This is a genomic window from Nitrospira sp. CMX1 (assembly GCF_054902215.1).
In genome coordinates this window covers 114,326-164,454 of record NZ_JBUBKD010000074.1, presented here as the reverse complement: position 1 = coordinate 164,454, position 50,129 = coordinate 114,326, and the positions used below count along the sequence as shown (strand labels likewise).

The window sequence follows — 50,129 nt, the reverse complement described above, 5'->3', positions numbered from 1 at the left end:
TCGTGAGCTGGTCGTTTTTCCGGGTTCATCGAGGTCTGGCGACAAAACTGTTCAGCCGGCTTCAGCTTCTCTCGGCGAGTTTCATGGCGTTCAGTCATGGAGCGAATGACGCCCAAAAAGTGATGGGTGTCATCACGCTGGCTCTCGTGGCCTCCGGCCAGCTGACCTCGACCGAAGTGCCGACCTGGGTGATCGTGGCCTGTGCCGTGGCGATGGGGCTTGGCACGACCGTCGGCGGGTGGCGCATTATCCATACCTTGGGAATGAAAATGGTCAAACTCGAACCGGTGCACGGATTTGCGGCTGAGACGGGAGCGGCGACCGTGTTGCTCTTTGCGGCTCACTTCGGTCTTCCGGTGAGTACGACTCATACGATCACCTCGTCCATCTTAGGGGTCGGTTCGACCAAACGGCTTTCTGCGGTTCGGTGGGGAGTCACGAGCAAGATTCTCTCCGCCTGGATCTTTACTCTACCTGGTGCCGCGTTGCTGGGAGCCGGTGCTTATACGGTACTGTCTTGGTTCCACTGAGCGGGGAATCTCTTACCGCCCTTGATCGGGAGTCGAACGACGAAACGACTGCCTTGAGGGTGATTGGCTTCTACCCACACCTGGCCTCCATGTCCCTCGACAAGGTGCTTCACGATGGCGAGTCCCAGTCCTGTTCCACCCAGGTCTCGCGAGCGAGCTTTGTCCACACGGTAGAACCGCTCAAAGATACGAGGGCGATCCCGTTCGGGGATGCCGATTCCCGTGTCGGAGACAATGAGATCGATCGCGTTGGGTCGTGGCGCGGTTGTGTCGGCTGAAGGCGATGATACGGCACCGACCGTGATGGTCCCGCCTTCCGGGGTGTATTTGATGGCGTTATCGAGCAGATTCGTGAGGACTTGCACCAGCCGGTCGTCATCTCCTGCAATCAGGGGCAGCGAAGGGTCGAGTGCAGTCACGAGTCGATGGCTTTTTCGGTCGGCGATCGGCTTGATCGTGGATAGGGTCCGGTCGACGAGGGCTCGCATGTCGAGTGGGTCTTCCTTGAGCGAGATCTGGCCCGACTCAATCTTGGAGAGTTCGAGAAGATCCTCAATGATGAGATTGAGTCGGTCGCTCTGTTTCAGAATGATGTCCAAGAACCGTCCGGCGATGGCGGGATCGTCTTTACCGCCGTCCAGCAGCGCTTCCACATAGCCCTTGATAGAGGTCAACGGAGTTCTCAGCTCGTGTGAGACGTTCGCCACAAAGTCTTTCCGAATCTTCTCCAGCCGTCGCAAATCCGTCACGTCATGGAATACCAGGACGATACAGGCTTCGTTGTCCCGCTCGCCTCCTGCGGGCGAGGCCTCGATCTGGAGATGACGTCCGCTGAGCGGGAGCACGATTTCATCCTCATGAGGGGTCCGGGCCTGAAGAATCATCGCCACTAAGTTGTTGAGCCGCTGATGACGAAACAGGTCAGCGCAAGGGCGTCCGCGAGCTTCCACCCGAGAGATGCCGAACATCCGTTCGAGTGCGGGATTGATCTGGAGAATGTGGCCGCGAGCGTCCAGCACCATGACGCCTTCAACCATCGAGGTCAGCACGGCCAGGAGCTGTGCGCGGTCTTCGGAGAGCTCTTCAATTTTGGTGTGGAGTTGGTCGGCCATCTGATTCAAGGTCGAGGCGAGTAGCCCGACCTCATCCTGCGCGGTTGTCTTGATGCGCAGCGTCGAGTTGCCCGCGCTCAAGGCCTGAGCCGCAGCCGCGATCTCGGAGAGGGGTTTTGTGATGCTGTGAGCCAGCCCGATACTCAGCGTGACGGCCAGGAGAAAGGCCACTCCGATGGCAAGAAACAGCTGGTGCTTGAATTCATCGCTTGCTCGGTCCACTTGGGCAAGCGGAAGCGCCACGCGCACCACCCACGGCGCTCCGGCATGAAGCCCCCTCAGCAGTCTTGCGTGATACATCGTCCGTTCGCCGGTTGTGTGGCTGGGGCGCACGTCTTGTCCATGGCCGGTTGCCAACGCTTGCGTCACTTCGGGACGTGAGATGTGATTGTCCAGAGTTGGGATATCGATATCACGGACGGCACTGTCCGCTAGGACAGTGCCGTCCGAAGCGATCAACGTGATACGTGCAGAGGATCGGGTGTCGAGATCACGCGCAATATCTTGTAGGCGAGAAGGAGTGACGGAGGGCGTGAGCGAGTGATCCAGCTCTTGAAACGCGTATTCGACGAGTTTTGCTTTCGACTCCAGGGTCTCGCTGAACTGTGTGAGGTGCCGCTGTTCAAGAGATCGAATCGTCATCCAGCCGGCGATCAGTAGACCGCAAGCCACGGCCACAAGCGTGCCTATCGCGACTTTCCATCGAATCGACCACGACATGCGGATCAGTCGGAATCTTTCAGTTTATACCCAAGCGACTTCACAGACACGATGGCGTCTTCCAGGAGCGGCAGCTTCTGTTTTAATCGACGGACATGCACGTCCACCGTTCTGGTTGTGCCATAGTAGTCGTACCCCCAGACGGCGTTCAGGAGCACCTCCCGTGTGAGCACACGACCTCGATGCCGCAGAAGATGTTCGAGTAAACCGAATTCTTTCGCCGTCAAGGGGATCTCTTGCTGATTAAGGCTGACCTCATGCCGAGCAGGATTCATCGTCAGCCCGTCATATCGGTAGAGCTCCGTCCCGCTCGATGGGGTACGGTCGATCCGACGCAGAAGAGCCTTCACGCGAGCGACTAGTGCTTTGGGACTGAAGGGTTTGGTAACGTAATCATCGGCGCCCAACTCGAGTCCGACAATGGTGTCCGACTCTTCAGCTTTGGCGGTCAACATGATGATCGGCAGCAGGGCGGTGTCGGGAGAGGAACGCACCTGCTTACAGACTTCGAGGCCATCCATTTCAGGCAACATCAGATCCAGGATGATCAGGTCCGGCTTCTCTTCTTTGACCTTCTTCAAGGCATCGACCCCGCTCATGGCCGTGACCGAGCGAAAGCCTTCCTTCTGGAGATAATGTTGGACAAGTTGCGCAATATCCTGCTCGTCTTCAACGACCAAGATTTTTTTGCCGATGGCGGCTCCCATGATGTCGTTCAGCGTACGGGGGAGGGGAGGACGTGTCAAGTGAGGAGGCTCGATCATGGAGGTGGGAAACTGATTTGTTAGAAGGAGAGATCATCTCGGAGGGCTGGTATCTGGTATGTTGAGCCTCGAGGAGTAAATGGGATTGAGCTTCCGGAAGAGTACGCAAGATTATCATCAGGCTCTGTAAGGGAGCGCGACATGAGGGTGAATGTGCAACCCATTCGTGCAGGCCTGGGCGGTGCATGCTCTAAATACCCACCATCAGTTCACTGAGTGCGTTACACCGATGTGCCAGGTTGGCTACGGTTCAACTACGATGGTTCCCCCCGTATCATCATCGGCCCGATGCAGGGGGCAGTAGAATCGATAAGTGATCGTCTCTCGGTTGCCGGCACGTGCGTCACTCGTGATTCGACTCCTATCCACGACGATTTGCTCGCTCTCTTCCGGTGCAATGGTCACTCGAAGCGGTCTGGTGATCTGAATCCCTTCCTCCTCGACAGACTCAAACAGTCCCGGGGCTTCAAACACGTGAGTGCGTATGGTTGGATTGGTAAATCGAAAAATCAACGGTTCCGCGAAATCCGTACTTCGGTGAAGGACAATTTCTCCGGGAAGCCACACTGCTTGCTGATCTTCGACATCGCGAGCCACAAACGCGAGCTCCGTTGCCCATCCGGTCGACACCAGAGCAACCACTCCGCTACCGATCACACATCCAAGCCCTACACCCACGACACGAGCAGTGAGTCTCTTGAATCCTCTCATCGGGTGTTTCCTATGCGCGCACCATCCACAGTGAACCGCGTACTCTTCCATCGCTCATTTAAGAAAGGAGACCACCAGTCCCAGCTGGGCTTCAATGATGGTCTGATGCTAACCGGGACCGGAGTCTTTCCCTTCTCTTCCCTCTCGAGAGGGAACTGAGGAGTTTGTCTCACAGATGAAGAGCACGCTTCCGACTACACCAAGGCCGCTGCTCAGCCCCCTCCGATGTCGCCACGGGTTTCAATGATGAAGAGCTCGCCTTTCACCTCAGGATGGATGTCACACCACAGGGAGTGCCGGACACTTTCGGCCCCGCCGGTTTGCGGGTCAAAGTTTGAGGGGGCCGTGGAGAACCGAAGGGTCATCGTTTTTCCAGCGTCGACATGAAACGATCTGAATTGTTTCCCTCGTACCTCTGTCCCGCCTTCTACCTTCACGGCCATGTTCTTGAACAATGTTGACGCAAGCCCATGAGTGACAGAATCCTGGTTTCGGACGACGACGATGGTCTCCTGTGATGGCATCGTGAACCCAGCTGTCTCGTAGCCATGTTGTCGGTCCTTAATAGTGATTTCTACCTTTGAAGGTGGGGCCTCCATTCCCTTAGTCTGTGCGTACACGATATCAGCATTGGCATTCCATGCCAGGACTGTCACGATGGCAGCGGGAATGCTGAACAGCGTTGCTCTCAGTCGTCGAACACTCATTCTTGCCTCCTTTTCTGAATGACAGAAAATGCGTTTTCTCCTACTTGTTCTTCATCACAACATGCAGGCCGTCAGGTCTGTATTGGCCTGGCCACCTCCTTCCCCTGCATCCCGCCTCCTCACCCGACGACGCGCTCGTGGTGCTCGGATTGCTCAGGTGGACGAGGCGTCCTCCTTATTTCGCTAACGATCGAATGTAATGGATCAATTGCCAGACCTGCTCATCCGGCAACCCTCCAAAGGCCGTCATGCCGGTCCCTGGAGAGCCATTCTTGATGATCCAGAACAACTGGCCATCCGAAATCTCCCGCATCATCGCACCACAGGTAAAGTTTCGTGGCGGCGGCACGAGCGCAGCACCCATCAACCCCTTCCCGTCACCCTGTTCTCCATGGCACATCACACAGGCGATGGGCTGTGCCGTTCTCAAAAACAATTCCTTGCCTGCTCGAACTGTCCCTGCAGAGGCAGGAACCGGATTCGTTTTGGTCAGGTAGTCGTCAGGCGCCTTGGCTGTCTTACGCGGCTGTACACAGGCGCCACTCGGTCCACTTCCCGTCGAAGCAGCGACCTCCGGGATTCCCTTAAACGTTACTTGTAAATAGGCGATGACATCCGCCACGCCCTGTTGGCCGATCGTGAGCCCCCAGTAGGGCATGTTGGGTGATTTGCCGACGGCGACTCCGCCATGGTTGATCACGTTATAAAGGTATTCCAGCGGAAGTTTGTCGAACGGCATGTTGGCATGGATCGCCGGTTTCGGCTCAAGTCCTGACGCAGCCGGACCATCACCCTTGCCGGTGAAGCCATGGCATTGGGCACAGTATTCTTTATATAAGGTCTTTCCACGGTCCACGTTCGCGTTCGCGAATTCTTGACTGGTCCAAGGTTCGTAGTACGTGAAGTCTTTGACGCCTTGCACGGCGAGAAATCCGATCACCGCCCGCAATTGTGCGTCGGTCGCGTCGGCCAGAAATTCACCGGTATGGATGATGAAGTCCTGTGGGTTCTGGCCGAAGCGATACAGCCAGTCCAGGTTGTATCGCTGGCCGGCATTCTGCAGAGCCGCACTCTGTGGTCCCCCGATAAGTTTGCCGTTTTCCTCGATCGTGTGGCAGCCCAGACAGGCATGGGCTTTATAGGCCGCTGCCCCGAACTTCACGTCGAACTTCGTGATCTTCGACGGGTCAAACGCTCCGACCGTGACGCGTGGGTCTCGATTATGCTCGGCAAAGTAATCGGCAAGGGCATGTGCCTCCGCCTCCGTGACGATCGGGTGCTTAGTCGGAACGTTCGTCAGGTCCCAGAGATAGCCCTTGGCATAGAGCGGAGCCTCCTTCCCGGTCAGCCAACGAATGAGCCACGCCCGTTGATATTTGCTGCCGGCCCATATCAAGTCCGGAGCGTGAAGTTTGAACCGCGATTCCGCGGTGCCTTCCAATCGATGGCACTGCACACAGGTCTGCTGGATCAGCTCCTTTGCGCGGGTTTGATCGCTCGCAAGGAGAAGAGGCGGTGGGGCCAGCACCCCAACCAACGCGAAGACCATGGCTCCGATGACGACTCTCTTTCGCAGATTCATACTCGGTCCCTTTCTCGGTGGTGAATTCAATCGCCGGACCCCGGACTGTAACGATGTCGGCATGTCGACCACGTCCTGACTATTCAACACAGTTTCCCAAGCAAGCATCAGTCCACTTCCGTGAAGTCTCTAACTCATTTGCTACCCCTTGTGAGACTGTCCAGCAAAAAAGGATTCGCCAATCAGATTGGCCATCAGCCGGCTTATTTATGTGTCCGGTGTCTCTTTTTGCTACAGCCGGCACTGGTGGCCTGTCGCATTGTTCCCCAACCCTGGCGACCTTCCCCGGCGATATCACTGCCCACTCTGAGCGGTCTCATGGAAGCACGTAAAATGGAGATCAGATCGGCTCTGGCGTAGGCTTTGCTGGGTATTGGGGCAGGAGAGTAATTAGGTCATGTCAAGTAGACGGTACAGACTCATGTGAAAGAAGGAGGTTCCGCCGCAAGCTGATCGAGATCAGCAATGAATCGCCGACGAGTAGTAAGAATGCCGTGGTTCAAGGAATTACCAAGGCATCCAGGCCGTTCATGGTATCAAGGTGACATGGGTGAAGGGAGAACAGGTTGTGGTTGAAAATATGAAGGTCTCCTTAGTATTGTATGCGGCGGATTAGGAAGAGATGTTCGTGTGGGATCCACAAGTGGCCAGCTGTTGACCAGGTGCTGGAGTGTTGCTTTACCTCGCGCAGCGATGATCTGTGCGGTAATGAGTAGGTGCCGTTTCCTCATCTGTGGCCGTGCGGGCTTGCAGTTTCAAATGTCGGTGGGGTAGACAACGCCTGAGAGTCCCTTCACGGCGATCCCGATGGGTTTCCAAGAATTGTTCCACGGTTTTTCCACGGTTTACTGACAGGAGATAGGTATGAGTGGATTTCTGGTAGAGCTCTGGGCCTTTATGAAGGAACGAAAAGCATTTTGGCTGTTACCGATCCTGGCTGTGCTGCTCTTGTTTGGGTCATTGATCGTATTCACGCAAGGGTCTGCTGTGGCGCCCTTCATTTACACCCTGTTCTAGCCCGTATGATTCATGAACGTCTCGACTGCAACCGCCAATATGATGTTGCAGCACAAGCCGAGCCACACTCAAATTGTAGGCCAACGATTTCGCTGCTGCAATGTGATTGTAGACGGTGGCACGGGCTAGCCTGGTTTGGCCAGGCAGGCTCGTCTCTCATGACTCTGAGTCGGCGGATGGGCACAAGCCGTCGTGAATAGTGCGGGCGAGGGATTTGAATGGGAGACCGGCAGCATCATTCTCTCCCGAGAACGGTCAGTCTCAAGCCGCGTTCAAGAAAAGCCTAGGAGTCGTTTGTGACCTACATTCTTGGTATTTCGGCTTTCTATCATGACAGCGCGGCCTGTCTGATCCGTGACGGCGACATCGTGGCCGCTGCCCAGGAGGAGCGGTTTACGCGAAAGAAACACGATCCACATTTTCCCTCCCATGCCGTGGCGTACTGTTTACGGGAGGGGGGAATTCATCTGAAAGATCTCCGATATATCGTCTTCTATGACAAACCGTTGGTGAAATTCGAACGGCTGCTCGAAACCTACTTGGCCTTTGCGCCGATCGGCCTTCAATCATTTGTGGCAGCCATGCCGGTGTGGCTGAAGGAGAAGCTCTTTCTGCGGAATCTCCTCGGGAAAGAGTTTCTGGCCCTGGCGCCGGATCTGACACAGGCCACGCTTCCGCCGTTGTTATTCGGAGAACACCACGAATCGCATGCCGCCTCGGCATTCTATCCGTCGCCCTACGAGAAGGCGGTTGTTCTGTGCATGGATGGTGTAGGGGAATGGGCCACCACGTCGGCGTGGCTGGGTGACGGAAACGCCCTGACCCCCCTGTGGGAAATTCCGTTTCCCCATTCACTGGGGCTGCTCTACTCCGCGTTTACCTACTACACTGGCTTCAAGGTCAATTCAGGAGAGTACAAGGTGATGGGGTTGGCCCCCTATGGGGAACCCAAGTATGTCAAGGCGATTTATGACCATCTCCTCGATCTCAAACCGGACGGCACGTTTCGGTTGAATATGGAGTATTTTAACTACTGTACCGGGTTGACCATGACGGGGAACAAGTTTGATGAGGTGTTCGGCGGGCCACCACGGAAACCTGAGAGTCAATTGACCCAGCGGGAGATGGATCTGGCCCGCTCAGTCCAGGAGGTGACCGAGGAAGTGATGTTACGTGTCACGCGAACTCTGCACCAGGAAACCGGAGTCGAGCATCTCTGCATGGCGGGTGGTGTGGCGCTCAACTGTGTCGGCAATGGGCGAATCTTACGAGAAGGTCCATTCAAAGGGATCTGGATCCAGCCCGCAGCGGGAGATGCGGGAGGCGCGGTGGGTGCCGCACTGAGCGCCTGGCATGGCTACGAGAACCAACCTCGCCGTGCCACCGGGATTGACCGGATGCAGGGGAGTTATTTAGGCCCCAAGCATACCAATGACGAAATTGAATCATTCCTCAAACAGGTCGAGGCGCCGTATGAATTACTCGGCGACGACCAGCTCTATCGCCGACTTGCGACAGATCTCGCTGACGGCAAGGTGGTCGGTTGGTTACAGGGGCGCATGGAGTTTGGCCCTCGTGCACTCGGCGGCCGAAGCATCCTTGGAGACGCCAGAAACACGAAAATGCAATCAGTGATGAACCTCAAGATCAAGTATCGAGAATCCTTTCGGCCGTTCGCACCCTCGGTCTTGCGAGAACGTGTCTCGGATTTTTTTGAAATGAATACGGACAGTCCCTACATGCTGCTGGTGGCGCCGGTGCAGCCCAAGCGACGGCTCCCCTTGCCTCCAGGTCGCTCAGATTTGTGGGGGATTGATCTCTTGAATGTTCCTCGATCCGATGTGCCGGCGATTACGCATCTGGACTATTCTGCTCGGATCCAAACGGTACATGAAGAGACCAATCCCCGATACTATCGCCTTCTGAAGGCGTTTGAGGCGCACACCGGCTATCCCGTTCTCGTCAACACCTCCTTCAATGTTCGCGGAGAACCCATTGTCTGCGCCCCTGAGGATGCCTATCGCTGCTTCATGCGAACGGAGATGGATGTGCTGGTCTTAGAGAATTGCGTGCTCTACAAGACACAGCAGAGGCCGCTGGAGACGGATACGAATTGGCAAAAAGAATTTGAGCTCGATTAGGGAGACGGCGAAATGGACGGAACCGGGCAACAGCCTACGGTAAAAGACTTGCGGAACTTTGGCCTGCTCGTGGGCGGGGTGTTTTCGGTGATCGGACTCTGGCCGATTGTGTTTCGAGGTGAATCGCCAAGATTGTGGGCTCTGGTGGTCGGTGGGGCGCTGATGATGCTCGGCGGGATCGCCCCGCGCAGTTTGAAACAGATTCATGCGGGGTGGATGAGGGTCGGCCATGTGCTCGGAGCCATCAATACGAAGATCATACTCGGGCTCATTTATTATCTGTTGATTGTCCCAATGGGGATGGTGATGCGGTGGTTGGGCAAAGACTCAATGCATCGCACACTTGATCGAGATGTCAGTACATATCGGGTCGTGCGATCTCCACGGCCTCGGCAGCATATGCGCAACCAATTTTAATGAGTTGTTGAACAGGTCCCCGAACGTTGTTCTGGGCTTGTGCAGCGGCGAGCTGTGCCCCAACACAGGGGCTTGAGCTGGATGTCGATAGAATCGTTCATCGAGACGACGCTCAGGCTATCTCGGGTATGCAGAACTCAGAGTGTATCCTGGGACTTCGGGTTCTGTTTCTACGAAGCGGGCTACATTTGCGTAGTGGGGTTCCCCTGACCCAACCCGATGTGTCAGGTCATCATCTCGGAGGCTCATGACGCCCAACAACCATCCGCGCGAACAGACAGGGCTGCTGCTCACCTGCCTTTTCCTGTGGGAATTGTCGATAGCCGTGATGGCCGTGGCGATATCCATGAACGGGGATCGTTCATGGGCGTTGTTCATCACCAGTCAAGCCGGGTGGGTCTTTCTGCTGGCGTTGGGGATAGGGGGCCTTACCACGGCCGTGATCATTCGTCAGTATGTCACCAGCCGTCGAGTGGGATCTTCCCACTTCCGTCTTACCGTGACCATGAATCTCATCATGGTCCTGGTCGTACTCCTGACGGGTGAGGTCACCGTTCGGCTGGGCACCACCATCGTGCGAGACGGTGAGGAATGGCGGTGGCGGGTGCTGCTTCCGAGGAACTGGGAGCAGGTGGCAGCGTTCTATCGGCAGCTCCTCACGAGTGGCGGGGGACGACGCCTGTCCTACCTCACGTATGATGACGTCATGGGATGGACCTTGGGTCCCAACCGAAAGAGCGCAAACGGGCTGTACTATTCCAGCGCGGAGGGGATCCGCGCGTCGAGGGAAGGCGTTTCGTTTGCCAAAGCTTCGGCGAAGACGCGGATTGCGCTGGTGGGGGATTCGTTTACGTTTGGGGATAACGTGCCGTATGAAGAGAGTTGGGGCTATCTCTTGGAGAAGGCCTTGGGGCCTGAGTTTGAGGTGTTGAACTTCGGCGTGAGCGGCTATGCCGTTGATCAGGCGTATCTGCGCTACGAAAAAGATGTTCGTCCCTGGCACCCGAAGCTCGTCATCTTCGGCTTCATCTCGGATGATGTGGAACGGTCCATGCGGCTCTATCACTCGGCCATGACCAGTCGGGAAGGTTGGAGTGAATTCCCCTTTGCCAAACCGCGTTTCATCCTCCGAGAAGGAACCCTCACACGACTGAATGTGCCTCCGCTGACTCCCGAAGCGCTCTATTCCAAGAAGTCGATCGATGAGCTTCCTGCCTTACAGTATGATCGGGGTTACCGGCCAGGGGATTGGCAGGTGAGCTGGATGCATCGTTCCTATCTCGCTCGAGTTCTTCTGACCCTATTGCCTCATTGGGAAACTGTCAGCCTGGATATCTCTGATGAGGCGTTGTTGTCAGTGAACGCTGCGATTTTACAGGCCTTCATAAAGTCGGCGCAGTCGGAAGGGAGTATCCCTCTGGTGGTGTATTTCCCAGAGAACAATGCGGAGCTTGAGGGACCGCTGAGCCCGCTTCCAATGGGACGACAAGTGCTTCAGAAGGCCGGGACCTCCTACGCCGATCCGACATCCTGTGTGCAATCTGTGCCCCCTGCGGAGCGGTTCATTCAGGGGGGGTGGCATTATTCACCGCAGAGTAATGCGCAGGTGGCACGATGTTTGAGGAATGCGGTGCGTGAAGCACTGGCTCTGTCGCCCCATTAATGAGGAATTGCTCGTTCCATGGCCGACGAGGGAAACACTCCTGTGATCTTAATCCATGAGATGACTCTCGTGTGCTTGTCATGGGTCGTTAGGGCAGTTGCTTCAAATCTTTAGCCATCTCTTCAGAAAAGCGTTGTTCGAACCTTGGCTCCTTTTGGTTGCACGTGCAGCGAGGGAGGCGGCGTGAGCTGAGCAACGGGCGGTTATTTATAGGCGATGGCCGCACTGGTCGGTCCGGCCAGATGGATGACCTCGAATCGGGTGAAGCTGACCTCGCGACACCATCCGCGGAAGTCCGCGCCGGTGTAATCGAACGCGTCGCCGAATTCGATGAGCATATTAAGAGACATCAGCAGCCCTTGCACGTTTTCCCGGCGGGCATCGTCGATCAACGCTTCAATGACGACCAGCGCTCCACCGGGCGGCAGGGCTCCGTAGGCTGATCGGATCAAGTGCATCTTTTTCTCCAGATTCCAGTCGTGCAGGATCATGCCCATCGTAATGAGGTCGGCCTTCGGCAGCTGGTCCTTGAAGAAGTCGCCGGATGCCGTGGTTACGCGATGTTCTAACCCAGCCGCGGCAATGTGTTTCTTCGCGATCGGTTCCACCACGGGCAGGTCGAAGCTGACGCATTGTAGATGTGAGTGGCGCTTTGCCGCTTCAACGCTGAGCAGACCGGTGGCACCACCGACATCGCAAAGGGTTCTGAATTTCGAGAAGTCAAACTTCTCGGCGAAGGCCTCGAAGTTGATGCGGGAAATCCCGGTCATTGCGCCCATAAATTGTTCCAGCCTGGATGGGTCTGAATAGAGTTTTTCAAACATCCCTTTCTGGCCGTGGTTGATCTCGTTCTGTGGTCGCCCTGTTCGTAATGCGTCAGGCAGGTCGTTCCAAAATCGGAACAGCCGCGCGTTGAGCATGACGAGAATGCCCCCGATGTAGCGTGGACTCGTTGCATCGAGGAACATTGCGCCTTCGGGTGTATTGACATATGTGGCATGTGACCCGTCACCGTCACGGTCAAGAAACTTCATGGCCACCAGCGCATCAAAGAAGTCGGGATCGGCACGTGGATGAAACTGTAATGCCTGACATAATTCTGTTCCGGTTAGACAACGATTGCCCAGCTTCGTGAATAGACCAACCTCAACGGCTGTGAGTAAAACCTTCGAGTTCCAGAAGCTGAAAGCCGTCTGCAAGATGGACGAGGGACTTGGAGAATGGCTCATACGAATGTGATCTCTCGATTGCGGTGATACACCACCGGGGAGAATTCTGCTCAGTGATGCACTGATGTTTTACGATTAAACATCAACGAGCATGCCGCAGAGATTGATGAACACCCGTACGTTTCCTGTCGTGTCTTTGCGCGCGACGGATACAATCAGGTCGGACTTCGGGTCTGCATAGAGCATGATTTCCTGGCTCCCAAAATACCTTATGGGAAATTCAGGCTCGGCTATTTCCGCAATGCCAGTGAGGGCAATCGGATAGACGCCGAGGACTGATTTCGTCGTCACTTGCACGGCGTAGAAGAGAGGCTGGTTCGGATGCCCAAAGCCATTGATGCCGAGAAATTTCACGTCGAATCGTTTTCGGGCAGGAACCGTACACACGACGACATCCTTCACGCTGTCTCCGGCACTCAGATTGACGGCTGCTCCAGTTTGAAAAGGTCTTTGTGCCATGCGGGTCATCTCCTATTACGATTGAAGAACCGAAGAGGGAAAATTTGGGAGTGCACAATGAGAAGACGTCTCACTCAGGGGTGAGCGTACGAGGGAGGGGAGGGAGAGTCAAGTGAAGAGGGCCGAGTTTCTCAATCCGATTTTGCCGATTTGTTTGTGTTGGTATCAAGAATCCCAACGTCGGCTGTGAAACCGTCATCCTGTTGGATCAGGGAGACGCGAAGCACCTCACGTTTCGTCGACTGAAATATTCGCTGGGTAGGCCATGAGTACAGCGTCGTCTCCCACTACGTGCTGAGCCTCGCGGTCCAAGCGGTATATTCGGCTTATGATTGTGAACTTGTGGTCTTGGCGAAAGATTTGCGAGCTCCTTGGTTACGGTCAATCCTCAAAACATTCTCCACTGTAACCGTCTTACCGTCAGCATTTGTGAGATGAGTGCCATGAAATGGCAGGATGTTGCGGAGGGCACCGGCTCGCATACAGGTCCTATGCGTAAAGGTATTCGCCCCTATTGGCTCTGACCCGATGTGCATGCGTCGCTTCGCGGTGCGGGACTTCGACCCGACTTGTGATGCGACAGGGACTCTCCATCTGCTGTGAATTCGGGACAGCATTCACGATTTCCAATTGAAACCTTCCACGAGGTTCAACCAGTCTCATAAGAATCTACTGGGTTCAAGCTTCAGGAGGAGTAGGGCGGGTTCGAAACTGAGCAATGTGCTTGTCAATCTAGCGGAACAGCAGCTCGTAAGCAGATTTGTTGGCTCGCTCCATGGCCATGAGTTGTCGTCGAATGCCCTGATCCTCTGTTCGGGCGAATCTTGCTAAATTGACTAGTTCGAGGTGTTCCAGTGTCTGGGCTTCTTCGGATTCGATCAGATCGATCGCACTTTCTAATACATCCAGCAGGACTCCGTTAGAGGCCTGGACCAACGCGCGTGCGGCTGCATCGCGATCCGGGTCCCGACGTCGACCGGGCATATCGAGATGGGTGTCGAACAATAGCCCTCGCAGCACATTCCATGTCGCATGTGTGCCGAAATTCCGTCCTTCGAAGGCCATCAAACAGAAGTCCCACAGCAAGTCGACACGTGGATCCATGAAGCGATACTCAGCCTCAAGCGACGATCCGTTGAGACGTCCTTCTTCACGTAACCGTCGTTCGATCGGTGTTCCCACATACGGCAAGGTTCGGCAAAACCCCGCCACTGCCCAGCCGTCTTCGGTAAACATGCGGAGGAATCCCATATTGTTGCGCGCGGTCTGTAGAGTGGACCAGGGTTCCAGTAACATGAATCCAAAATCGAAACTAACATCCAGCTCGCGGAGAATCTTTCCTGCATGAAGATGGACTGTCGGTTTCAAATGTTTGTTAAGAGCGGCAAGACTTGCATCATCGCCCCCTTCAACACCCATGTAGACATGACATAACCCTGCGGCGACGAGGGGGGCCAGCAGATCGGTGCGGATTTCGTCTGATCGGCAGGCGATTTTCCAGCGCATTTCTTCTTCTAGTCTGCGGCGAACGATTTCGCCGGCCACCGCTTTTGCCCATGCTTTAGCCTCCGTCCCACCTGCAAGAAAGTCATCGTCCTGGAAGAGGATGAGCTTCACGCCACGTTCTCGTACTAAATACTCCACTTCATCCACAACTTTGACTGGATTGCGGCGACGACGTCCGGTCGTTCCATTCGCCTCATAGAAGGTAATGATGGAGCAGAACGAACATTTCCATGGGCAGCCGCGTGATGCCAGCACCGATGCCGTGGGAAGATCTTGCCGTCGATAGTCGATGTCACGGCGATCAGGCTCGGGGAAATCATCGATATGGGTACGACCTTGGCGAGGTGGGTTGAGCACGGTCTTGCCCTGATCCAGCCAGGCAATGCCGGGAATTTGTTTCCAGAGTGGTGGATGATCGAGTTTTTCAACAATCTCGATCAACGTATCTTCGCCCTCGAAGCGAACGACGGAGTCGAGCTCGGGAATGTGTCGGAACAATTCCTCTGGCTCGAAGGAGGCATAATGTCCGCCGATGGTGAAGTGTGCGTGTACGCCGGCGCTCCGTAGTGCACGGATCACCCGTGCAAATTGCGGGACCATATATTGGAAGATCAGCGAAAACCCTACAATATCAGGTTGCTCGGTTTGAATGAGTTGCAGCAAGGGCCCCAGATCGTTGCCGAAGGCAACGATCCGGGTATGGTGCCCCTGTTGCAGCAACCGACTGGAAAGATACCGAATTCCAAGGTTATCCTGGTCCTCGTACCCAACCAGGAGAACGCGCCGACTCAACACATTCATTTTCTGGGTTTCGCGTTCTTCATCATGGATTCTAACGTTCGCAGCGCCGCTTGGCCTCGGAGCAAGGTTGCCTTCGTCCCCGCAATCGTGCGCTTGAGGTCGGCAGGTTTCATCTTCTTGGCCGCACCAAGCAGGCTTTCAAACGTGTCGAATTCCGTGACAGCTCCCCCTCGTACGACGTCAAGCGATTCACTGATCAGTTTTAACCGAATGATATCTTCAGGGGACGGGTCGCCTTTATCGATGAACTTGCTTGGATCAAAGGCTCGAATGAGCTCAATCAGTTTTTTGAAAATGTCGACGTCAGGTTTCGCCGGCAGGACATAGCCCGCCATGAGAAAACTGCTGTTATTCTGGGGGACCATGAAAAACGGCGACGTCGAATTAGCGATACCGGTCACTCCGCTGCCTGAGGTGATGTCGTCGTCGTTTTCTTCAAAATAGCCGATGCCATCTCCACCATAGATGAGCTGTTGCCATGAGGAAAAGCTTAACAGTGGATCGCCGAGATTGCGTTGGACATGGTCTTTGGCATGGATCGTTGCCGCTCCCCACTGTGTGAGAACAACATGATCATCGCCACCGCCTGGCCATGCGACCGGTGTGCCGCCTGGTGCATTGACAAATGTGCTGCCTGGCCCATCGATCGGAGTTGGATTAATCGGTCCAGTCCCGACCCAATGGGTAGCTGTTATCACGCGGGGTGGTCCTGGAGGACCATCCGTAGGAGTGCCGTAGTAGGCAGCGGCAGGCCACTCGGACCAGTTGGTAGGATGATTAAAAGTCCAGCGAACTTTACGCTTGCCGGTAATACGACGGCCGGTATCCCAGTAAAGGAATGACCGGGATATCCCATCAGCGTCCGGCAAGGACGGGGGTGCGGTTTGTTCAACTGTGGTGCCGGCAGCGGTGACTGTGACATCAAGTGATCCGAACGAACTGAGATCAGTCGCCTCGGGAAATAATTTCCCCTTCGTCGTAAAGTGCCCCATAGCAACGTCCCTCCCTTTCGTGAATTGGTCTCCTGACGATAGGACGGGTATTACTATCTCACCGTTCATTAATTAAGAAAACCGAAATGCATCTCCACGTAGGGGAGTCTGAACGGCTCGAACATATGAACTCAGCGAGAGTGTTTAGGCAGTATGCGTTTGATATGGGAATACTCCCCGTATCTGGATAGTCGCCGAAGAGTTTGGTGTGCTGAGTATCGAGAGAACGTAAACACGGGCATACTCGTTTGGCTTACACCATGATTCCAAATCTATGGACAAAGCATTGTGGACGGGGTGACCGCAATTCGGTTGACGGACCCCATGGATCTGACGTATCGTGAGCGATCCATACTGTCAGGGTACAAGGCTGTCTTGTAGAGCCTGAACGAAGGAGCTACGACGACCATGAAGATATATCTCGCTAATCCCCGTGGGTTTTGCGCCGGAGTCGATCGGGCGATCGATATCGTGGATCTGTCGCTCAAAAAATACGGCGCGCCGATCTATGTTCGGCATGAGATCGTGCACAGCCGCCATGTCGTGAATACCCTTCGGCGAAAGGGCGCAGTCTTCGTGGAAGAGTTGAACGAAGTTCCTGAAGGGTCGGTCGTGATTTTCAGTGCGCATGGTGTCGCGAAATCGGTCTGGGAAGAAGCAAATCAGCGACGTCTCCATGTCATTGACGCTACCTGCCCGCTCGTGATCAAGGTTCATAATGAAGTGAACCGCGACTATACCCAGGGCTATGAATTGATCCTCATTGGTCATGCCGGTCACCCGGAAGTGATCGGGACGTTGGGGCAGGTTCCCGACAAGTTTCACTTGGTGTCCTCGGTGGAAGACGTGGAAAAGCTTCAAGTCGACAACACAGTGAACCTCTCGTACGTCACCCAAACCACGTTGAGTGTTGATGAATGTCGGGACATTGTGGGCGCGCTGCATCAGCGGTTTCCGAACATCAAGGGGCCCCATCAAGAAGATATCTGTTACGCCACGCAGAACCGGCAGAATGCAGTCAAAGAGTTGTCACGCCTCGTGGATGTTATTCTCGTCATCGGGTCGCCGAATAGTTCCAATTCCAATCGCTTGCGGGAATTAGGAGAGCAGTGTGGCATTCCATCCTACCTCATCGATTCGGCTGCCGATATTGATCCGGTCTGGCTCGAAGGAGCCAAGGCCGTCGGCATTGCCGCCGGTGCGTCGGCGCCGGAAATTCTGGTCACGGAAGTCGTCGCGTTCTTGAGGGCGTCGGAGCCGTTCGAAGTCGAAGAATTGACCGTCATCGAGGAAGATGTCGAATTTCTTTTACCGAAGGAACTGGTTCAAATCGAGTCTTCGAAGAAGTCGATGGCCGGCGTGCCCAGATAGTGTCACAATCGAACATGCGCTCACTGCCCATTCTCTCAGCTGTAGACGGGGCCCGTTGTTGTGGGCAGTGAGTGAGCGACATCCTCCATTTAGATTCTATTCCTAACCATGCCTATAAATTGTAGTGGTATGGCTTTCATCCCCTAGCTGCTGTGTTTTGATTTTGATTTCCTAAGACCTCTGTGGTACAAGGTCCCGGAGTTTTTCGTTCCCAGGCGCATGCTCGTCGCGTACGGGTGGCGCGTGTAACCTTTAAGGTGAGCTGATGCATTTAAAGACCATGAATATGACGGGTTTCAAGTCGTTTGCTGAGGCCAAAATTGAATTTCCCGAGGGAGTGACTGCAATCGTCGGTCCGAATGGAAGCGGGAAAAGCAACGTCGTGGATGCCATCCTCTGGGTACTGGGTGAGCAGAGTACCAAGACGCTCCGAAGCGAAAAGATGGAAGACGTCATTTTCAACGGAACTGAATTGCGAAAGCCTCTGGGGATGGCTGAGGTTTCTCTGGTGATCGGCGGGCTTGACCCCACGATGATGAAGCTGGACGGAAGCTCCGGTCTTCCCAACGAACTGACCGACATGCAGGAGATGATGATTACTCGCCGGTTGTACCGTAACGGCGAAAGTGAATATCTCCTTAACAAAATCCAATGCCGACTCAAGGACATTCGCAGCTTGCTGCTTGATACGCGCGCGGGAAGCAAAGGGCATACGGTGATCGCCCAGGGACAGATCGACCAGATCTTGAATGCTTCGCCTCAAGACAGGCGTGAGTTGATCGAGGAGACGGCGGGTATCGTCCGTTACAAAAAGCAAAAGGCCGAGGCGCTGCGTAAGCTGGATGCCACCCAGCAAAATCTTCTCCGTGTCCGAGATATCGTGGCCGAGGTTAAAAAACAATTGAACTCTCTCGAGCGACAGGCGCGACAAGCGCGGACCTATCAGGCTTTGCAGGGAGAGGTGCGCGAGATTGAAGTAGCATTGCTGACCAAAGAGTTTCTGGTCTTGCGGCAAACGTTGCAGGAGGTCGAGAGCGACGTGCTGAGCCTTGACCGGCAAGAATCGGAGAAGGCGGCTGAACAGGCGCGACTCACGACGGATCTTGAACAGGCACGGCTCGATGCGATTGGCATGTCCGACACCATGGCTAAGATTCGTGAAGAATTGGCGGGCGTTGAGCAGCAACAAGCTCAGGCGTTGACCGCGGCGGAAGTCGAGCGGAGTCGAGGGCAATTGTTTGAACAACAACAGGTGCAGGAGTCGGCTGAACTCGAGGAACTCGTTCGTTCACAGGGACAGGTCTCCGAGACGCTGCAGACGATTGAGACCTCCCTACGATCGGTGGAAGAGGAGATGGCGCTTCGAGTTCAGACGCTTGAGGAGTTGGACCAGGAGCTCATGCGCTTGATCAGTCAGCGGGCAGCGGCCGTCTCAGAAGAGGAGCGAGGCCGTAAGGATGTGTTGCAGCTGGCTGTTCTTGTCGCAAACACTGAACAGACGATCTCGCAATTGGCAAGACGGATGGAAGACCTCGTGGGGCGCGGCGCACGGCTGACTGCGGAACGAGAGGATCTCGGTGGTCAGCGTACCATGGCGATCGATCGGCATGACTCATTGCGGAAAGAGTATGGCGATGTCGATCGGCGGGTGTCGGAACTGCGCACGGAGTTGCGGGCGGTACAGGAAGAGGCTGCTCAAGCTGCGGGGAGTTTGCAATCGTTGGATCAGGTGATTTTGCGGCGGTCGGAGGAGCTGGCGGGAGTCGATTCACGTCTTGAGGCGCTCCAAAGTGTGGTACGTGAAGAAATGGGCTACGGTCGACAGGGCGAACAACAAGGGCCTGCCCTCAAGTCGTGTGAAGGCGTGCGGGATGCGGTGGCCGAGTGGTTGGTCATTCCTTCCGGAATGGAACGTGCGGTCGAGGCGGTGCTGGGGGAGCGTGTTCGCGGATGGTTCGTGGATGAGCCGTCGGTCGGCAAACGGCTGATTCAGTTCCTCCAACAGGAGGCGCTCGGGAGAGGCAGTTTTATCCCGCAGCGTCCACGGTGGGACGGGGCTTCGACGCCCTCATGGTGGCCGGCAATCGCTGCAGAGCCCGGTGTGGTCGGGCGAGCGGTCGATTTGATTCAAACTGATGCAGCTCGATCGGCGGCTCGCGATGCCCTGTTTGATCGTGTGGTGATCGTTCGGTCCTTGGACCAGGCGTTGCAGCTGTGGGAACGACAGGAATGGGGCGCTCCTCACGGACCGATTCTCGTCACTCTGGATGGAGAAGTCGTGGATGCCTCCGGAATCGTGACGGGTGGTCAGGTGCAAAGTACGCCAGGTCTGCTTGAGCGTCGTCGAGAGGTGATCGACCTCGAAACCAAACGACAGTCCTTCGTGGCGGAACTTGATCAGAGTAAGCAACAGCGGGACATGGTTTTTGCACAGATTCAGATGCTCACGCAGCGTGACCGCCAGCTCGGAGATGCTCTGCGCGATGCGGAGATGCAGAATCTGTCCTTGCGCAAAGACGAGGAAAAGCTCCAGCATGTGTTGGCCGATCTCGATCAGCGTTTGCAGGCGGTGGACGCAGAGATTCAGGAGGGCCTGAGTGAGCGAGGGAGGGTGGAGGACGAATCACACTCAGTTCAAGCCCAACTGGGGCAATGGATCGCCGAGAAAAATGGACAAGATGCGTTGGTAGCAAGAGTGCGAGAACGTCTAGGGTTGCTTGACCAGACCATGAACCAGCATCAGGAACAGGTTACTCAGGCCAAGCTGACCGTGGAGGGATTACGTGCAAAGCGGGAACATGAACAGCTGAATCGTGCCCGCGTGACGCAGCAGATCCAGGAGTCCGAAGAGCGGCGCCGCATCCTGGGCGAACACCTAGACAGTTTGAAGGGCTTGATTGAACGGAGTCGAGAACAACAGGTTTTGCAGGAGACGCTTTGCCGGGACCGCGGAGTGACTGCCGGGCAGGTGAAGGGCGAATTGGTTGCGGCCCAGGAACGACAAGCGCAGCACATGGCCACGAGTCAAACACTTGAAGCCGGATTAGAGGAGATACGGCGGGGGATGTCGGTCGTCCGAGATGCCCGCATGACTGTGGAGGTTCGCCGTGCCGAGGTGCGGATGCATTTGGGGACGGTGGAGGGTACGTTGGCCGGCACCTATCAAATTGATCCACTGACACTCATCGATACTCCACCGCAATCAGACGGCTCGATGGGCGAAACAGATGTCGCCCCGCGACAGGCGGCGGACGAGCGTTCGGATGTCGAGCTGAAAGAACAGTTGCAGAAACTTCGTGATCGGCTGGATCGCATGGGGCCCATCAATCTGGCCGCAATCAGCGAGCATCAGGAATTGGAGGAACGTCACACCTTCCTCTCGGCGCAGGAGCAAGACCTCTCAAACTCGATTGCCTCTTTGAAGGAAATCATCCAACGTATTAATCGGACCACAAAGGAAATGTTTGCCGCCACCTATGATGAATTGCAGCAGAAATTCACCGAGGTGTTCGGACAATTTTTCCCGGGAGGACGGGCTGAACTGCAGTTGATCGAGGAACCGCCGTTGGAAAACGGAGAACCGTCCGGCAATCAAGAGCCCGGCATTGAGATTGTTGCTCAACCTCCAGGTAAGCGGCTCAAAAGCATTACGATGCTGTCGGGTGGTGAAAAAACCTTGACGGCGATGGCGCTCTTGTTTGCAAGTTTCCTCATCAGGCCGACTCCATTCTGTCTGTTGGACGAAATCGACGCGCCGCTGGATGAAGAAAATATCGGGCGGTTTACGGCGGTCTTGAAAGACTTGGCACAAAATGCCCAATTTCTCGTCATTACGCACAATAAACGCACGATGAGCATCGCTGATTCGCTCTTCGGCGTGACGATGGAAGAACCCGGTGTGTCGAAGCTTGTGTCCGTAAGACTTGGAGAGTTGCAACCGGCTTAATGGTTTGATCACGGACGAGCGGCCATGTTTCGATGCTACTCTCCTCAGGATCTGACTCTGCAGAGACCGATGGGTTGCTCTGAACCTGTGTCTATACGATCAGCGGTCATTCTTCTTCCAATTGAATTGTTTCCACATGGACTCGGGCAATGCCCTGCTCGACGAAGCCGAGTTGTTCGGCCGCTCCCCGGCTCACGTCAATGATGCGCTTGCCGGAGTCGGGGTTGTGCTGACTGGGAAAGGGGCCACGGTCATTTACTCGGACGATGATCGATCGTCCGTTCTCGATGTTCGTGACCTGCACGTGAGTCGGGAGCGGCAAATACTTATGGGCTGCCGTCAGCGCTCTGGGGTTGAACAGCTCGCCGTTGGCCGTCATAGAGCCTCCTGGTTGCCGCTTCGTTTCTTCCCCATACCACGAGGCCAATCCCGTTTCTTCGTAGGTCTGTGCACTGGCCACGGTCATTGGAGTATAGCGGGAACCCTTGACGGTATAGGGAGCTGTTTTCACACGTCCTAATCGAATCGCTTCTGTGACCGGGAGGCCGTCGATGGTTTGGAGATCTTCCCTGACCAAGGGGTAGTCCAATGGAGCACGGACGACTTCGAAGGTAAACTTGCCGATCTGATAGACGAGTTTCGTCGTTTCTTTCGTGAATTGATACGTTCCTCGTACGACCCAGAGGGTTCCTTTGATCGTACCCTTGACGATGCGATAGCCGGTCTTGATCGTTGAGCCGGTTGTCTTGAGTACCGAGCAAGAGGTGAGGGCGATCATGGAGATGGTCAGCAACCAGAGCGGGATCATGAGGCAGTACACCCGCCCACTTTCATGAGGAATTCGACCGAGGTATCGATGGAATCTCACGACAACTGTAATGATGGACCAGTTCTATGTGGGTGGCAAGGCGAAGGCCAATCAAGAGCACAGTACTTTACAGCAAAGGATGATCAGCCTGTGACTCCTACGTCGACCATGCCGCGAGTGAAAGATGTGGGGGATCAGTCCTGTGAGAAAACGGGGGTGGTTCAATAAGTCTCAAGTCGGAAAGGTGGTTTTTATATGAGAGGAGGATAGGCTCGAGTATTCTGTGGGTGTAGCAATAGGGAGATGCTACTGATAGCAGGGGGGGGGTACTCATGACACCTGTTCAAGGACCAGTCAGGCACCCATATCAGCAATCGGTCGACGAGCTTGCTCGCACTCGGGTGATTTGGGAGACGCTTTGTCGCCCGAGTGGAAAAATTGAAGGAACGTCTGTTTGCCAAGCAGATGAGGAGCTGGGGGATCATCCATTGGCGCCTGCCATGGGGATTCTCAATGGACTGCGGTTAGCAGTCGTCATGTGGGGCTTTGTTTTCCTGGGTCTTGTCTTGATATGGTGATCCGCCGGCTCCGCGTCGGGTTGACGGCGCGTTCCTCCAGTGACGTCCTTCTTGGGATCGTTGTCGTGCCTCAATCATAGGCGTATCGCATAGAGATGACGGTGCGTGCTGTCTCCAACCGATTTCATCAAGAACACGAGAGGACGCGTGTGAGCTTCATCGCCATACCAAAAACCGCATCGCGTCTTGTCTCATACTAGGTCCTTCAAGCATCTGTTCCTGATCTCCGTGATACTACTATTCTCAATGACCGGGGGCGCCTGAATCTGATAGAGACATCAGACACTTCTGCCTCCCCGTGCTTGACTCGATTTTGGGTGTCTGTTATAACGCTCCAGTGCTTGTGTAGGTTTTTGCAATCACATACAGGGAGACCTGTTGTAGATGATGGTTTCTTTCCTGCCGTGCTTTATTGTGTTGAGTCCTAACCATTCATGAACCTCATTAAGACGATTTTTAACCGCCTCTCTGACAGCTTGCTCTCCGGGATGCAGGAGAGGCTTGATCCTGCAACCGAGTTCACCCCTGTTGCACCGCTTCGCCTGGTATCGGAGAGACCGGTCGTGCTTGCCGCATTAGATGCGTCGACAGTGCGTCGTCCCATTAGTCATGCTATGGGGCAGCCGGATTCGGTTGATGATGCGATCAAGCGGAGCCAGTCCTGGTTTTTTACCCGCCAACATGCTGAGGGGTACTGGGTTGCCGAGCTAGAAGCCGATACCACCCTCACATCTGAATATGTGATGCTTCGCCGGTTCCTCGGCCGAGTGGATCTCGAACGAGAGCTGATGGCGGTTCGATATCTCAAATCGATGCAGCTTCCCGATGGAGGGTGGCCCATTTATTATGGAGGGCCCTCTGAGATCAGCGCCTCGGTGAAGGCCTATTTTGCCTTGAAACTGAGTGGTGTATCTGCGGATGAACTGTTCATGGTTCGGGCTAAGGAACGCATCTTGGCCATGGGTGGGGTCCTCCAGGCCAATGTGTTCACGAAAATCACGCTGGCGTTGTTCGATCAGTATGATTGGGAAGGGGTTCCCCACATGCCTGTGGAGATCATGCTGCTTCCCAAGAAATTCTATTTCAGTATCTATGCGATTTCCTATTGGTCACGGGCGGTCTTGATTCCATTACTGATTGTCTTTGCCCACCGGCCAGTCTGTCGGATCTCACATGAACAGGGGATCGATGAGTTGTATCCCATCCCGCGTGAAGAGGTGCGGTACTGGAAGTATCCTCCCTTCAACAAGGATCAAGCCTGGTTTACCCCGCACAACTTCTTTGTCGCGTTAGACTTTATGTTGAAGTTGTACGACCGAATGCCGATGAGGGCATTACGAGAGAAGGCACTGCATAAGGCTGCTTCCTGGATGGTGGATCACCTCAAAGGATCCGGGGGGCTCGGTGCGATTTATCCGGCGATGGCCAATTCCATCATGGCGCTCAAATGTTTGGGCTACAAAGCCGATGATCCGCTTGTCGTCAAGGCCCTGCGTGAGATCGAGGAGCTGGAAGTCTATGATTCAGTGATGGTGAACGGTGAGTCTGTGCCTACCCTGCATTTGCAACCTTGTTTTTCACCTGTCTGGGATACGGCGTTGCTGACGAATGCGTTGATTGAGGCCGGGGTGCCGCATGATCACCCAGCGCTCCAAAAGGCAGGTCTCTACCTGATGTCCCGCCAAACTAAAACGATAGGGGATTGGATCATTTCCTCGCCGAACGCTCAACCTGGTGGATGGTATTTTCAGTTTGAGAATGAGCTCTATCCGGATGTCGACGATTCCGCCGTTGTGATCATGGCGCTCTCTAAATTGAAGATCCCCGGTCGAGATGGTGAACTGGACGAGTCCATGCGCCGTGGTATGCAGTGGGTCTTGGCTATGCAAGGTTCGGACGGCGGGTGGGGCGCGTATGATAAAGACAATAACCGAGTCGTCTTCAACTATATTCCGTTTGCCGACCACAAGGCGCTGTTGGATCCCAGTACGGCTGATCTGGCCGGGCGCTGCTTGGAAATGCTCGGTGCATTAGGGTATGACCAAACCCATCCGGCTGCGGGACCGGCGCTGGCCTTCTTGAAGAAAGAACAGGAGGAGAACGGTAGTTGGTATGGGCGGTGGGGTGTCAACTACATCTACGGGACATGGTCCGTGTTGGCCGGCCTACGTGCCATCGGCGAGGATCTTTCGGCCCCCTATATTCGTCGGGCTGTGTCTTGGCTGGAATCGAAACAGAATTCCGACGGCGGGTGGGGTGAGTCCTGTCTTTCCTATTGCGATGATGGTGATTACCACGGAAGAGGCGAGAGTACGCCATCCCAAACCGCATGGGCGCTCATGGGCCTGATGTCGGCTGGAGCAATCGATTCCTTCAGTGTGGCGCGCGGTGTGCAGTACCTCCTTCGGCAACAAACGAAGGATGGATCTTGGCAGGAGATTGCCCACACCGGCACGGGATTCCCTCGTGTTTTTTATCTTCGCTATCATTGGTATTGCCAGTACTTCCCCTTGTGGGCGTTGGCCATGTATCGCAACGTGCGTGCTCGTGGGAAAACACGGGCCGATGAACTGCGCCATCACCTCAAAGGTGCTGACCTCCCTCGGGCCGAGCATTGACCTCCGCCGGTCTTCTTCCTGCGCTTTCTTTGAACGGACAGCCGAGCACACGCATTGCCATCTTTGCTGCGACGTCTTGGGAAATGAGGGCGATACGAGCGGCGTTCTGTCCGGTGGTGGAGCGAACGATCGGGGGAATTCGTGTACTCGTGTGTACGGGCGGAGAGCGGGAGTATTGGCTGGTTCAGACGGGTGTCGGTCCGGAAAAGGCACGGCAATGTGCTGGGCGGCTGCTCCAAGTCCAATCCTTCTCCCTTCTGATCTCAACAGGGTTTGCCTGCGCACTGGTCGCCGCCGACATCGGCGTGCTCTTAGTCGGTCACGAGGTTGTGTCTAGAGGTTGGGCAGGTGCGGAGTCGTTGCAATCTATCGGCGTATCAGGCGAAGAGCGAGATCGTATGGCCACATGTATCCACGCAATAGTACCGGCCGCACATATGGGGCGGTTTGTCTCAACTGCGCAAGTGATCGGCAGTGCGATGGAAAAACGCGCGGTTGCAGAAAAGACGGAAGCGATCGGCCTCGATATGGAGAGCGCAGCCTTGGCGATCGAAGCGAATCGAGCCCGCACGCCGTTTATCATTATTCGAACGGCCTCGGATCTCCTCGATGAAGATCTTCCGCTTGACTTCAATCTCTTTCTCAGGCCCACTGGGTGGCTTAAAGGGATCGGGAGTATTCTGGCTGCCCCATCGTGCCTCTTGGGGCTGGTTCGGCTTCGTCGTCAAAGTATGATCGCCGCAGAAGCTTTGACGGTGTTTTTCCGGCACTATGCGGCAGCGATGGCTCAGTAAAGACAAGATTGTGCGTCGACACCGTGATTACGACATTTCTTGAAGCACTAGGGCGTAGGGCTCTCATCTACGTGGCCGAAATGGGTCGCATGCTGATCTTTGTCGTGTCGGCCTTTGGCTGGTTGGCACGTCCCCCGTTTCGAGTCAATCAAACCGTCAAGCAACTCCATTTTATCGGCTATAAATCGACGTTTGTCGTCGTGCTGACCGCGACGTTCACGGGTATGGTGTTGGCGTTGCAGGGGTATCATACATTGAGGAAGTTCGGATCGGAGGGGTTGCTTGGCGCAGCCGTGGCGGTCAGCATGATTCGTGAGTTGGGGCCGGTGCTGGCTGCACTTATGGTGACGGCAAGGGCTGGGTCTGCCATGACGGCGGAGATCGGAATCATGCGGATTACGGAACAAATCGATGCGCTCGATACCATGGCCGTCAATCCACTCCAATACCTCATCGCGCCGAAGCTGGTTGCAGGGTTGATCGGTGTGCCGCTCTTGGTCGCGATTTTTGACGTCGTGGGAATTTACGGTGGTCATGTTGTGGGAGTTGAGCTGCTTGGGGTGAATGCCGGTACGTACTGGAACTCCATTGAATCCGCAGTGGAGTGGAAAGACGTCTATGGAGGCATTTTGAAATCCATCAGTTTCGGGCTGATTATCAGTTGGGTTTGTTGCTATAAGGGATTCTTTACCAGAATGAGTGCCGAGGGCTTGGGCAACGCCACGACCGAGGCGGTCGTCTTGTCGTCGGTCCTCATTCTCGTGTGGGACTATTTTTTGACGGCACTGCTTTTTAATCTTTAATTATGCTGAAGCTGGTCGGGGTGACCAAGACATTGGGCGGACAGCAGGTCTTGAGAGGCGTCGATCTGGCGGTGCCACAAGGGAAGCTTACCACGATCATCGGTCGCAGTGGAGAAGGCAAGAGTGTGTTGCTGAAACACATGATCGGCTTACTCCAGCCTGATGCGGGCGAAGTGTGGGTCGACGACGTCGAGATATCACGGCTGCGCGGGCATGCGTTGAACGAGGTCCGGAAGCGGTTCGCGATGTTGTTCCAGGGGGCGGCGCTATTCGACTCGCTGACTGTCTTTGAAAATGTCGCGTTCCCTCTCCGCGAAAGACTCCGCTTGAAGGGACCGGAGGTGACCAGCCGGGTCGAGGAGAAGCTGGATCAAGTCGGCTTAAGCGGAATGGGGCATAAGTTTCCGGCAGAATTGAGCGGAGGCATGCGCAAGCGCGCAGGGTTGGCACGCGCGTTGGTCATGCAACCGGAAATTATTCTGTTTGATGAACCGACCACCGGACTCGATCCGCTCATGGCCAAATCGATTCATGATCTGATTACAAGTATGCAACGAAAATTTAAGTTTACCGCTGTGATGGTGAGTCATGAAATTCCGGAAATTTTCGGGATTTCGGATTACGTGGCCATCTTGAAGCACGGGAAGATTGCGGCGATGGCCGAACCATCCGAGTTTCAACGTACCACGGATCCTGAAATCAAGGAGTTCATTTCGGTGGGAGGGACAGTGCTGACGGCAAGTCCCGGTTTTGCTCGCTAAAGGAGTCGCGTGATGGAGAAAGCCAAGCTGGAGATGATTGTCGGGGTCTTTGTGTTGATCGGGGTCATCTGCTTGGGGTATCTCTCCATCAAGCTGGGGAAACTAGAATTGATCGGCGGAGATGTTTACGAGGTTGATGCGCTGTTCAACTCCGCGACGGGATTGAAGTCGGGGGCGGCAGTGGAAATAGCCGGCGTTGAAGTGGGGCGAGTCAAGGCGATCAGCCTGAAGGAGGATCGGGCTCTCGTACGGCTGGGGTTGCACAATGGGACGAAGCTCTATTCGGATACCATTGCATCGATCAAGACGAGAGGGATTATCGGCGAGAAGTATCTGTCCCTATCGCCGGGTGGAGGGGGCGATTCGTTGAAGCCGGGTGATACGATTCGAGATACGGAGTCCGGCCTCGATTTAGAGGAATTGGTGAGCCAATACGTTCACGGGAAAATAAATTGATTGCGGAACCGACGGTATGTTGATGGAAATGACATCAGCGGGAGGAATTCATGGCGCATGGATTTGGCGAACAGGTGAGATATCTGCGCAAGCACTTACGAATTATCTGTTCCGTGGGAATTCTGGCCGTATGCCTTTCATGGGTTGGAGTAGAGCCTGCCATTGCTGGGCCACCCACAGAAGCAATGAAGGGGACCATCGACGAAGTATTGCGAATTCTCGCCAATAAGGAATTTAAACAGCCATCAAAAGTGGAAGAGCGTCGCTCTCTCCTAGAGAAAGTGATCGGAGACAGATTCGATTATGAAGAGCTCACGGAACGCGCGCTTGGGAAACATTGGAAAGGCGTATCGCCTGATCAACGCAAGGAAGTTGTCGATCTCTTCAGGTCGCTGCTGATCAAAACCTATGCCAATAGAATCGAAAGCTATTCTGGAGAAGGGGTTCAATATCTCCGTGAGCGGGTTGAGCATATAGAGGGGAAAGAATATGCTGAAGTACTTACTAAAATCCTATCTGAGAAATCAGCACTCCGAGCCGATTATCAGCTTATCCATAAGGCGGGAGATTGGCGTGTTTATGATGTGAAGATCGAGGACGTCAGTCTTGTGAGAAATTTTCGTTCACAGTTTGATCGGGTTATTGAAAAATCATCTTTTGCAGGTCTTCTGGAAGAGCTTCGAGAAAAATCCGGGAAGTTCAAGGCGCCATAGCGTCGTTTCTCAAGCTATGAACACGCATATGCGTAGCCTTGCGATTCGCTTTGTCCTTGCATTGCTCATGATCTTTTGTCTGGTGCCTCTCAATCAGGCTCAGGCGGAGGTAAAGCTTTTCCCAATTCCCGCCATCAGTACCAGCAAAAACGACGGCAGCGATTTCGGGTTGATTGTGCCGGCTCTCTTCACGGGACCGGATGGGGATCTGAAGTATTTGGTCGCTCCCATGGTGGTGCATAACTCGTTTGTCGGTACGCGTGGAACGGTCAATCTATTCCGCTATGAACCGGGTGGGAAAGAGCTCCGAGGCATTGCGTCCTGGTCGGAGCGTATTGAGCGGAAATTCTTGTTGAGCTATGTCGATCCTGGATTCAGTAATGGTCGATACAGCATCGGGTTCAGTGCCATGCACTTCAAGAACGCCACCATGCGTTTTTTCGGGTTGGGTCCGACGACTGCCAAAGGAGATCAGACGAACTACACGGCTTCTGAAACAAGACTGAATTGGAAGTTCGGTATCTATGCCAACGAGGTCACGCAAATCGCGGTCAGTCAGCGGCTGCGGCATATGCAACCGATCCAGCAGGGCGCCGCAGATCTGTTCCCATTTTCTGGCGACCTGTTTCCGGAGGCTCCCGGCATGGAGGGGGCCACGATTTTGGGGCAGCGGATCAGTTTCCATTACGATACGCGCAATAACCTCGTCACGCCTACCGATGGAATGGCCGTCACCGCCTATGCCGAGCTGAACTATAACTTTAAGCGGGGTGTAGAGCCGCTGTATTCGCGGTATGGGATCGAGGTCAAGAAGATGTTTGCGAGCGAATCCAAGCGCGCCATTCTCGTGGTTCGTGGTGAGCTGCAAGCCACCCTCGGCACCGACGTGCCATTTTATGAGCAAAGTTCACTCGGCGGGCAGAATAATCTGCGCGGGTTCGGAATGGATCGTTACATCGATAAGCAGATGATTGCGTTCAGTGTCGAAGAGCGGATTCATATTCTGCGCACTCGCCTTGCCGGGGTCATGGCGGATTTTGAACTGGCGCCGTTCCTCGATACCGGACAGGTGTTTAACTCATTCAAGAATGTGAGTTTCAAAGACTATCGGATCACGCCGGGTGTCGGATTTCGCGGAATCATCAGACCCAATGTAGTAGGGCGAATCGATTGGGGATTCAGCAAAGAGGGGAGTGCTATTTTTGCGGGGCTCGATTTTCCCTATTAACCAGTCGGTGAGATATCCTTCCTGCTTCAGCGGCGGGTGAGATCTTCAGAACGCTCGAAGTCGAATCTGAGTCGCCCATCGTATTCTCAACATGGGCTTAGGCAAGGTTCCTGCCGGTGAAGAGGCGAAGCACCCGCTGTGTCGTACGTGGAGCCTCCTGCACGTTGGCCCAAGGTGAAAGCCACGGAGGATGATGCCGTGTTCGGTCTCGACTGTGGAGGGATTGAGGGCTACGTTGAGGTTCCTCCGGACTGACAGCGTTCAGAGGATTTCGAAGGAGGCGCATCTTTCGTAAGTACTTGACTTCACATGGTTCCTGTGTGAAACTCCACCCAAAATTCGCTCCTAGCTCACATCACGGGCAGCGTATTCCTGCCAAAGACGGCAATCGTCGATGGTAGACCAACGAAGGAGACCATCCATGTCCATCTTGAAGAAGATCCATAGTCCGGCTGATCTGAAACGAGTATCTCCAGACCAATTTCCGGCATTGTGCCAAGAGATTCGTGAGCAGATCATCGGTGCGGTCTCCAATGTGGGAGGACATTTAGCCTCAAACTTAGGAGTGGTCGAGCTCACTGTCGCGCTGCAGTATCTCTTGGATACACCGACCGACAAGATTATATGGGACACCAGTAACCAGTCCTATACGCACAAACTGTTGACCGGTCGCCGAGAGCAGTTCCATACGCTTCGACAGTATGGAGGACTGAGTGGATTCTGCAAGCGTGAAGAAAGTGAATACGACACGTTCAATGCCGGGCATGCCGGGACTGGGGTGTCGGCTGCTTTCGGTATGGTGGAAGCCCGTGAGCAGCTGAAGCAAAAGCATAAGGTCGTGTGTGTCGTTGGTGACGGGGCGATGACGTCCGGCATGACGCTTGAAGGTCTGCACCATGCCGGAGGGCTCGGGAAAGATTTCCTCGTGATTCTCAACGACAATCAGATGTCGATCTCGAAAAATGTCGGAGCGATTTCTGCCTATTTGAGTCGGACGATTACGGGTGAGTTTTACGGGAGGATGCGTGAAGAGACGGGGCAGCTGTTGGGCAAGATTCCTCATATCGGCAGTGATATACAAAAGCTCGCCCGTCGTGCCGAGGAGCTTGCAAAGGGCGTGATTCTCCCTGGATTGCTGTTTGAAGAGCTTGGGTTTCAATATAGTGGTCCCATCGATGGGCACAACTTTGAGCATCTCCTCCCCACACTTGAGAACGTGTTGAAAATGAGGGGACCGGTCCTTCTCCACATCATTACGAAAAAGGGACTCGGTTATGAGCCGGCCATGAAGAATCCCGTGTGGTTTCATGCCTGCCCACCGTTTGTTCGAGAGACGGGTGTTCCTGCGAAAAAAGCCGCACGTCCTTCGTACACGGCGATCGCAATGGATGCGTTAGTCAAATTGGCTCGTGAAGATAAGCGCATCGTGGCCATCACGGCGGCAATGTGTGAAGGGACAGGCCTGACAGCCTTTGAGAAAGAATTTCCAGACCGCCTCTACGATGTCGGTATTGCGGAACAGCATGCCGTGACCTTTGCGGCAGGGCTTGCGGCGCAAGGACTGAAACCGGTCGTGGCGATGTACGCGACGTTTCTCCAACGGGCCTATGATCAAGTCGTGCACGACGTGGCGACGCAGAATCTTCCCGTGGCATTCTGTATTGATCGTGGCGGTCTTGTGGCTGAGGATGGAACCACTCATCACGGTGCCTTTGATTATGCCTTCCTGCGTCATGTTCCCAACATGGTCGTGATGGCGCCAAAGGATGAGAACGAGCTTCAGCACATGATGAAAACAGCCATGGAATACAATAGCCCGATTTCTGTGCGGTATCCGCGTGGAGTGACCCTGGGCGTTAGAATGGATGACGCTCCGCACACGCTACCGATCGGGAAAGGTGAATTGCTGAAGGATGGAACCGATGTGGCGATCATGGCGATTGGGGTCTCCGTATGGCAAGCGATGGAGGCCGCTCAGCGACTCAGCGAAGAAGGCGTCTCTACGGCAGTCGTCAATGCTCGGTTTGTGAAGCCCCTCGATCAGGAAATGGTCGTGGATGTGGCGAAACGCGTTCGGTATGTCGTGACGGTTGAAGAAGGCTGTAAGATGGGCGGGTTCGGCTCCGCGGTGCTTGAGACGTTGGCGGAGGCGGGTGTCTCCGGTGTGAAGGCCAAGGTGCTGGGTTTGCCTGATTGGTATATCGAACAGGGGCCGCAAGATTTGCTGCGAGAACGATATGGGTTGACGGCGGAGGGGATTTATCAAAGCGTCAAGGAGTTGATCGGCAAGGCCCCAGCGGGGAAAACACAGTTTGTCGGTGCCGTACATGCCGGTCATCTTCCACATGGCGATGAACAGGGGAGCTGACCCAAGAATACGGGCAATGTGAAAAGTAACCAGTAAGGAGCGAGTCGGTTTAGGACGATGCATATCACAAGGCGAAAAACTCGGCAAATTCAAGTCGGCACGGTGAAGATCGGCGGTGATGCGCCGGTGTCCGTGCAATCGATGTGCTCGACCGACACGCGCGATGCCACTGCAACTATCGAGGAGATCCGCCGATTGGAAGAAGTCGGCTGCGAACTCATCCGTGTTGCCGTGCCGGACGAAGAAGCGGCGGCCGCTCTTCCAAAGATCAAGGCGGCCATGACGGTGCCGTTGATCGCCGATATCCATTTTGATCATCGGCTTGCCCTGAAAGCCGCGCAGGTTGTCGATTGTGTCCGGATCAACCCTGGTAATATTGGCGCCTGGTGGAAAGTCGAAGAAGTTATTAAGGCCGTGAATGACCACGGCATTCCCATCCGTGTTGGAGTGAACGGCGGATCGCTCGAGCGGCACTTGTTGGAGAAATACGGCTGGCCTTCCCCCGAAGCCTTGGCCGAGTCGGCGTTGAACGCGGTGCGTTCGCTCGAGGATGTCGGCTTCACCAATATGAAGGTGTCACTCAAGGCATCCGATGTGCACCATGCGATCGATGCCTACTATCTCTTTGCGATGCAGTCGAACTATCCGTTGCACATCGGCATCACCGAAGCCGGGACGGCGATGACCGGCGCTGTAAAATCAGCCATGGGTCTGGGATATCTTCTCTCGCAGGGCATCGGAGATACATTGCGGGTGTCGCTTGCTGCCGATCCGGTAGAAGAAGTGAAGGTCGGCTACGAGATTCTCAAGTCGCTTGAGTTGCGGCATCGTGGTATCAATGTCATTGCGTGCCCCACCTGTGGACGGGTCGAGATCGATGTCGTCCGTATGGCGAATGAACTGGAGAAGAAACTCGGCCATATTAAGACGCCGCTGAACGTCTCTGTGCTCGGATGTGTCGTGAATGGCATCGGAGAAGGGAAAGAAGCCGATATTGGGATTGCCGGTGGCGAGGGAAAAGGTATTTTGTTCAAGAAAGGGAAACTCGTCAGGAAGGTCCCGATGGAAGAATTGATGGATACGCTGATTGTGGAAGTGGAGCAGCTTGCAAAAGAGAAAGAAGCGGAAAGAAACGGTGAGCTGGTTGCTTCCGGTGCTGGTGACGGATGGGAACCTCTGATTCCTCAGGGCGATCAGCCCTCGACGCTCGGTAAAGAAATTCCAGTCTTGCCTCACAGGTAGTTCAGCTCCCACGCTGCAGTGTTTCCGTACCCGACTTGATCGTAGGCCTAGCTCGTCAAAGAAACAATTGACGTGCTCTCGTGGCTCATGTCACTGTGCGTGGCACAATGCGATTGCAATCGATCATCCGATGGATTCGTGACTTGGCCGTCTCTCCTCTCTTTGTCCGATTGGCAAAGCTCGGCCTTACCATTGCTGCGGTCGTCCACGGCTACATCATTTCCTTTGGACGCTCGTATCACTTCCGGGACATTGATATCCATCGGGAGATCGGCCGGCGTTTTCTCACCGGCGATTACCTCTACGCCAATGACTACTGCTATATGTATTTGCCCACCACCGGGATCTATTTTGCTCCGCTGCTCATACTGGACAGAAATCCAAGTCTGGCCCTGCGGTATGCGGTGGCTATCGGATGTTTAGTCATGACGGTGATATTCTTTCACCGGATGGTGTGTTCTTCATCCGTAACGGAACCGTGGAGTCGATTGCTGATGGGAGTCGGCGCAGGAGCATTAACGCTCCAGTTCATCTTGAACGATCTCGATGACGGCGGTCCACATCTCATGCTGCTAGGGATTATCGCCGGTGGAATCTACGCAATATGGCTCGGGAGAGAATGGCTGGGAGCTGCCTTGATGGGATTCAGCATCGTCCTGAAGATTACGCCTGCGCTCTTCGTGCTCTTCTTGCTCTGGAAGCGGCAGTGGCGGCTTGCCTGGTACACGGTCCTCGCGACTGTTCTTTGGATTCTACTGCCCATTCTCTACATGGGACCGACGAGTTGGTGGGACCATCACATGGAATGGACGAGGAATGCGGTGTTATCGGTACTCGATCGACAGGTGGAGGGGCGACAGGAAAATGAGCTGCAGAAGGCCAACCTTTCGCTCCGCCATACTATGCTGCGGTACCTTGTGACGTATCCCCCAACTCATCGATTGCGGCAAGTAGATGAGAGTTACAAGCCGGTGTTGGATCTTCCTGCACCGCTGGCGAACGCTATTGTTGGAGTGGCTGTAATCTGTATCGTCGGACTATTCGCCTGGTCTAGTCGGCGAACATTTCAAGGGCCTGGAGATTCGGAATGGGGGCGAGAGTGCGCGGGAGTCCTCCTGTTGGCACTGTTTCTTTCACCCATCACGTGGGATCAGCATCTCGTTTGGATGATACCGGCGGCCTGTATCGTCGTAGCTGCCGCAACAAAGATGAGCGGAGCGTTGAGCCGCACAGGGTACACGATGTTGGCGGTGTATGTGGTCCTGACGATGGTACTGAATTATGAAGTCGTGGGGAGAGTCAGATGGGAAGCCTTGAAAAGTTATCATCACCTCGGTATTGCCATGCTCATCTTGTATGGTTTGCTTCTCAGTACGAAGGAGAGAGAGGCGTCCTCTCCCCTCCAGTCAGAGCCTATGCTTCCTGCCTCTCCTCGAATTGCAAATGAGATCTAATGGGCTTGTGTCGTTCTTGTCTTGAGTTCTAGAAAACGAAGCGATTATAATACCGGTTCTGGGGCGCCGTACCCAAGTGGTAAGGGAGCAGTCTGCAAAACTGCGATGCAGCGGTTCGAACCCGCTCGGCGCCTCCAAACCGCACGCTCGCTTCCCAGCTCATCGAACGTAGGTGCTCTTCATAAGAGCCAGGGAACAAACTCTTCAAGAGTGCTTTTGGTTACCCCGTGTTCTGTCCTCCTTGTTCTGTTGGCTGTGCTTCCCTATTGGGTGTCGCATCCTGCCTAGTCAAAGAGAAATAAAAACCTGAGAGGTCTTTCAGCGTTGACAGTGAATCAGGTTGATTGTTTGTGTCGATGAGATGGATCCTCGTCATACTCATTGCCTTCCATGTGGCGCCTGTCCGAGCCGAAGGCGAAATCTTGTTGCAGCCGTTGCACTCACCCTGGACATAGGTTTCATGTATGGTGCTTGGGAAGGCTCTGACGAAAGAGGAAGCCTCGACGGGCAAATGGGTGCTGGCTTCAGGCTGATGGAGATGAGGGGAGAGTAATTATGAGGCGAGTTCCCTCCTGGTCTGGTTGACAAGGAAATTGACGACTTATGGGTGAGATGTTACAATCCCGAACATTCTTGTGCTTCCAAGTACAGCTACATGACGTAGCTGTTCAGATATACAGGGCTTTCAAAAGTACAATCAGCTAGGTGAAGGAGAGCGGAATGGCTGTTCCGATTTCCCAGATGTATACCGTGGCGAGTTATGTCCTTTCGAATAAGCTGAAGGGGATCAAGCGATATCCCTTGGTGTTGATGCTGGAACCGCTGTTTCGCTGCAATCTGGCTTGTGCCGGCTGCGGGAAAATTCAGTATCCTGATCATGTTCTTGATAAGCGGTTGACTCCTGAGCAGTGCTGGGCCGCGGCTGAGGAATGTGGTGCGCCGATCGTCGCGATCCCAGGAGGGGAGCCGATGATCCATCCCGAAATCGGACGGATCGTTGAGGGCTTGGTGGCACAGAAGCGCTATCTCTATGTCTGCACGAATGCGATCTTGATGGAACGCAAACTCAAAGAGTTCACACCGTCGAAGTATCTGACGTTCAGTGTACATATGGATGGATTGAAGAAGGAGCACGATCTCGCAGTCTGCCGAGACGGGGTCTACGATGTGGCGGTCAAGGCGATCAAGGAAGCGCTGAGGCTGGGCCATCGCGTGACGACGAACACCACGCTGTTCGACGATGCCAACCCGGATCGGGTGCGCCAGTTCTTTGATGAGATGATGTCGCTCGGCGTGGAAGGCATGATGATTTCGCCGGGCTATAGTTATCACAAAGCGCCGGATCAACAACATTTCCTGAAGAAGGCCAAGACAAAGGAGCTGTTCTCGAAGATTCTCGGTCAGCCGAAGGGGTCGTGGAAGTTCAATCAGTCGCCGCTCTTCCTGGATTTTCTGATGGGGAAGAAAGAGTATCAGTGCACGCCCTGGGGGAATCCCACGTACAATGTGTTCGGCTGGCAGAAGCCCTGTTACCTCTTGCAGGAAGGGTATGCGAAGAGTTTCCGCGAGTTGATGGAGACGACGGCCTGGCAGGACTACGGCACAAGCGCCAACGAGAAATGCGCCGAATGCATGGTCCATTGTGGATATGAGGCTTCGGCGGTAAGTGATACGTTCGGCACCGTGTCAGGCTTTGCGCGTACGGCGAAGTTGACATTAATGCCCACCTCGCGATAATTGCGTCACACGTCATTCGTCGAACCATGGCACGAGTCTTTACGCACGCTTGACGGGGCCTTGTTATGACTGATACCAAGAGCCATTCATCCAGTCCATCCGGTTCCTTGGAAGGCCGTATGTTTACGCCGGCCACGGAACAAGAAAAGGCGGAGGCCATTGAGATGGCCTTCGATTACCGTGGCGATGTAACACTTGAGCTGGCATCGGGTGAGCGCATCGTCGGGTTTCTCTTTAACCGCCACGCCAGCGGAGAGTATCCCTCCGTCGATTTTTTTCCCGAGGACAATCCCTCCCCTCGCACTATCCCCTACGCATCGATCATCTCGATCGCCTTTACCGGCGAAGATACGGCAAACGGTAAGTCGTGGGAGGCCTGGGCGTCGAAAAAAGAATCCGAGCGCCGCGCAGAAGCGGCTCGCGTCGAAGAGGATGCACGCACACGGGGCTACCTCTAGCGAACCCTGAAAAGCGAAGCCGCGCGTGACCGACGGAACGCCTGATCGATGCGGCTCAGCTTTCCTGGTTATCCGGACAAAATGGATTTCGTCATCGCATTTTCTTCGCATCATCCCCGTCCGTGGGGCGTACTGAATAAAGTAGAACCTACCTGAGTCGAAGGGGATGGCAGAGCAGCTAGGGATCGCTCTCTTGCCCCGTGAAGCGTCGAAGCCTCACCCGTTGGGTGCCGACGGAGAGGTGAACAAGACCGATCGGTTTTCATATCCTCGCTCACGTCATCTTCTATACATGTATTCTAGATCCTAACAACCGACGGCCCTGGCCGTCCTTGTCCCTCTCAGAAGGCCTGTCTTTTCATTGACAAAGACCAGTTGCTGTGCTAGAAACCCGTGCCCCGATGCAGCGCGCTCGGGCTCCAACGGCGTGTATTTTTTTGTGGGAACGACGAGTCCGTACGTGAGTGTGAAGTTTGGCAAGAGAGCGCCGGGACGGGTACTCGTAGTCGCGGGTTGTATCGCGGTGAGCGCAGGTTTTCCTTCCATTACCTCAGCGACGCACGAGGCAGACCACCGCTTCCAGGTCGAAGGGTATGTCTGTGGGGAGGGTGGCGCGGGTCTCTCGAATACTGATGTGCTTGTCAAGGATACTAGGATTTCCTATGGTCAGGTCGTCAAGACCGATGGAGATGGCTACTATAAGGCCATGTTCCATCTTCACAATGACAATCTTGGGGATCCGCTGCTGATTGAGGCAAGGGGAGAGCAGAAGAATCTGAAAGTGGAATTTGACCCGAAGGATCTTGAGAGTGATCGGAAGATCCGAGTTGATTTTGGGAGTGGATGTGGCGGGGGCAATTCTCCATCGTGGATATGGTGGGGCGGTGGGGCGGTTATTGTGGTGGCTGGTGGTGCCATTGGGATGCGACTCCTGAGCTCCGGTGGCGGGAAGGTGAGGGGGAAGCCTCAAGGTAAGAAGAGAGGGCATCGCTGACGACGGTCTTGGGTTGGTGGGGTTGTAATTATCGATATATATGGAGATAGACGGTCGTCTCTATGCGGTTCCGAGTTTGTCATGTCCCGATTGTGCTGATTCTTGGATTGCTCGTTGGGTGTGGTGGGGGTGAGCAGGGTGAAGGCCCAATCGTGCCTCCACCTCCGTCCCCTGCTGAATATGCAGAAAAGCATATGCCGTCAGGATGGTGGGGAGATGCACAAAAGTTGGAAGAAGGGCGTAAGCTTTTTGTAGGTGAGGCGAATCCGGATGTCAATTGCGCCAGCTGTCACGGGAAAGATGGGAAGCCGGTCAAGGCAGGGGCCACGGACTTTCGAAATCCAGAACGCATGAAACTCTATTCTGACTCTGTATGGTTTTGGCGGATCTCGGAGGGGGTGCCCAATACCAAGATGAAGGGATGGAAAAGTAAGCTCTCGGAAGATGACCGATGGAAGCTTGTCTTGTTTGAGCGAAGTTTTGGTCTGCCTGGAAAAGTTTGGAGTGTGGAAAAGAGTCAGTGGGTTGACGCAGGCGCCAAGTGACGATTGGGATTTAGGGGTTGAGCTATTGTGGTGAGTGCGGTTATTTGCCAACGTGATGAGAGTGGTGAATCTTTTCATGTGGAATATCAGGCGAACGGGAGGTCTCAGGGATTTTTTGTAAGGTACTCAGGGATTCACTTATTCGGTCATGGTCAATGAATCTGAGATACTCTCGTCGGTTTTTGATGGTTTTCTGGGGCTGTTCTGTGGATCGACTTTCGCGCGCGCTAAACAGTCTCGTCCCTCCTGATGTAGGTGTCTGTTTCGTGTGGAGCTCTGGCCTTGATTAGGGGTGCGACGACATGCTGATGGCAAAAGCGGTCATAAGTCAGAGGCTCCTTTGTGTTGGATTCTTCTTACAAGGATAGGGGGCATCGAGGTACCGTGAAAACACATTCGAGCAGTCTCCTGGCTCTCACTCTTCTGGCTCTGCTGTGCGTGATGGGTGTTGCTGACGTGTTCGCGCAGGAGGCAGGGACGTCTTCTGTGGATTTCCCGTATACTGGAAATCGAACGGCTGTTTGGATCGTCGCCCAGCTGCACATTCTATTTGCTGCCTTCATTCTTGGGGCCCCAATCTTCGTCGTAATTTCGGAATGGCTGGGTTATCGTAAGCAAGATCCTCGATACGATCGTCTCGCAAAAGAAGTCACGAAAGTGACGGTGATTCTTTTCAGCATGACGGCGGTGACCGGCGGTTTGTTTATCTTTGTTCTTCTTGCTGCCTATCCGCAGTTCACGACCTCATTTATCAATCAATTCTATGTCGTGTTTGCGATCCTGTATCCGGCGTTGTTTATCGCTGAGACCATCCTTATGTATGCGTATCTCTATACATGGGATATTTGGAAGGGCGAAAAGAAGGCGCGTCATATTGCGCTGGGTGTTCTGCTGAATGTGGTGTGCCTGCTGATCTTGTTTGTGATCAATGGGCCTACATCGTTTATGAATACACCGCCTAAGGCTGAGGGTGTTTCGCCGCAAGACTTCATTATCACGGCGAGTTTGTGGGACAAGATTGCCAATCAAAGCTGGTTTCCGCTGAGCCTTCATCGAATCGATGGGAATGTGGCCTTTGGCGGCTTCATTGTCGGTATGATTGCTGCCTACATGTATATGGCGGCCAAGACGAAGGAAGAGCGGGCGTATTATGACTGGATGGGATTCGTCGCGATCTGGATTGCGGTGGGCGGGTCGCTATTGCAGCCGTTCACAGGGTTATTGTTGGCCTATGAGATGTGTGATTATGATTTTTCGTTCTGTCCGTACATGATGGCTGATCAGCTGTCGATGTTTTTTGAGATGCAAGGGATCATGATCGGCCTGCTCTTTCTGGGGATCAACTATTATAGTTGGCTGAGTGTCAAGCGTATTGAGGGAGCCGATAATGTTCGGATTACAGTCCTGGCGCCGATTGTCCTGATCGTCTTACTCCCGGTGACCATGTGGGTCATGAATAGCTGGTGGATTCCGGATCCCATGTCGCTGGCGATTCTCTTGCCGCTGGCGCTGTCTCCCTTCCTCCTGGGTCGGGTTGTTCCGATGACGGTCTCTGCGCGGACCGTTATCAAGATTGGTTTTATCATTATGCTTATTAGCGATGCCGTTTGGCTCACGCCTGCTGGATTTGTCGCCACCGGTACCGATATGCCTGATGAGTTAAAGTTGCCTGAAGGGTGGGACTATTTGTCGTCGATGCCGGCGAAGCTGTCCGCCATCTTGACGTTAGTGTTTGTCACGGTCGTCAACTTTGTCCTGTACAACCGTGCGATTAAGCAGGGGACAATTCTTTGGGGGAAGATCGATTTCGCCGCTCAATTCGTCTTGATCTTCCTGGCGTTCACGTCAACCTGGATTATGGGATTAATGGGGGCGGTGCGATCGCTCTTGAAGAAGTATTTCCATACCTACAGTCTGGTGTCAGATCTCAGCGTGGAGTCTTTTACGCCCACGCTTTCGTATTCTGCCGGGTGGATTACCGCGATTACGGTATTTTTTATCGCTGTGGTGACGGTTGCAGCACTGATTGCCATTCGGCCGTCTGTGGTGGCGCAGGCTAAGGAGTCTGAAGGGAGTCCTGTTCCTGTCCCGGTCAAGTAATCACCTTAGTGGAGTGTCTAGCGAGGCAGCGAAAAATCACATGTGGAATTTATTTAAAAAACTAACGGTCGGGTTGGTGGTGGGTGGTGGACTGGTTGCCATTGCGAATTCGCAAGAAGTGCCGGTTAGCTTCCAGCTCTTATTCTTTGTCGTCTCGCTGATCGGGGCCGTGACATTTGCGCTTCTTGATGCCAAGGCCATGAATGTGATGAGTGGAGGGATGTCATTTCTCGCCGTGATGGCATTCTGGATTTTCTTGATCTCGGTGTGCGTCGCCGGTGCGTCGTTCTTGCCGCAGTTCGACCCTGAGGATGAAAAGGCCAAGATTGGGAAACTTCTCGATAAAGAGCGCAAGCAGTCGGCCCAGGGGAAGACGGAAGAGCTGATCGCTCGCGCGAAGGCTCTTGATCAGCAAGTGAAGGCATTGGAGGATCGGCTGAAGGGGGTCGGCGGTGGACAGGCGGTTGCAACCATCCAGGCTCCTCCTGCTGGAGATAAGTCTGCTGCGGGTAGTGGTGGAGCTTCCGGTGACATCATGAAGGTTGGTGAAGAGCAGTGGCAATTGCAGGAGTGTTACAACTGTCACAAGTTAAGAGGAGAAGGGGGCAAGAAACGGGGGCCCGAGTTGGATAACATCGGAACCTTGTTGACGATCGAGGAGATTCAGCAAAAAATTGCCGACCCTAAGAGTTTTATGGCCGAGGGCTATGACAAGGAATGGCAGAAGGGCATTATGCCGGATAAGTTCAAAGATCTCATGGACCCCAAGGAAATGTTGGCGCTTGCCACCTGGTTAGGTTCCTTCAAGAACGCTGCAGTCAATACTCCCAAGCCGATCAAGAAAAAGTAATGCTGCAACCTAAATTGAAATCCAAGGTCCGGTGTACGGATCACGACATCGGGGAAGTTACCCGAGTAGTGCTGGATCCCCTCTCTCATGAAATCAGCCACATTGTTGTGTCGATGAATGGCAGTGGGGAGCGACAGGTTACGATGGCCCAGGTGCAGGACGTCACGGACGACGCGGTTCAGCTACGCGTCCTGTCGGCGGAGATCCTGTCGTTACCTCCGTTCAAGCGAGAAGACTATGTCACAACGCACGAAGTGGAGATCTCCCATCTGGAAGACAATCTCCATGTCACTCCCGGTGAGGTCCTCGTCCCTCTTCCTGATTTGGAAAAGAGCGTCAAGCGTCGCACATTTTTCATGAATTTTACCCATGTCATTGGGTTTTTGATCGGCCTTCCCCTTGCCTACCCCATCCTCCGGTTTCTGATGAAGCCCATGTATGCTGAGTTTGATAACGCATGGCTCAAGGTCGGGAACGTGAGCAAGATTAAACAGGAGGATGTCGGGACTCAGTTTAAATACAAGAAGCAGGTCAAAGAGGTGTACATGCCCGAGTATGAAGTCGAGAAGAATGTCTGGATTCTCCGGGCGACTCCCGACTTGCTGGAAAGGGTATATCAGGGGAAAGATGTCGAATTTCACGACGCCAAGGGAAAGACCATCTGGACAAACAAAAAAGATGTTCCCTATATCGCATTTTCCGGTAAGTGTCCCCATCTTGGCTGTGGCTTCAAGTGGCGCCAGCATAAGGCGCTTGGGCAGGTGTTTCTCTGTCCCTGCCATTTGAGCATTTATGATGCAGGCGGAAAAGTCCTTGATGGGCCGGCTCCCCGTGGATTGGATGCATTGCCGGTGAAGGTTTCACCTTCCGGCGAGGTTGAGGTCATCGATATGGAATTTAAGGCCGGTACAAAGTCTCAAATTCGGATTGTGTGAGCGCGTAGTATCATGGATATGAAACACTCATCTCCTGCTGTGATTCCCGATCATCAGCCCAGCACCAGCGAAAAAATTCTCGCCTTTCTTGATGAACGGCTTGGGCTCAAGGAAATGCAGGCGAAGATGCTCAATGAGCCGATTCCGGGAGGCTCTCGTTGGGCCTACGTATTCGGTTCGATCTTGTTGTTTATCTTTGCCATGCAAGCGGTCACCGGCACTATGCTCATGTTTTACTATGTGCCGACTGCGGATCACGCCTACGATAGTACGCAGTATATTATTCACGACGTCGATTACGGCTGGTTCTTGCTCAGCTACCATTTCTGGGGCTCCAGCGCGATGGTGGTTTGCGTGTTTGCGCATATGTCCCAGGTCTTTCTCTGGGGCGCGTACAAAAAGCCACGCGAGCTTCTCTGGTTGGTTGGGCTTGCCCTCTTCGGCATCGTCATTACGTTCGGCTTCACCGGCTACCTCCTTCCTTGGGATCAACGTGCGTTCTGGGCGACGCTCGTGGGTGTCGAAATTTTGGATAAAACTCCAATTATCGGTGACTTTATCGCGAGGTTTTTAAAAGGTGGTGCGAGTCCTGGGCAGATGACTTTGAGCCGATTCTTTGTCCTCCACGTGATGATTCTCCCAGCGGCACTGATGGCTTTGGCCGGGCTGCACATCTTCTTGTTCCGTGTGGCTGCTCCAGCAGGCCCCTTTAAAGGCACAACAGAGGAGATCAAGGCGAAAACCGACTATTTCTTTCCTCGTCAAATTTGGAAAGACATCGTTGGGATGGCCTTCGTTTTTGTCGGCCTTTGCGCCTTGGCCCTCTGGGAGCCGGTCGTGTTGCTGGACAAAGCGACGCCGGATCCCGGGGAGTATCATCCAGAACCGGAATGGTATTTTCTATTCTATTTCCAGCTGTTGAGGTTGAAACTCTTTGCTGGTCAGTTTGGTCAATTTATGGGTGCGGTTGCGCTGCCGGTCATCTTTATGGGGTTGATGGTGGCGCTTCCTTTTTTCGATAAAGATCCCGAACGGAATATTTTCAAGCGGCCAATCGCGCTGATCAGCTGGATTGCGATCATGGTCGTCATTGCCCTTTTCACAGTGGCCGCTGTCATTAATCGAGAGTTCTTGGACTAACGACAATTCATACGAACTGAGCATATGGCTGAAGAACGCGATTCCATGTCTCCCACGAAGATCGGTTTTGGCATTCTCTGGCCGGCCTGCTGGACCGGCATACCTATTAAGGCTGTGTTTGCCGTGATGGCCATGACCTTGGGGCTCGTCCACTTCGAGGGAAGATTTGGGCTTGCATTCCTCATGTTGCTCGCCAGCCCTGTTACTGTTTTTGCTGCTCCGGTGATCATGGCGATCTATGACACTCATTTTGGTGAGGGGATCGGTCTTCCGCTCATTTTTGGAGCCTCGATTCCTATTGATATTTGGGCGCTTGGTCTCGTCGGTCGAACCTTCTTTCTGGAGCGCCTCAAGAAAGAACCGCCTTACGACGGGCTTGGATTTGCTATCTGGTGGAGGAGTGCCCTTATCGGCACATTGATCTTGCCAATTCTATGGGGGATTGTCAGTCGAGTGACAGACACGGCTATCAGTGCCTCACATTCACTGGCAGCCATGGAAGCCTTACGACTCCTCTATGATACTGGGTTGCCGGTTGCAGAGCGCATTGGCCTTGAGTTGACGGTGTGGGGATCCATCTCTTCGGCTGTTCTTGTCATCCTGTCAGTGATCGGAGTGTCCGTCCTTGGGCAAGCCATTCGGCGTATTGCGGAAGTTTGCCGTCAGGTTCCTGAAAACTATCAGGGACTCATTACCCGCTGGGATCTGATGCGCGTGCCGAATGACCAAGGGCTGCTGTTGGCTTCGCTGGCCGGAGCCGGGGTGGTTTTCTCGCTTGTATTTTGGACTGTTCTTCCTGTGACAACCCCTCATCCCCATGAATGTTGTGCAAAGCCGGAAGTTCAGGCCGAACCGGTTTATAAACCAGTTGACTCATTGAATAAAAACACACAACGGCTTGCAGCAATGACCGCACAAGTTGAGGCGATGGAAAAGCAGAAATCTGAAACCAAAGGGCCAAAAGAGAAGGGCAAGGGGAAGCCGGTGGGGGCAGCCCCCTCTGATAATTCGAAACCGTAACTTGCGAGGTGATGTGGTGAGTGCCATACAGGAGATCGAAACGATTCAATGGGCTCTCCGGGCCATCCGTGGTCAAGGGCGATGGCTTGTCGGTCTCTTGTTGACGGTTGGCTGGTTTCTCCTTCCCTCGATTGGCTTGGCGGCGGAGGGAACCACTACCGGGCCGACTGAATATCGGGACATCCCCTATATCGGCAGCCGGAACCTTGTGTGGATCGTTGCCCAGCTCCACCTCCTGCTGGCTGGTTTCGTTCTCGGTGTTCCAATTTTTGCATGGCTGTGCGAAGTCATTGCATGGAGAGGCGGGGAAAAGCGTTATGACAAACTGGCCAAGGAGTTTACAAAGCTCCTGACTTCGGCCTATGCCACGACCGCGCTGTTCGGTGGGATTCTTCTGTTCCTCTTGGTCGCGTTCTATCCCAAGCTCATGAATTACCTGACGGACGTCTTTTTCCCGTCTTTCCTCCTCTATTGCCTGCTCTTTCTCCTTGAAACCGCGACCCTCTATCTCTATTGGTACGGTTGGGACGCGATGCAGGAAGGCAAGAAGAAAACTTTGCACGTGTTCCTTGGGTTCCTGCTGAATTTCTTTGCGTTGTTCATCATGATCGTGCCGAATGCCTGGGCGACCTTTCAGTCGAGTCCGGTCGTCATCTCAGAGGGGACCGCATTCGAACGCGCGTGGGCTGCCACGTGGAATCCCACCTGGTGGCCGATCAATATTCATCGGTTGATCGCCAATGTTGTGTTGGGTGGGTATATTTGCGGTGCCTATGCAGGCGTTCGCTATCTTTCAGTCAAGAGTAGGGAAGATCGCGAGCACTACGATTGGATGGGCTACGTCGGCAACTTTATCGGAGTATTCGGGCTCCTGGCCCTGCCGTTCGCCGGATACTGGCTCATGCGTGAAATCTATCAGTATAACCAGCAGATGGGGATCACCCTGATGGGAGGCTTCTTGTCCTGGCTCTTTATCATCCAGGCCATGCTCATCGGAGTCTTATTCCTTGGCTCCAACTATTATTTCTGGCTGGGGATTACCTATCGTATTCCAGGATCGGAGGCGAAGTATCGACGAGCGATGCTGATGATGCTCATCAGTTTGCTGCTTTGTCTTGCCGTCTGGATGACGCCGCATTCGCTTGTCGCCAGCATTGAAGAAGCCCAAAAAATGGGAGGTGCGCACCACCCCCTTCTGGGAGTGTTGGGTGTCATGTCGGCCAAGATGACCGTCTCCAACCTCATGATTCTCATTACCTTTATGAGCTTCGTGATGTATTGGCGAGCGGGGAAGCAAGACACAGCCGGATGGGCGAAACTGGGAAAAGCGGTGATGGGTGCCGTGCTGGTCTTGGCAAGCCTCGCTGTGATCGTTCTCGGGATCTGGGGGTATTTTGTTCCGGCGATCGTTCGGATTAATTATTTTTCGACATCTCAGGTAGCGATCGTCGGCTTCGTCATCCTGACGATCACACCGTTGACGGCACTCTTGCTGAAGAGTGCCAAGACGACGACGGAGATGGTGTGGGGCAGCATGCCTCCTCGCGCGGGGTATGCCTTGGTCCTTAACGCGGTCATGGTCATTTTGCTCATGACGCTGATGGGCTACGCACGGTCTTCTTCCCGCGTCCATTGGCATGTGTATGGGGTCATGCGAGATACCTCGCCCTATGCCTATTCGCCGGCACTCGGTAGTGCGTCGTTGATTATGGCGTTCTGTACGTTTTTCTTCTGTATCCTCGTCGCATTTATTTTCTGGGTGGCGACCATGGGCGATAAGTATAAAAATGCGGCAGGGACGGGAAAAGGAGAGCTGCCCCATGGCATTCCCGCTATGGCCGGGGGAGCTCCAGAGGAACGCCGGCAGGGATAGCGGCAAGCGGGTTTTGAGTCCTAAATTGTTACGGATGAGTTCGCAACGAAGAGCTCACTCCTGACCACTCAGTACTATAAATTAGAGGGCATATGAGTGAAGTCGCGCAACTACAGCTGATTGCACTGTCGATCGTGGGGGTCGGAATTCTGATCCTTCTCTTCATCAAAGCCGTCTTTATTCGGGTCACGGGATTTGTCTTTATCGTATTGGGGCTGTTCTCGTTGATGTCTCTGGCCGTACCGCAGCTGGCCTCATTGCCCCCCGCGGAAGAGAAAGTCGATATCAGCAGCATCAAGACCCCGACGGACATCGCCGCGATCGGCCAAACGGTCTTTTTCAGTAAGGGACAATGCGCGCTGTGCCATTCAATCGGTCCTAGCGAATCCGCTCGTTGTCCAGATTTGAAGGGGATTGGTGCAAAGCTCAGCAAGGATTTTCTGTATGAAAGTCTAACGGATCCTCAGGCGTTCATTTATCAGGACTACCGGCATGGCGGCGTGCCCAAGGAGTATCCCGCAACGATGCCTGCCATCAATAAAGATCCGATCGGGCTGTCGAAGAATGAAATTTTGGCGGTCATTGCATTTTTACAGCAAATGAGCGGCGAGCCGATCTCCGTCAGCGTATCGGAACTTGAAATACCGGGGAAGGCACCGTCTGCTCCCGTGAAGGCAGCGCAAGCAGCACTTGTGGCCGACGCACACACGAATTAGGAGGACTGTATGGGGGCGTTAGGGAAGCCGATCATTCTTATGGTAGGCATGTATGCGTTTCTGAAATTTGTGTTGCCAAACATCCCAGGCTCAGCCCCGCTGCCCTCCAGTTTGATTTTTCTCTATCTCCTTCTGACGGCATCTGGGATTGTGATCTTTGAAACGTTAAGTGGTGAGTCGAAGGATGCTTTCTGGGGGCCCATCCAGCGGTTTTTGACCGGGGAGAATATCGGTGGTCTCCAAGCGCTTCGCTATGGGGTATTCATTCTGTTTCCCTTGTTGGTGGGATGGCAAACATACGGCAGTACGGCGGTGAGCGACCTTCCGCCGACGGAAAGCCGAACGATTCATCCGGCTCCTCCAGGGGAATACACCGGACTCTCAAACCCTGTCCCCAAAACCCCTGAAAACATTATGCAGGGCAAGGGGTTTTATGCCGCCTATTGTTCACCCTGCCATGGCGGTAATTTCGATGGGAAGGGCCCCGCTGCTCGTGGGTATATTCCGGCGCCTGCCAATTTTGCCGATCCCACGACCATTGCCATGTTGCAGGAGAGCTATCTTTTCTGGCGAATTAAAAAGGGCGGGGTGGGTCTTCCGATTGAAGGAGCACCGTGGAAGTCTGCGATGCCTCGTTGGGAAGTTGAGTTACCCGATGAATGGATTTGGAAGATTATTATGGGCGAGTATGACGGAGCCCACCAGTCTCCGCGAACCTGGGAATAAGGGAGCAGCAGGGGTGGATGGACACTAGGTGTATAGGGAGAATGAGGGCAGCATGAAACCGGCGAATCAGATAATACGGCAGGTTCTGCGCAGTGGGATCGGCGTGCTCACGGCTATCGTGGTTGGGGGGGCAACCCTCAGCTTTGCTCAAGAAAGTGTCTCGGTTCGAGCCACGCTGATGACGGGGGGAGTCCCCCTGGACGATCCGAACGCGGCAGCCTGGAGCAGTGCGCCGCCTGCCACGTTCCCAATGTCACCGCAAGTCCATTGGCAGAATCGTATCCAAGAAGTGACGGTGAAGGACGTCATCGTGCGCGCCTTGCATGACGGAAAACAGGTGGCTGTGCTCGTCGAATATACCGATCCGACCCAGGATCCTGATGATGCCGCAGCGCTTGAATTTATGGTGGGGGATAAGAAAGCGCACTTTGCCCACGGCCAACCGATGTCGCAGGTCGAGGGCGGGCCGGTCAATATCTGGTTCTGGAAAAACAAGACGGGCAAGGCCGTTGATATGAATGCAAAAGGCTTCGGTACGTTGAAGTCGCAAGAGCATCAGGATGTGAAAGCGAAGGGTACCTATTCAAACGGAACCTGGAAAGTCGTGTTTTCACGGGATTTGTCGACTGGGCACGCTGAGGAAGATGTGCAAATTACGCCGGGGCAATTCATCAGCATCGCCTTTGCCGTGTGGGATGGTCGGAAAGATGGTGCGGGAGACTTGGTGGAAAAGGGATCACAGAAGGCGGTCTCGTCCTGGTGGTATTTCCGAGCCGACGCTCCGCCGGATTATTCCGGCTATATGTATGCAGCGATCGCGGCAGCATTAGCCTTGGGATTTCAGTTTGTTCTGATCCGAAAACTCAAGAAAGGGCAGTCAGCATGAAGGCGGCACGGCTGGGTGTCATTGGATTAGCAGTGGGAATGATCGGGGGCGCGGCGTTGATCGCCGGAGGGTGTGCCAACGAACAAGAGAAGCGAGGCCACGAACTCTATACTCACTATTGCAGTGACTGTCACGGGGAAAGCGGCAAGCAGAACGAGGGTTTCAATTGGGCCGCTATGCCGGATCCCAAACCGAAAGATTTGTCCAATAAGTCTGAGATGAGCACATTCAAGGACGAGGATCTCTTCGCAACTATCTCACGTGATATGTTGGACACCACTGAAGAAGGTGGCGATACGATCGGTGATGACGATTTTGCCGTTCCCACCATGCCGACCTTCAAGTATACGCTCTCCGAGGATGAGGTTTGGGCGATCGTCGGGCATGTCCGCACATTGCACGGGATGAAGATGGAGTTCAATGTGGCGGGACGAAAGTCGTCGCTTGAAGAAGGACTCAAGGCCGCACAGGCCAAGTTTGAACAAGCGAAGCAGGCCTATGAAGCGGCAGAAAAAAAAGCCAGTGATGAAGCTGAACGCAAGAGTGAACAATTAAAGAAGGACGTGGACGTAGACGAGTCTGCCTATGCAGCTGAACTAGCGACGATGGCGCAGACAAAAAAAGAGCTGGATCTTGCGCAGGTTGGGCTCAATAATTT

Annotated in this window: 41 protein-coding genes and 1 tRNA gene (1 of these 42 cut by a window edge); 32 read left to right on the top strand and 10 right to left on the bottom strand. The window is 54.2% G+C overall.

What is annotated here, in order from left to right:
* Window positions 1-530, top strand: a 530-nt coding sequence (locus ACYX34_RS19000; RefSeq protein WP_462078144.1) for an anion permease, incomplete at its 5' end; no start/stop codon positions are given.
* Here the strand turns inward: ACYX34_RS19000 and pnpS are convergent.
* The 5 genes from pnpS to ACYX34_RS18975 all read right to left on the bottom strand — a co-directional run bounded on the left by pnpS (window position 503) and on the right by ACYX34_RS18975 (window position 6,126).
* Window positions 503-2,362 carry a two-component system histidine kinase PnpS gene (pnpS, locus tag ACYX34_RS18995; protein WP_462078143.1) on the bottom strand — a complete coding sequence of 620 codons (1,860 nt, stop codon included), beginning with the start codon at window positions 2,360-2,362 and terminating at the stop codon, window positions 503-505. The two genes, ACYX34_RS19000 and pnpS, sit on opposite strands and share 28 nt — an antisense overlap.
* 5 nt (window positions 2,363-2,367) lie before the next feature.
* Window positions 2,368-3,126 (bottom strand): response regulator transcription factor, encoded by a 759-nt coding sequence (locus ACYX34_RS18990; RefSeq protein WP_462078142.1) that lies wholly within the window; start codon window positions 3,124-3,126, stop codon window positions 2,368-2,370.
* Window positions 3,127-3,369: 243 nt separating this feature from the next.
* Window positions 3,370-3,837 carry a hypothetical protein gene (locus ACYX34_RS18985; RefSeq protein ID WP_462078141.1) on the bottom strand — a complete coding sequence of 156 codons (468 nt, stop codon included), beginning with the start codon at window positions 3,835-3,837 and terminating at the stop codon, window positions 3,370-3,372.
* A 212-nt stretch (window positions 3,838-4,049) separates the two neighbouring features.
* On the bottom strand, window positions 4,050-4,544 hold the full coding sequence (locus tag ACYX34_RS18980; RefSeq protein ID WP_462078140.1) for a hypothetical protein: 495 nt from the start codon (window positions 4,542-4,544) through the stop codon (window positions 4,050-4,052).
* 175 nt (window positions 4,545-4,719) lie between these two features.
* Window positions 4,720-6,126, bottom strand: a complete 1,407-nt coding sequence (locus ACYX34_RS18975) for a c-type cytochrome (protein ID WP_462078139.1) — start codon at window positions 6,124-6,126, stop codon at window positions 4,720-4,722.
* Window positions 6,127-6,990: 864 nt separating this feature from the next.
* Here ACYX34_RS18975 and ACYX34_RS18970 point away from each other — a divergent pair.
* From ACYX34_RS18970 to ACYX34_RS18955, 4 genes are all read left to right on the top strand, one after another.
* Complete coding sequence (locus tag ACYX34_RS18970; protein ID WP_462078138.1) at window positions 6,991-7,143, top strand: DUF5989 family protein; 153 nt, start codon at window positions 6,991-6,993, stop codon at window positions 7,141-7,143.
* Between the two features lie 296 nt (window positions 7,144-7,439).
* On the top strand, window positions 7,440-9,284 hold the full coding sequence (locus ACYX34_RS18965; protein ID WP_462078137.1) for a carbamoyltransferase family protein: 1,845 nt from the start codon (window positions 7,440-7,442) through the stop codon (window positions 9,282-9,284).
* Window positions 9,285-9,296: 12 nt separating this feature from the next.
* On the top strand, window positions 9,297-9,701 hold the full coding sequence (locus tag ACYX34_RS18960) for an SxtJ family membrane protein (RefSeq protein WP_462078136.1): 405 nt from the start codon (window positions 9,297-9,299) through the stop codon (window positions 9,699-9,701).
* 247 nt (window positions 9,702-9,948) lie between these two features.
* Window positions 9,949-11,364, top strand: a complete 1,416-nt coding sequence (locus ACYX34_RS18955) for an SGNH/GDSL hydrolase family protein (protein WP_462078135.1) — start codon at window positions 9,949-9,951, stop codon at window positions 11,362-11,364.
* Window positions 11,365-11,567: 203 nt separating this feature from the next.
* Here the strand turns inward: ACYX34_RS18955 and ACYX34_RS18950 are convergent, their stop codons facing one another.
* From ACYX34_RS18950 to ACYX34_RS18935, 4 genes are all read right to left on the bottom strand, one after another.
* Window positions 11,568-12,593, bottom strand: a complete 1,026-nt coding sequence (locus ACYX34_RS18950; protein ID WP_462078134.1) for a methyltransferase — start codon at window positions 12,591-12,593, stop codon at window positions 11,568-11,570.
* A gap of 75 nt (window positions 12,594-12,668) precedes the next feature.
* On the bottom strand, window positions 12,669-13,052 hold the full coding sequence (locus tag ACYX34_RS18945; protein ID WP_462078133.1) for a hypothetical protein: 384 nt from the start codon (window positions 13,050-13,052) through the stop codon (window positions 12,669-12,671).
* Window positions 13,053-13,784: 732 nt separating this feature from the next.
* Window positions 13,785-15,359, bottom strand: a complete 1,575-nt coding sequence (locus tag ACYX34_RS18940; RefSeq protein ID WP_462078132.1) for a B12-binding domain-containing radical SAM protein — start codon at window positions 15,357-15,359, stop codon at window positions 13,785-13,787.
* Complete coding sequence (locus tag ACYX34_RS18935; protein ID WP_462078131.1) at window positions 15,356-16,351, bottom strand: hypothetical protein; 996 nt, start codon at window positions 16,349-16,351, stop codon at window positions 15,356-15,358. Before ACYX34_RS18935 ends, ACYX34_RS18940 begins: the two co-directional genes overlap by 4 nt.
* Window positions 16,352-16,759: 408 nt before the next feature.
* On the opposite strand from ACYX34_RS18935, the gene ispH reads away from it, so the two are divergent.
* Window positions 16,760-17,722 carry a 4-hydroxy-3-methylbut-2-enyl diphosphate reductase gene (ispH, locus tag ACYX34_RS18930; RefSeq protein ID WP_462078130.1) on the top strand — a complete coding sequence of 321 codons (963 nt, stop codon included), beginning with the start codon at window positions 16,760-16,762 and terminating at the stop codon, window positions 17,720-17,722.
* Window positions 17,723-17,987: 265 nt separating this feature from the next.
* Window positions 17,988-21,668 carry a chromosome segregation protein SMC gene (gene smc, locus ACYX34_RS18925; protein ID WP_462078129.1) on the top strand — a complete coding sequence of 1,227 codons (3,681 nt, stop codon included), beginning with the start codon at window positions 17,988-17,990 and terminating at the stop codon, window positions 21,666-21,668.
* A gap of 106 nt (window positions 21,669-21,774) precedes the next feature.
* Here the strand turns inward: smc and ACYX34_RS18920 are convergent, their stop codons facing one another.
* Window positions 21,775-22,476 carry a septal ring lytic transglycosylase RlpA family protein gene (locus ACYX34_RS18920; protein ID WP_462078128.1) on the bottom strand — a complete coding sequence of 234 codons (702 nt, stop codon included), beginning with the start codon at window positions 22,474-22,476 and terminating at the stop codon, window positions 21,775-21,777.
* A 1,012-nt stretch (window positions 22,477-23,488) separates the two neighbouring features.
* Here ACYX34_RS18920 and shc point away from each other — a divergent pair.
* The 25 genes from shc to ACYX34_RS18795 form a co-directional block, all read left to right on the top strand.
* Window positions 23,489-25,672 (top strand): squalene--hopene cyclase, encoded by a 2,184-nt coding sequence (gene shc, locus ACYX34_RS18915; protein WP_462078127.1) that lies wholly within the window; start codon window positions 23,489-23,491, stop codon window positions 25,670-25,672.
* Window positions 25,669-26,466, top strand: coding sequence for a 5'-methylthioadenosine/S-adenosylhomocysteine nucleosidase family protein (locus ACYX34_RS18910; protein ID WP_462078126.1), 798 nt, complete (start codon window positions 25,669-25,671; stop codon window positions 26,464-26,466). The genes shc and ACYX34_RS18910 overlap by 4 nt, the downstream gene beginning before the upstream one ends.
* An 80-nt stretch (window positions 26,467-26,546) precedes the next feature.
* Window positions 26,547-27,269 (top strand): MlaE family ABC transporter permease, encoded by a 723-nt coding sequence (locus ACYX34_RS18905; protein ID WP_462078125.1) that lies wholly within the window; start codon window positions 26,547-26,549, stop codon window positions 27,267-27,269.
* Window positions 27,270-27,271: 2 nt separating this feature from the next.
* On the top strand, window positions 27,272-28,030 hold the full coding sequence (locus ACYX34_RS18900) for an ABC transporter ATP-binding protein (RefSeq protein ID WP_462078124.1): 759 nt from the start codon (window positions 27,272-27,274) through the stop codon (window positions 28,028-28,030).
* Between the two features lie 12 nt (window positions 28,031-28,042).
* The gene (gene mlaD / locus ACYX34_RS18895) at window positions 28,043-28,486 is read left to right on the top strand and encodes an outer membrane lipid asymmetry maintenance protein MlaD (protein ID WP_462078123.1); all 444 of its coding nucleotides are present in this window, start codon (window positions 28,043-28,045) and stop codon (window positions 28,484-28,486) included.
* 113 nt (window positions 28,487-28,599) lie between these two features.
* Complete coding sequence (locus ACYX34_RS18890; RefSeq protein WP_462078122.1) at window positions 28,600-29,199, top strand: MlaC/ttg2D family ABC transporter substrate-binding protein; 600 nt, start codon at window positions 28,600-28,602, stop codon at window positions 29,197-29,199.
* 28 nt (window positions 29,200-29,227) lie between these two features.
* Window positions 29,228-30,427 (top strand): BamA/TamA family outer membrane protein, encoded by a 1,200-nt coding sequence (locus tag ACYX34_RS18885; RefSeq protein WP_462078121.1) that lies wholly within the window; start codon window positions 29,228-29,230, stop codon window positions 30,425-30,427.
* A 421-nt stretch (window positions 30,428-30,848) separates the two neighbouring features.
* Window positions 30,849-32,795, top strand: a complete 1,947-nt coding sequence (gene dxs / locus ACYX34_RS18880) for a 1-deoxy-D-xylulose-5-phosphate synthase (RefSeq protein ID WP_462078120.1) — start codon at window positions 30,849-30,851, stop codon at window positions 32,793-32,795.
* A 57-nt stretch (window positions 32,796-32,852) separates the two neighbouring features.
* Window positions 32,853-34,037: a flavodoxin-dependent (E)-4-hydroxy-3-methylbut-2-enyl-diphosphate synthase gene (ispG, locus tag ACYX34_RS18875; protein WP_462078119.1), complete on the top strand. Its 1,185-nt coding sequence runs from the start codon at window positions 32,853-32,855 to the stop codon at window positions 34,035-34,037.
* Between the two features lie 95 nt (window positions 34,038-34,132).
* On the top strand, window positions 34,133-35,491 hold the full coding sequence (locus ACYX34_RS18870) for a glycosyltransferase 87 family protein (RefSeq protein ID WP_462078118.1): 1,359 nt from the start codon (window positions 34,133-34,135) through the stop codon (window positions 35,489-35,491).
* A gap of 62 nt (window positions 35,492-35,553) precedes the next feature.
* Window positions 35,554-35,628, top strand: a tRNA-Cys gene (locus ACYX34_RS18865).
* A 583-nt stretch (window positions 35,629-36,211) separates the two neighbouring features.
* Window positions 36,212-37,228: an adenosyl-hopene transferase HpnH gene (gene hpnH / locus ACYX34_RS18860; protein ID WP_413936571.1), complete on the top strand. Its 1,017-nt coding sequence runs from the start codon at window positions 36,212-36,214 to the stop codon at window positions 37,226-37,228.
* Window positions 37,229-37,293: 65 nt separating this feature from the next.
* Window positions 37,294-37,686: a hypothetical protein gene (locus tag ACYX34_RS18855; protein WP_413936570.1), complete on the top strand. Its 393-nt coding sequence runs from the start codon at window positions 37,294-37,296 to the stop codon at window positions 37,684-37,686.
* 460 nt (window positions 37,687-38,146) lie between these two features.
* Window positions 38,147-38,680 carry a hypothetical protein gene (locus tag ACYX34_RS18850; protein ID WP_462078117.1) on the top strand — a complete coding sequence of 178 codons (534 nt, stop codon included), beginning with the start codon at window positions 38,147-38,149 and terminating at the stop codon, window positions 38,678-38,680.
* 62 nt (window positions 38,681-38,742) lie between these two features.
* A complete protein-coding gene (locus ACYX34_RS18845; RefSeq protein ID WP_462078116.1) occupies window positions 38,743-39,225 on the top strand; it encodes a c-type cytochrome in 483 nt (160 codons plus the stop codon).
* 384 nt (window positions 39,226-39,609) lie between these two features.
* A complete protein-coding gene (locus tag ACYX34_RS18840; RefSeq protein ID WP_462078115.1) occupies window positions 39,610-41,325 on the top strand; it encodes a cytochrome ubiquinol oxidase subunit I in 1,716 nt (571 codons plus the stop codon).
* Between the two features lie 40 nt (window positions 41,326-41,365).
* The gene (locus ACYX34_RS18835) at window positions 41,366-42,175 is read left to right on the top strand and encodes a c-type cytochrome (RefSeq protein ID WP_462078114.1); all 810 of its coding nucleotides are present in this window, start codon (window positions 41,366-41,368) and stop codon (window positions 42,173-42,175) included.
* The gene (locus ACYX34_RS18830; protein WP_462078113.1) at window positions 42,175-43,110 is read left to right on the top strand and encodes a Rieske 2Fe-2S domain-containing protein; all 936 of its coding nucleotides are present in this window, start codon (window positions 42,175-42,177) and stop codon (window positions 43,108-43,110) included. Before ACYX34_RS18835 ends, ACYX34_RS18830 begins: the two co-directional genes overlap by 1 nt.
* Before the next feature lie 18 nt (window positions 43,111-43,128).
* Entirely contained in the window at window positions 43,129-44,250 is a 1,122-nt protein-coding gene (locus ACYX34_RS18825) for a cytochrome b (protein ID WP_462078112.1), read from the top strand.
* A gap of 24 nt (window positions 44,251-44,274) precedes the next feature.
* Window positions 44,275-45,270 carry a hypothetical protein gene (locus tag ACYX34_RS18820; protein ID WP_462078111.1) on the top strand — a complete coding sequence of 332 codons (996 nt, stop codon included), beginning with the start codon at window positions 44,275-44,277 and terminating at the stop codon, window positions 45,268-45,270.
* A gap of 16 nt (window positions 45,271-45,286) precedes the next feature.
* Entirely contained in the window at window positions 45,287-47,143 is a 1,857-nt protein-coding gene (locus tag ACYX34_RS18815) for a cytochrome ubiquinol oxidase subunit I (protein WP_462078110.1), read from the top strand.
* Window positions 47,144-47,235: 92 nt separating this feature from the next.
* A complete protein-coding gene (locus ACYX34_RS18810) occupies window positions 47,236-47,859 on the top strand; it encodes a c-type cytochrome (RefSeq protein WP_462078109.1) in 624 nt (207 codons plus the stop codon).
* Window positions 47,860-47,868: 9 nt separating this feature from the next.
* On the top strand, window positions 47,869-48,585 hold the full coding sequence (locus tag ACYX34_RS18805) for a c-type cytochrome (protein WP_086425212.1): 717 nt from the start codon (window positions 47,869-47,871) through the stop codon (window positions 48,583-48,585).
* 52 nt (window positions 48,586-48,637) lie between these two features.
* Window positions 48,638-49,471, top strand: coding sequence for an ethylbenzene dehydrogenase-related protein (locus tag ACYX34_RS18800; protein WP_462078108.1), 834 nt, complete (start codon window positions 48,638-48,640; stop codon window positions 49,469-49,471).
* Window positions 49,468-50,129: the 5' portion of a c-type cytochrome gene (locus ACYX34_RS18795; RefSeq protein WP_462078107.1), read on the top strand. It continues 364 nt past the right edge of the window; the window shows 662 of its 1,026 coding nt (coding positions 1-662); its start codon is at window positions 49,468-49,470; the stop codon falls past the right edge of the window. The genes ACYX34_RS18800 and ACYX34_RS18795 overlap by 4 nt, the downstream gene beginning before the upstream one ends.

Bases quoted from the DNA above. Each gene is read 5' to 3' on its own strand.
- pnpS (WP_462078143.1), bottom strand. From the start codon at position 2,362: ATGTCGTGGTCGATTCGATGGAAAGTCGCGATAGGCACGCTTGTGGCC.
- ACYX34_RS18990 (WP_462078142.1), bottom strand. From the start codon at position 3,126: ATGATCGAGCCTCCTCACTTGACACGTCCTCCCCTCCCCCGTACGCTG.
- ACYX34_RS18985 (WP_462078141.1), bottom strand. From the start codon at position 3,837: ATGAGAGGATTCAAGAGACTCACTGCTCGTGTCGTGGGTGTAGGGCTT.
- ACYX34_RS18980 (WP_462078140.1), bottom strand. From the start codon at position 4,544: ATGAGTGTTCGACGACTGAGAGCAACGCTGTTCAGCATTCCCGCTGCC.
- ACYX34_RS18975 (WP_462078139.1), bottom strand. From the start codon at position 6,126: ATGAATCTGCGAAAGAGAGTCGTCATCGGAGCCATGGTCTTCGCGTTG.
- ACYX34_RS18970 (WP_462078138.1), top strand. From the start codon at position 6,991: ATGAGTGGATTTCTGGTAGAGCTCTGGGCCTTTATGAAGGAACGAAAA.
- ACYX34_RS18960 (WP_462078136.1), top strand. From the start codon at position 9,297: ATGGACGGAACCGGGCAACAGCCTACGGTAAAAGACTTGCGGAACTTT.
- ACYX34_RS18955 (WP_462078135.1), top strand. From the start codon at position 9,949: ATGACGCCCAACAACCATCCGCGCGAACAGACAGGGCTGCTGCTCACC.
- ACYX34_RS18950 (WP_462078134.1), bottom strand. From the start codon at position 12,593: ATGAGCCATTCTCCAAGTCCCTCGTCCATCTTGCAGACGGCTTTCAGC.
- ACYX34_RS18945 (WP_462078133.1), bottom strand. From the start codon at position 13,052: ATGGCACAAAGACCTTTTCAAACTGGAGCAGCCGTCAATCTGAGTGCC.
- ACYX34_RS18940 (WP_462078132.1), bottom strand. From the start codon at position 15,359: ATGAATGTGTTGAGTCGGCGCGTTCTCCTGGTTGGGTACGAGGACCAG.
- ACYX34_RS18935 (WP_462078131.1), bottom strand. From the start codon at position 16,351: ATGGGGCACTTTACGACGAAGGGGAAATTATTTCCCGAGGCGACTGAT.
- ispH (WP_462078130.1), top strand. From the start codon at position 16,760: ATGAAGATATATCTCGCTAATCCCCGTGGGTTTTGCGCCGGAGTCGAT.
- smc (WP_462078129.1), top strand. From the start codon at position 17,988: ATGCATTTAAAGACCATGAATATGACGGGTTTCAAGTCGTTTGCTGAG.
- ACYX34_RS18920 (WP_462078128.1), bottom strand. From the start codon at position 22,476: ATGATCCCGCTCTGGTTGCTGACCATCTCCATGATCGCCCTCACCTCT.
- shc (WP_462078127.1), top strand. From the start codon at position 23,489: ATGAACCTCATTAAGACGATTTTTAACCGCCTCTCTGACAGCTTGCTC.
- ACYX34_RS18905 (WP_462078125.1), top strand. From the start codon at position 26,547: ATGGGTCGCATGCTGATCTTTGTCGTGTCGGCCTTTGGCTGGTTGGCA.
- ACYX34_RS18900 (WP_462078124.1), top strand. From the start codon at position 27,272: ATGCTGAAGCTGGTCGGGGTGACCAAGACATTGGGCGGACAGCAGGTC.
- mlaD (WP_462078123.1), top strand. From the start codon at position 28,043: ATGGAGAAAGCCAAGCTGGAGATGATTGTCGGGGTCTTTGTGTTGATC.
- ACYX34_RS18885 (WP_462078121.1), top strand. From the start codon at position 29,228: ATGCGTAGCCTTGCGATTCGCTTTGTCCTTGCATTGCTCATGATCTTT.
- dxs (WP_462078120.1), top strand. From the start codon at position 30,849: ATGTCCATCTTGAAGAAGATCCATAGTCCGGCTGATCTGAAACGAGTA.
- ispG (WP_462078119.1), top strand. From the start codon at position 32,853: ATGCATATCACAAGGCGAAAAACTCGGCAAATTCAAGTCGGCACGGTG.
- hpnH (WP_413936571.1), top strand. From the start codon at position 36,212: ATGGCTGTTCCGATTTCCCAGATGTATACCGTGGCGAGTTATGTCCTT.
- ACYX34_RS18855 (WP_413936570.1), top strand. From the start codon at position 37,294: ATGACTGATACCAAGAGCCATTCATCCAGTCCATCCGGTTCCTTGGAA.
- ACYX34_RS18845 (WP_462078116.1), top strand. From the start codon at position 38,743: ATGCGGTTCCGAGTTTGTCATGTCCCGATTGTGCTGATTCTTGGATTG.
- ACYX34_RS18835 (WP_462078114.1), top strand. From the start codon at position 41,366: ATGTGGAATTTATTTAAAAAACTAACGGTCGGGTTGGTGGTGGGTGGT.
- ACYX34_RS18830 (WP_462078113.1), top strand. From the start codon at position 42,175: ATGCTGCAACCTAAATTGAAATCCAAGGTCCGGTGTACGGATCACGAC.
- ACYX34_RS18825 (WP_462078112.1), top strand. From the start codon at position 43,129: ATGAAACACTCATCTCCTGCTGTGATTCCCGATCATCAGCCCAGCACC.
- ACYX34_RS18820 (WP_462078111.1), top strand. From the start codon at position 44,275: ATGGCTGAAGAACGCGATTCCATGTCTCCCACGAAGATCGGTTTTGGC.
- ACYX34_RS18810 (WP_462078109.1), top strand. From the start codon at position 47,236: ATGAGTGAAGTCGCGCAACTACAGCTGATTGCACTGTCGATCGTGGGG.
- ACYX34_RS18805 (WP_086425212.1), top strand. From the start codon at position 47,869: ATGGGGGCGTTAGGGAAGCCGATCATTCTTATGGTAGGCATGTATGCG.
- ACYX34_RS18800 (WP_462078108.1), top strand. From the start codon at position 48,638: ATGAAACCGGCGAATCAGATAATACGGCAGGTTCTGCGCAGTGGGATC.